The sequence below is a fragment of the Vibrio ponticus genome, from assembly GCF_009938225.1.
GTDB classification, from domain to species: domain Bacteria; phylum Pseudomonadota; class Gammaproteobacteria; order Enterobacterales; family Vibrionaceae; genus Vibrio; species Vibrio ponticus.
This window is the reverse complement of record NZ_AP019657.1, coordinates 2,477,434-2,535,104: the sequence shown is the minus strand read 5'-3', so window position 1 is coordinate 2,535,104 and position 57,671 is coordinate 2,477,434. Positions and strand designations below refer to the sequence as shown.

Genomic DNA, 57,671 nt, shown 5'->3' with positions numbered 1-57,671 from the left:
CTTGGATCGACGGTCTACTAGACGCGGGTGAAGAGTTCTTCGCTCAAACTGGTAAGCCACTATTCTCTTCTCACATGATCGACCTTTCTGAAGAGTCTCTAGAAGAAAACATCGAAATCTGTGCTAAGTACCTAGAGCGCATGGAAAAGATGGGTATGACTCTAGAATTCGAACTAGGTTGTACTGGTGGTGAAGAAGATGGCGTAGACAACACTGATATGGATCAGTCTGAGCTATACACTTCTCCAGAAGACGTTGCATACGCATACGAGAAACTAAGCCTAATCAGCCACCGTTTCACTATCGCAGCATCTTTCGGTAACGTACACGGTGTTTACCAAGCTGGTAACGTTGTACTGACTCCAACTATCCTACGTGATTCTCAAGCATACTGTGCAGAGAAATTTGGTATTGCACCAAACGCGCTAAACTTCGTATTCCACGGTGGTTCTGGTTCAACTGAAGCAGAAATCAAAGAGTCTATCTCTTACGGTGTTATCAAAATGAACATCGATACTGATACACAGTGGGCAACTTGGGACGGTATCCGTACTTACGAAGCTGAAAACCGTGATTACCTACAAGGCCAAATCGGTAACCCAACTGGCGAATCTGCGCCTAACAAGAAGTACTACGACCCACGCGTATGGCTACGTTCTGGCCAAGCGTCAATGGTTGCACGTCTAGAGAAAGCTTTCGCTGACCTAAACGCAATCGACGTACTATAATTCTGAATTGAATTCGAGTTTTATAAACCCGCTCATTGAGCGGGTTTTTTTATATCAATACATTGATAATTCAGTATATAAATTAAGACAGTGACGCGTTTCACAAAAAAAATGTGGCGAATTGTTACATGAATGATTAGGCTTTAACGAGCCTGTATCACTATTGGTAAGTAAGCCGTTGTTTTAGATTGTCTTTGCATAATCTTTACTTTTCTAAAATAACATTCTGAGCTATCTTGCCGGCAAACTGACATTCGTTCAGTAAGTGGATAAGGATATTGTCGTTATTTAAAACAGCACGTAGCGAGTTTCGCTGCGTATTTTAAGAGGAAAATTATATGGCAGGTGAGTCAACGGGGATCGAAGCTCCATTGGTAGATGGCCTTTCTCAAGCTCAAACTTGGTTGAATGATAATTCAGACCTACTGATCCAGTACGGTGTGAACATTATCTCTGCAGTACTGATTCTATTTATCGGTAACATCATCGCGAAAACTGTTGCGAACAGTGTGGCGAAGATGCTTGATAAGAAGAAGATGGATAAAGCCGTTGTTGAGTTTATCCATGGCATCGTGCGTTACACGCTATTTGTGATTGTTCTAATTGCAGCACTAAGCCGAATCGGTGTTCAAACTGCTTCTGTGGTAGCGGTAATCGGTGCGGCAGGTCTAGCGATTGGTCTTGCTCTACAAGGTTCACTATCTAACTTTGCAGCGGGCGTTCTGATTGTAGGTTTCCGTCCATTCAAATCAGGTGACTATGTTGAAGTTGGTGGCGTAGCGGGTAGTGTTGAAGCGATTCAAATTTTCCAAACAGTACTGAAAACACCAGATAACAAAATGGTTGTTGTGCCTAACTCAGGGGTTATTGGCTCACCAATTACTAACTACTCACGCCACGATACGCGTCGCGTAGACCTAACCATTGGTGTTTCTTACAGCTCAGATCTAAAACTGACTAAGAAAGTGATTCAAGAAGCGCTAGAGAAAGATGAGCGTATCCTGAAAGATCACGACATCACAATCGGTGTAGTAGCCCTAGCAGATTCATCAGTAAACTTCGTGGTTCGCCCATGGTGTAAGACAGTTGATTACTGGGACGTGTACTTTGATTCAAACCAAGCAATCAAAGAGGCGTTAGATGCGAACGGCATCGAGATCCCATTTCCGCAAATGGATGTTCACCTCAACAAGGTGGAAGCGTAATTATTTCCCTGAAATAACGCGAACTCAATAAACAAAAAGCGAGGCTCTAATCGGTCTCGCTTTTTTATGTGTGCATTTCTATGTGGGGTAATGAGTGCTCGATTAGTAATACTTACTGATTAACTCATTGGCAAGCACTGTCGCTATCGTAAACATCATGGTTGCGACCAAAATATCGATGCCTTTTTTCACTTTTGGTTTGGACAACGTTGGTCCTAATTTTGCGGCGCCAATTGACAAAGTATAGAACCAAGCAAAGGATGCCATGATGGTTCCAATCGCAAATGAGATTCTATCTTGCCCTTCAAATTGCCCGCCAATTGAGCCAAGAATCACCACCGTATCTAAGTAAAGATGCGGGTTAAGAATGGTTACTGCCATTGCACCTAAGATCACGGTGCGGCGACCGCGCGCCAATACATGTTGGGCTTGCTCTTGTTTCGCAGGATCGCGAAAAGCACTTTTAAGCGCTAAAGCGCCATAGATCGAAAGAAACGCAATACCGCCGAGTGTTACTAAATTGAGCAGCAATTCGTTTTGTGACAATAGCGCGCCACCACCAAAGATGCCGAGAGAAATAAAAATCGTATCTAGAATGCTACAGGTAATCGCGGTGGTGAGATGATGCTGGCGTTTGATGCCTTGGTTAAGTACATACGCATTCTGAGCACCGATGGGAATAATCATCGTTGCGCCAAGTCCAAACCCTTGTAATAACACCCAAAAATTCACTGTTTTCTCTCCAAAGTGACATCAAATCTGCAGCGAAGATAACGGCAATAGTAAAATAAGTATATTTAATGATTTTAATGTAATATAAGTTTTGCTTATAAGGTTAACAACAAGGAAAGGCATGCGCGGTTTAGATTACAAATGGATAGAAGCACTGGATGCAATAGTGCAATTTGGCAGCTTTGAACATGCGGCAGAGCAGTTGTTTATTTCACAATCTGCCGTTTCTCAGCGGATAAAACAGTTGGAGAAATTTCTCGCACAGCCAGCCTTAATTCGTGAGCAACCACCGCGTCCAACTCCCGTCGGAAAAAAGCTATTAGGTCTTTATCGTCGAGTGCGCTTACTTGAAAGCGAATTGGTTCCTGAGTTGCACAATGATGCCACTTTTACCCCTTTAGAATTGTCTATAGCCACCAATGCGGATAGTTTGGCGACTTGGCTGCTTCCGGCACTGACACTGCTTTTAAAACGAGAACGCGTGGCACTAAATTTAGTGGTCGATGATGAAGGACGCACGTTAGAAAAACTCAAGGGTGGTGAAGTAGCAGGTGCGATTAGTTTAGAGTCGCAGTCGATCCCTGGCTGTGATGCGGACTACCTTGGTCGAGTCGATTATCTGTGTGTCGCCAGCCCGGAATTTTATCAACACTATTTTGCTGCTGGCGTGAATCGAGAATCGCTGCTCAAAGCGCCGACACTGGCGTTTGATCACCATGATGATATGAATGACCGTTTCTTGCATCAGCACTTTAACTTGCCGAAAGGCAGTATTCTCAAGCACACCGTGCGCAGTTCAGAGGCGTTTGTCAAATTGGCGTTGTCTGGTGTGGCTTATTGCCTGATCCCTAAATTACAGATTGAAGATGAGTTGGCAACGGGGGCGCTGGTGGATATCACCCCAGGTTTCTTTCTTTCTCAGCGGATTTATTGGCATCACTGGCAGCTGGAAACCGGTCTACTCAAAGCGATCTCTGATGCGATCATCACTCATTCACGCGAAATATTGCCAAGTTGACACAGTTAGTTTTGTGTCATTTTCATCGTAGTTGACTGGTTAACGAGTGATATTTACTTATTATGTATTGGTCAACTATATGAATAAGGTGATTGAGATGAATAAGTTATCTTTGGCTGTGATTGCACTTTCAACCAGTTTAAGTTTTGGCGCAATGGCAAATGAGTTGAGCTTTCCACATTTGTCGACTTCTGGGTACGGTGAAGTGGTTGCTAAGCCAGATATGGCGGAGTTTTCGGTACAAGTGGTTGAAACCACAATGACTGCCGAACAAGCTAAGCAGGGCGTTGATAAAGCGGTGGCCGCTTTTCTAGCTCAACTGAAAAAGCAAGGGGTGACAGCTGATGACATTGCTAGCACTAACCTTTACATCTCGCCTCAATACCACTACCCGAAAAAAGGGCAGGCTGAGTTAGTCGGTTATCGCGCGAGCCGCACAATTACGGTAACCGTAGACGAATTAGAAAACCTTAATCGTTACCTTGATATTGCATTAAGTTCAGGCATCAACCAAGTTGATAACATTACGCTGAAAGTAAAAGATGAAGCCAAGTATCAGCAACAGGCGCGCATGGCAGCCATCAATGATGCCAAAGCGAAAGCGCAGTCATTGGCGAAAGGCTTTGAACAAGATTTAGGTAAGGTGTGGCAGATTAATTACAACTCGCCGAGCACACGACCTGTATTAATGCGTGCAATGAGTATGGATATGAAGTCAGAATCGAATGGCTATCAGGATTCAACCATTGTGATTCGCGATCGTGTGGATGTGGTATATCGACTTGAGGAGTGATCCTCAAGCCGAAAAGTAATGATGTTTATGCAGCTGGGCTAACCGCTTGGTCCAGTTGCAGAACCATGCTCGATACGTACTGCTCGTATTTTTGTACTGCATTATCAGTGTCTTTAGCCAGTACGCATTTAACGATCGACTCATATTCATCCACATTAAGATTGCAGATATTCAAGCCGTTATTAATCGCATGGAATTGATAACGCTGCAGTTGAGTCAACAGCTCAGTAAAGAAAGAAAGCATGATCTTTGAGCTTGCCGCATTCAGTAGGCAGTGATGGAAATGGAATAAGCGATCTTGCCACTCTAACCATTCATATTCATCTTGCATGGTCTTCATACGTGATAGCTTATGGTAAGCCGTAAGCAATTCTAGCTCCCAGCTTTCATCCCCATAAGTAATGGCTTGTTTGAGTAAAACAGGGGAAACGACACGTAAACTGTCATGTAGATCAGTGAGTTCGCTGGCTGAGATAGGGGCGACCCAGCAGCCTTTTTGTGGCTCAACTACCACAAATTTAGACCAAGAAAGCTGAACCAGTGCTTCGCGTATCGGCGATGCACCTACGTCATATCGGGTCTTGAGATCAGCGACAACAAGCTTTTCACTTGGAGCAAAATTTCCGACTAAGATGTCGTGACGAATCATCTTAGCGACTTTATCAGTTAATGTTGGACTTGGCACTATACAATCCTCGCTATAGCAATCAGAGCTACTTCAACCTTGAATCTGATTTAACGGTACGGAGTACTTTCGCGCGAATATACAGCGAGGTGAATAGGGTGGCAAGCAGGTATATAAAAAAAGGGGGCATAGCCCCCTTTTTGTTTATTTGTAGCTGTACATTTTAAAATTATAAAACGTGTACAGATGCAGTGTTAGTTGTACCAGAAGCTACTAGAGCACCAGAAACCATTACTACGATGTCGCCTTTCTTACCAAAACCAGAAGTTAGAGCGTACTCTTTACCGTTTTTGTAGAAATCATCAGTGCTGTCGATTGAGTCAACAAGAACTGGACGAACACCTTTAGTTAGAACTAGCTGTGCAGCAGTCTTAGGGTTAGTTGTTAGTGCAACGATGCTTGCTGTTGGGAAGTACTTACGTACTGAACGAGCAGATTTGCCGCCTTCAGTTGCAACGATGATTAGTGGAGCAGCTAGTTTCTCAGCAGTGTCTACAGCGCCTTTACATACTGCTTCAGTGATGCGTAGACGTGGGCTGTCTAGACGAGAACCTAGCTCAGCTTTTAGAGCAGAGTCAGTACGGTTCGCGATTTGAGCCATGATAGATACCGCTTCAACTGGGTATTTACCTTTAGCAGTTTCACCAGAAAGCATTACTGCGTCAGTACCGTCCATGATTGCGTTCGCAACGTCACCCGCTTCTGCACGAGTTGGGCGTGGGTTGTTGATCATAGAATCTAGCATTTGAGTAGCAGTGATAACTACTTTACGTGCACGGTTACATTTTTCGATCATCATCTTCTGAGCGAAGATTACTTCTTCAGCTGGGATTTCAACACCTAGGTCACCACGAGCAACCATGATACCGTCAGAAAGTTCTAGGATCTCGTCGAAGTTATCAACACCTTCTTGGTTTTCGATCTTAGAGATGATTTGGATGTCTGCGCCGCCGTTTGCCGTTAGGATTTCACGGATCTCTTTAACGTCAGATGCTTTACGGATGAAAGATGCAGCAACGAAGTCAACGCCTTGCTCACAACCGAATTTAAGGTCGTTCTTATCTTTTTCAGATAGAGCTGGAAGTTGAACAGAAACGCCAGGAAGGTTAACACCTTTGTTTTCGCCTAGTGCGCCGTTGTTAAGAACTTTACACTTAACTTCAGTGTCAGTAGTAGAGATAACTTCCATCTCGATTAGACCGTCGTCTACTAGGATAGTGTTACCTGCAGAAAGGTCTTGTGCGAAACCTGCGTAAGTTACTGCTACAGTTTCTTTGTTACCTACAACTGAAGTATCAGTTGTGAAAGTGAATTCTTGACCAGCTACTAGATCAACGTCGTTGCCGCCTTCTAGTTTGATAGTACGGATTTCTGGACCTTTAGTATCTAGAAGGATAGCCAGTTGCTTACCAGTTACTTCCATTACTTTACGGAAGTTATCGATACGAGTGCCGTGTTCTGCGTAGTCACCGTGAGAGAAGTTTAGACGCATTACGTTCATGCCAGCGTTTACAAGTTCAGTTAGCTTCTCTACTGATTCAGTTTTAGGGCCAATCGTACATACGATTTTGGTCTTTTTCATGGAAGATACTCTCCGGTAAATAAATATAGTTACAATTTCAAACCTAGTCTTGTGAAAGTGTCAGGCAGTTTTCTGGACACTTTCGCCTCTGAAGCAAATGCTGATCATTACATTTTGTGCCTGTAAGTAATCAGTGTAGTTACGCCTTCTGTGTTTGCTCCAGTTTTGAAAGTCTTTTATCGAATTTAGTCATTTTATGACCATTCTGACTTCATAAAAGCGGGTTTTTTTGCGATTTTCACCACTTTACCCACCTTTGATTGCAAAAAAATTGCCGAATTCTGTAATTTTTTTTCTTTTCGGTTGCGAATTCTACCACCGAATCAAATCAATATCACTGCTTAAGAATTGTCTTAGGACAAGGTTTTCTCTCTAAATATTAATTTTTTGCTTCAAAATAAATGGACGAATAAGTTTCGAAGTGATTATAATAAATTACGAAACGAAACTTAAAATCAGACTGATAATGTCAAAACGAAACACACAACTAAGAAGACACGCCATTTCTGCCTTAGTGAACACTAAAGGTGAGGTCAGTGTAGAAGAGCTTTCGATCAAATTTGAAACCTCAGAAGTCACCATTAGAAAGGATCTCGCTTCACTAGAGAAAAACGGTCAATTATTGCGCCGTTATGGTGGTGCAATTGCGCTCCCTTCGGAAGTTGTCAGCGAAGAATTGGATGGAAAAGTTTCGGTTCGTAAGATTGAGTTGGCAATTGCCGCCGCTGGGTTAATTCGCGATCACAACCGGATTGTTATCGACAGTGGCAGCACGACCGCTGCATTGATCCAGCAGTTAAATGGTAAGCGTGGCTTAGTGGTGATGACCAACTCTTTAAGTGTCGCCAATGCGCTTAATGAATTGGAAAGTGAACCTCATTTGCTGATGACAGGCGGCACTTGGGATGCGCATTCAGAGTCCTTCCAAGGTCAGGTCGCTGAAAGTGTACTACGATCGTATGACTTCGATCAGTTATTTATCGGTGCTGACGGCGTTGACCTAGAGCGTGGCACAACCACTTTTAATGAACTTGTAGGGCTAAGTAAGGTAATGGCGGAAGTATCACGCGAAGTGATCGTCATGGTCGAGTCGGAAAAAGTGGCGCGTAAGATCCCTAACTTAGAACTGAGCTGGGATGTGATCGATGTCTTGATTACCAACCAAGATCTCTCCCCAGAATACCAGCAACAAATTGAATCACAGGGCGTAAGAGTCATTCTTGCGTAAATAAAATTTAGGGCCTTTGCTTGCTGCCCTTTGGAAACATAAAAAATCGGAGAAACTTTATGTGCGGAATCGTAGGTGCCGTAGCGCAACGAGATGTAGCAGAAATTCTGGTCGAAGGACTTAAACGCTTAGAATATCGTGGCTATGACTCGGCAGGTGTGGCGGTGGTTGATAGCCAGTCAAACCTGACTCGTCTGCGCCGTTTGGGCAAAGTGAAAGAGCTAGCAGATGCAGTCGAGAGTGCGCAAGTTGCTGGCGGGACCGGTATCGCACACACCCGTTGGGCGACGCATGGTGAACCTTCTGAAATTAATGCTCATCCACATATTTCAGGTGATATCACTGTGGTACATAACGGCATTATTGAAAACCATGAAGAGCTACGCGCAGTGCTACGTGAGCGCGGTTATGTGTTTGAGTCTCAAACAGACACTGAAGTGATTGCACACCTAGTTGAGTGGGAACTGCGTTCCGCTTCTTCGCTTCTTGAAGCGTTGCAAAACACCGCGAAGAAACTAGAGGGGGCTTATGGCACCGTGGTCATGGATCGTAAAGATCCAAGCCGTTTAGTTGTAGCGCGTTCAGGCAGCCCAATTGTGGTCGGCTTTGGTGTTGGCGAGAACTTCTTAGCCTCTGATCAACTTGCGCTGCTTAATGTGACACGTCGCTTTATGTACCTTGAAGAGGGCGATGTGGCAGAGATTACCCGTCGTGAGGTAAAAGTATTTGCCAGCAATGGCGAGCAAGTGGAGCGTGAGATTATTGAATCGAATGCTGAGCACGACGCAGGTGATAAAGGTAAATACCGCCACTTCATGCAAAAAGAGATCTACGAGCAGCCAACCGCGCTGATCAACACGATGGAAGGGCGCATTACGGCGGATTCGGTCGTGACCAATGCGATTGGCGTGAAAGCGGCTGAGATCTTAAATAAAGTTGAGCACGTGCAGATTGTTGCCTGTGGTACTTCTTACAATGCGGGTATGGTGGCACGCTACTGGTTTGAAGATATCGCAGGGGTGAGCTGTGATGTCGAAATCGCTTCTGAGTTCCGTTACCGCAAGTTTGTGACTCGTCCAAATAGCTTGTTGATCACCTTATCACAATCCGGTGAAACCGCGGATACGCTTGCGGCGTTGCGCCTGGCAAAAGAAAAAGGTTACATGGCAGCAATGACCATCTGTAACGTGGCGGGCTCTTCTTTGGTGCGTGAATCTGATTTTGCTTTTATGACTCGTGCAGGTGTAGAAATTGGTGTGGCGTCAACCAAAGCCTTTACTACCCAATTATCAGCGCTGTTGATGCTGGTAACGGCATTAGGCAAACAGCAAGGTCGTATTGATCAAGCGCGTGAGCGTGAAATTGTTGAAGCGCTGCATGCTTTGCCAAATCAAATCAACCAAGCATTGTCGTTTGAGAAAGAGATTGAAGCATTAGCTGAAGATTTTGCCGATAAGCATCATACGCTGTTCCTTGGTCGCGGTGAGTTCTACCCAATTGCGATGGAAGCATCACTTAAGTTGAAAGAGATTTCTTATATCCACGCTGAAGCCTACGCAGCGGGTGAGCTGAAACATGGTCCTTTAGCGCTGATTGATGCCGATATGCCAGTCGTGGTCGTTGCACCAAGTAATGATCTGCTTGAGAAGCTAAAATCGAATATCGAAGAGGTGCGCGCACGCGGCGGTCTTCTCTACGTATTTGCCGATGCGAATGCGGGCTTTGCGGCAGATGAAACGATGAAGATCATCACCATGCCACACGTCAGCGACATTACTGCGCCAATTTACTACACCATTCCAATGCAGCTACTTTCTTACTATGTTGCTTTGATTAAAGGTACCGACGTAGACCAACCTCGTAACTTAGCGAAAGCGGTGACGGTAGAATAATAATTCACCGAATTAAATTAGTTTAAGCCTCCACTGATGTTGTGTCAGTGGGGGCTTTTTTATTGTATTGAAACCATTGTAACGTCAGCGTCTAGGCGTGTTTCTTTACGAAAAGGCGCGCCTAGTTTGTTGATATTGTTCACTCGGTTAAACATATTGAGCGATACGGCGATTTATCTGTAAATGATAGCTGCAAATTATGACCGTTAAAATGATATTAAAATTATATTAATTTAATTATCGAAATATTTTTTTGCCTAAAGAGTTTATTAAAACTTGTCTAAACAATAAAAATGAATTCTGTGTCTGGTTGAATATGCAGTTTAATAAAACTGTGATAAATAGAATGTTTTAATTTTGGTGAAAAGATAAGGATCACACTTAACTATTAATTCTGTTCGATTAATAAGTTTTTTGTTTGATTATTGCTCGGTCGAATTAATTTTAATTAGTAGTGAGAAAAGAAATGAAGTCTATATTTAAATCAAGGCGATTGGGGTTAAAGGGTTACAGAGCTTGGTATACCTTTGATTTTAAACTTTCTATCCTACCATCTTGCCTTCATATCTAGTCTTTTATACCCGTCCTACTTGAAGTTGTAGCGGTGTTGACTGGCACTCACAAACCTCATCACATAGTAAATCTATGCTCATAGGCTTTGTTCCTTTGTCGCCTACCTACACCTCCAAGTTGTTTGGGTATATCCCTAGTATCATTTGCTATGGGACCCTCATGATTTACAAAATCTATTTTTAATCTCTCTTTATAAACTCCATTGCCATTTATATCTAAAGAGTGCATTAGTTAAGGTTAAGTAATTTAAGCTAATTAATTTTAGTTCGAACTCTACTGCCTAAAATAACCCGTCCGTATGGATGGGGCGAATAACTATATCCAATATTGGAGCGTGAAATGAAATTTAATAATAAGAAAGTTATTTTATTATCTAGTTTAGTGGTATCAAGCCAAGCATTTGCTGTGAATGTATTTAAGAACGATACCACCAGTGTTGACATCTCTGGTGCGTTTTTAATGGATTACTGGCAGCCAGTACATGTATTTGAAGATCATGATTTCAGTACTAGCCGCAGTACTTTAGGTTTTGGTATTCAACATCAGTTTAACCACGGTTGGTCCGGCGATGTAAAGTTTGAATGGGATAACTTGACTAGCGCGCCGACGGATAAGACTGGCAGTAAATCTGATGACCAATTCCGTACTCGTTTAGGTTATTTCTCTGTGCATCATGAAGACTATGGTAGCTTGCGTTTTGGTAAACAGTACTCAGCCTACCATGACGTGGCGGGTTATATGGATAACTTGATTGTATTCGATCCAGATGCAACGCCAATCTTTAGTGATGGCAAAGATGGAGGCTTCCTTGGAACGGCTCGTGGTGATGACCTAGTCACTTACCGTAATAGCTTTGAGAACTTAAATCTGTCAGCACAGTATGGTTTTAAAGAAAACTCACCGGGTGGCAACCTGACGGCTCCGGGGAGTGATAAGTTGGCTCGAGAGTCAAATTATGCAGTGGCGGTAAGCTACGATTTTGATTTTGGTCTAAGTGTTGGTGCCACACACTTGGTTAACAAAGTTGAGACGACGACCGGCAATCCTCTGAAGAACCTAGATGCAAGTGATGAACAAAAACTCACAACAGTTGCAGTGAAGTACTCGTATGAAGCATTTAAAGTGGCGGCGGCGTTTACTGATGGCACTAAAGCATATGAGACAGGCTTATTAGCTTACAGTGATAATAATTATGCTGATGCGACAGGTATGGATCTGTTTGCTGAATATTACTTTGATATCGGTTTACGCCCATATGTTTATCTATCAAACGTAGATTTTGATGACACGGTGGCTAATGGTGATCGCAGTATTTACTCTTTTGGTTTGAGTTACCATGCGACACCTAACTTCATCATCTCAGGGGAAGTGAGAAAGGTTGAAGAAGATTTCGACGCTACCATCGGTAAGCAGGACGATACCCTATCAGGTATTACAGTGATTTACGCGTTCTAAGCGCAATACAAAAATGGGTCTCAGAGGAGACCCATTTTGCTAATTAAGTCGTTCGATCACCTCGGTGAGAGAGTCGCAGATGGCGATATCACTGACTAACTCAGGATCTGGGGGGAGTAAGTCGGGGATCATGATGGCTTGGCATCCTGCCGCAAGCGCAGCTCGAATACCGTTGTTGGAATCTTCTAGTACTAAGCATTCATTAGCAGCGAATCCCAAACGCTGGCAGGCGAGCAAATAGCAATCTGGGTGAGGCTTACCCAGTGCAACATCTTCAGCGCTGATGATCAAATCAAACTGTGAGAGGTAAGGGGTGGGGGCGAAGTTAAATTCCACTTCTGCTCGCCTTGAGGAGGTGACAATTGCCGTGGCTAAGCCACGTTGTTTTATCGCATGCAGTAGCTCAGTAAAACCCGGTTTGAGCGCCACCCCTGCTTGGCGCTGGTGGTGAAAATGTTGGTTACGAACGTTAATATAACGCGCCATATCAATTTGTTTGCCAAAGTGCTGGCTGAGCATTTGCTCACAGTCGGGATCTTGCACGCCAATAAAGCGCTGATAAAACGCATCACTCAAATACAGTTGTTGCTCTTGAGCGGCATATTGCCAGCTTTGTTTGTAGATGGCTTCGGTATCAAAGATCAAGCCATCCATATCGAATAATATTGCTTTTAACATCATGGATTCCTCTAGATATAGGGAGGAAGGCTGAACTGATGGATTAAAATGGGCTCTCTTTGTCGAGTTCATTGCAGATACCAACGATCGCCAATGACAGCCCAGATTTTATTATTTGTTGTTGTCGTTGCAGTTGCAGCTGATAAAACTCAAGATCGATATCATCGTCAGGTTCACTGACCTCCAATTGCACCATGCTCATTTTATTGACCAAATGCAGTTGCTTGATGGCTTCCAAAACCTTCGGGTCAGTAAAAGCAAAATCCTTTTCTTCACTGTTGAGCTTGTGCTTGAGCTTAATGATGCTATCGATATCGTGATAGACATCGTCAGGCAATACGCCTAATCCATAGAGAAGCTTTAAACGTACCGATAGGTCACCTAATGGTCCTGAGTCTTGCAATAACGGACCAACAACCGACTGCACGGCGAAATTATCTTTGCGGAAAATACGCTGTATTAACGCGTCAATTGAGTCGTTAAATACATCCACGGCGGCAACAAAGAATCCGCGCACGGAAGCTGCGCTGTTCAGCCGTTCTATAATCTCGGTTTCGTTGATTCTATTTGCCATATACTGATCTAAAAATTAATGGGGGGAGCCGAGCTCCCCTGGTTGTTATAGTTGTTGGTATAGCGAGTCAATTTGAGCGACTTCAGCACTGTTTTCATCTAAGCCAGTGTAGTGTGCTAAAGTTTTCTTCACGCCCTGTTGCTGTAAAGCCGTTTGGAGCTCAATGGCTTGCGGGTCACTGTCACTTGTGTATTTCAGTGCCGCGGCGATACCTTTTAAAAGTGTTTTATTTTCAACGCCATACTCAATTGTACCCAGTAATGGTTTAATTAATCTATCATTTGCGCCTAATTTGCGAATTGGCTGGCGTCCAACACGATCCACTTCGTCGACCAAGTAGGGATTGGCAAAGCGCGAGAGAATTTTGTCGATATACGCAGCATGAAATTCGCGGTCAAAGCCATAGCGACGAATTAGTACCTCACCACTTTCAAACATGGCTTGTTTTACTTCAGCGTGAATTTCAGGATCTTCAATTGCTTCACGTATGGTGCGGTGTCCTTTTAGATTACCTAAATACGCGGTAATGCAGTGACCGGTGTTGAGAGTAAACAGTTTTCGCTCGACAAACGCCATTAAATTATCGGTCTTTTCCATGCCGTTAATTTCTGGAATCTCACCTTTAAACTGCTGTTCATCAACAATCCACTCGCTAAAGCTTTCCACCGTTACTTCTAGTGGGTCATCGTTGGCAGCATCCGCTGGTGGTACGATGCGGTCAACCGCTGAGTCAACAAAACCCACTAGCTCATCTACTTGTGGATGAAGTTGCTCATCTAAGTATTTGTAGACTTCGCCTTTAAGGTGAGTGGTACCACGTACCATATTCTCACAGGCGATAATATTGAGTGGCTTGATATTGCCAGAGGCGAGACGTTTCTCAATCCCCTTAGCGATAGTTTTGGCAATAATGTCTAAAACATTTGGACCCACTGCCGTGGTGACCATATCGGTGGTTACGATTTGGTTGATCACATCTTCGCTCGCAGAGTTCACCGCCGTAACGTGCGTAACCGTGTCGATACTGCACTCAGAGCCGACTACCTTTACTTTGTATTCTTGTTTATGGCTGATTTGATCAACCAATGGCTCGTTAACATCAGCAAAGGTTACTGCTACATCGGCATCAGCGAGTAGCTTACCAATAAAACCGCGACCAATATTACCTGCGCCAAAATGAACTGCATTTTTCATAATCTTACCTACTATAAATTAACTAACGACATGCTTAGGGTGAGGTCAACCGCATAGGGGGTGACAGTTGACCTCGGGACGCTCAGGAGCGCCTGTTTGCTGGTTTACGCAGCTTTAGTGCCAGACAGAATGTTCAAAATCTCATTCACATCGGTGGTACTGGTGAGCGTATCGATGGCGTCAGGCTCATCGAGTGCGTTAGTAATGGTGGTAATTACTTGAATGTGTTCATCGTTTTTCGCCGCAATGCCGATGACTAGCTTTGCAACATCATCTTGGTCATCCGTGAATTGAATACCAGCTGGGTATTGGCAAATCACAATGCCGGTTTTCTTTACTTTGTCTTTTGCTTCAATCGTGCCGTGTGGTACCGCAATTGACTCACCTAAATAGGTTGAAACCATCTTCTCGCGCTCGAACATCGCATCGACATATTCCGGTTCAGCATAGCCAAGTTCCACAAGCTTGTTGCCAGCAAAGCGAATCGCTTCTTGCTTGTTGGCAGCTTGCAATCCTAGATGAATATTTTCTGCTTGAATCTGAAATACAGACGGTTGTTGTGGCTCAAAGCTGTCGTCATTCGCGGCAAGCACCGACACTTTTACTAATTGGTCATCGTTCGCGGCGGTTTGTTTTTGCGCTGCTAGCAGTTTAGTCACTAGCTGGTTATACATCTCGCTATCGAGGAAGTTAGTTAGCGAAATATGCATGGCATTCGGTGCGTGCTTACGAGCACGATCGGTTAGGTCTTTATGAGTAATCACGATATCGACGCTCTCTGGCAAATTGTTGATGGCAAGGTTAGTGACATGGATAGTGAGTCCCGCATCTTGGACTTTTTTACGCAACATGCTGGCGCCCATTGCGCTTGAGCCCATGCCTGCATCACAGGCGACGATGATGCTTTGTACAGTTGCCATATCGATATTGTTTTTGCTCTTTGCCTCTACAGTTTTACCCGCTTTTGCGCTTGATTTCATCTCACGCATTTGGCTGGTTGCTTTGTCCAGTGCAGTCTCATCACCCTCTTCTTCTGTAGTGGTTTGAGTTTTCATGAGTAGTGCAGCGACCGCAAAAGAGACGGCTGTTGCAGAGAAAATTGAAGCAAGTACACCCACAATTGAGCCTTTTTGCGTCATCAGTAGAATCGCGAAGATTGAACCTGGTGATGCTGGAGAAACGATACCTGCGTTAAACACTGTTAAAACAAATACACCTGTCATACCACCTGCAATCGCTGCCAAAATTAGGCGAGGATTCATTAAGATGTATGGGAAGTAGATTTCGTGAATACCACCAAAGAAATGGATGATCGAAGCACCACCAGCCGTTTGACGAGCTGTACCTTTGCCGAACACCATGTAAGCCAATAGGATGCCTAGACCAGGACCTGGGTTTGCTTCAATTAAGAAAAAGATAGATTGACCAGTTTCTGATGCTTGCTGAATGCCCAGTGGCGAGAAGATGCCGTGGTTAATCGCATTGTTTAGGAACAGGATTTTCGCCGGTTCAACAAAAATAGAAGTCAGTGGAAGCAGGTGTGCCGATACTAGGAAGTTTACGCCTGCTGCCAGACCACCAGAGAGGATCTTCACAAACGGACCAATCAGGTAGAAAGCGAAGATCGCACAGATCATACCGATGATGCCTGCTGAGAAGTTGTTAACCAGCATCTCAAAGCCGCTTTTCACTTTACCATCGATATAGTTGTCGAATTTCTTGATCGCCCAGCCACCCATAGGACCGACCATCATCGCTCCCATAAACATTGGAATATCGGTACCGACAATCACGCCCATCGTTGTGATGGCACCCACGACAGCACCGCGATCGCCACCCACCAGTTTACCACCCGTGTAGCCAATGAGTAGCGGTAGAAGGTAAGTGATCATCGGACCAACCATCGAGGCTAACGTTTCATTAGGTAGCCAGCCAGTTGGGATAAAGAGTGCAGTAATAAAGCCCCACGCGATGAACGCGCCAATGTTGGGCATAACCATATTGGATAGGAAGCGACCAAAATTTTGTATCTTGATCTTAGTGTCTGGTGATATCATAAGGATTCCCCGTTCGACGTTCTGATGAAATTGTTTAAGTAACGGCTCGCCAAAAGCCGCTGATTGCTTAGTACCCAATCAATTTACCACACCATTTCAGTTTAGAACCGTCAACGGGTTTTTCGTGATCATCTCCAAGAAAATTGCGCGATCAAATGATTTTTGCGTGATCTCTTTCAAGCTTCTTAGCTGTAATTTTTTGACAAAATTCGCGCGGTCAAAAAGTCAACAACAATTAAGCGATCAATATCTCGAAATAAAATATTTAACATTAAGATTAAATGTGATCTGTGTCATCTTGCTACTTTATTTGATCATCAAAATAACACTAAGTGTGATCTGTGTTTGATTTTGGTTTTGGGGTGTTAGAGGGTTGAGTGTGACACGTCTCGCATTTGCATTTGTTTTGAAACTTAATGACAGATTGAGGCTTGAGGTTGAAGTAGGGCTGTGATACCCCCAAAGAGGTAGCTAGCCTCTATCTGACACCCTGATGGGATATAGAGACTAGCGGTCTTAAGTGGTCGATTGAATGCGCTTAATTACTATTTAGGTAAGCCTTGGTTGAAATGTCTGTCCATGGGCGAACCTTGCTTAAGTATTGGCGCTGAGATTCGATAATGCGTTTTGCTAAAGGATCTTTGGCGGCAAATTCATTCAATAGGTTTTCTTTTTCTTGGTTCAGACGTTCGATGACTTCAGGCGGGAAGTCCATCACCTTAATGTCTGGATACTCTTCACTCATTGAAGCCCAGCTATTAGCATTGGCATCAATCGCTTGAGTGTACATATCAAATGCAGCAACGCGGAAGGCGGTTTCTAGGATCACTTGCAAGTCACTAGGAAGCTTCTCCCACACCTTTTTATTGACTAAGAATTGAGTTTCTGAGCCCGGTTCATGCCATGCGGTATAGTAGTAGGGCGCGACTTTTTGGAATCCCATTCGTAGATCAAAAGCAGGACCAACCCACTCAAGCGCGTCGATAGTGCCACGCTCTAAAGAAGTATAGAGCTCACCTGGAGCGATATTGGTTGGCTTAGCGCCGACACGAGCCATGACCTCGCCCGCAAAGCCAGGAATGCGGATCTTAAGACCTTTTAGATCATCGATACTCTTGATCTCTTTTTGAAACCAGCCACCCATTTGAATATCAGAGTTACCGCCCGGGAATGACAGTAAGTTATGCGGGGCATAAACCTCTTGCATTAATTCCATCCCGCCACCGTGATAGAACCAAGCATATTGCTCGGTCGACATCATGCCAAAAGGCATGGCTGAGAAGTACATGGTGTTGGGAACTTTGCCTTTCCAGTAATAAGAAGCTGAGTGACCCAGATCGTATTGACCAGATTTGACCATATCAAATACACCAAGTGGCGCTTTGTGTTTGTTAGCCGAATCAATGCGAATTTGCAGACGACCATTCGACATTTCTTCTGCCAGTTTGACCATGTTTTTTGATGCGTCACCTAAGATAGGGGTGTTGGGTCCCCATGTCTCAGCGAGCTTTAAACGATATACTTTTTCTTGCGCGAGTGCATTGAGCGAGCCGAAGCTGAACGACACCGCGACAACGCTAGCCAGTGCGTTCTTAATCCATTTATTCATTATTATGACTTCCTGTTTTGACTACTTTAACTCGGCTAGAGTTATAGCTCTTTTACAGTGAGGTCAAGGTGCTGTGTGGTCATTTATTGTCCGCGAAATAGCATAAGCTTCGGTTATTGTTTCTCTTATCAGAAGGTGATCGTGGAAGCTAGAGTTAGCTGTGATGTTCGTCACGCAAATTCAGACCTGGCTAGTTCATCATCGCTTTTTTATTTCTCTAATATTGATCACGGCAGGGGTGAGAATGCCAGTCATGCTTGCAACATCGGCTTTAGGGTTTGATAGGTAAATCAAGGGACATTGAAGTCAGGCAACAGAAATAGTAAACCCGCATTGCGGCGGGTTTACAAGAGGTGCTTAAGCTTGAGCAATCTGCGCGTATTGGCGCAGTAAATCTGTCAATGTGGTTACCCACTCTAGCGTATTTTCTGGGCTTTGCTTTAGTAGCGTTTCGACATGATTACAGTGTACTTCCAGTGGGATCGCACGCTCAAGACGAAATGAGACCGCATAAAAATGCCACAGCACCAAACGCTGCATACGCAAAATATTTTGTGCGGCATTTTCTGACTCTTCGAATAGCGCAGGCAGCTGACTTAATGCAATCGCGTTTAGACGCAGCATGGCGTCCAACTGCGCCTCTTGCAGCTTATCTTCTGATTCAGTTTCTTCGCCATCAAATGTAAACAGTTCACTCATGTACTCTTCTGGTACGAGACGGTGAATCAAACGCAGGCTGAGTTCTTCCAACTCTTCGCGTGGCGTGTTCGATAAGTAGTTAAAGCTGTAGTCTTGCTGCATCGTAGTTATCTCATGTTCAGTGAGGTGGCATTGTAGCGGGTTAATGAGTAGGAAAGAAGCCAAACAAAGATTATAAACCTAGTTCTTAAGTTTATTTTATTTATACGAATTGATTGTTTTTTATCATTATTGATTTAATGGTAATTTGTTAGCTTGGGGAAATAATTGAGAGTCATATCTAAATAAAAAGAAAGTGACAATTTAATCATAATAGATAAGTTGAATGTAATCGGTATTACTTAAAAATTAAATCGTCACTCTTCATATTTATTGAATATTAAATAATTATATATTTATTGATTTGTAAAATGTACTGGCAATACAAAATGTCAGGAAGATAGGATATGAATCATAAATTATCACCGTTATTTTACGCTTTACTTGCAAGTGGTTTGACTGCTTGTGGAGGAGGTGATGGCGGTAGTAGTAAGGAAAATCAAGCTCCGCAAGAGCAGGTGTCAGCTGCATCGGCTGCATTACAAACTGTCGCGGGTCAAATTACAGATGACAGTGCTAACAGTCTGTCAAATGTTGAAGTTCAAATAGTGATTACAGACTCTCAAGGGCAAGAGTTAATTAAGTCAATTGTTATTACAGATGACAGTGGATTTTACCAATCACCTATCCCAACAGAAAATGTCGCGGATGCACATCAAGTCCATATCAGTGTAAATAAAGAGAGATTTGTTAATGCCGAAAAGCGTATAACGCTGCAGGATGGTCAGGTTTCTGTAACGTCGAATATTTCGCTCACTCAAGTTGCAAACTCAATTAGCGTTACAAGAGAACAGCTGAATGATATTGCTATTGGGGCTTCTGGTGAGAGAGTATTAAAGCTTACCCTATTGCGCTCAAGTTCGGGTAAAGAACGAGTTGCTGCTGGTGATGTCGTTGCTGCTGCGGATGAGGAAGAGACGCTCGCGGTTAATATCCCAGTATCTGGTATATCGGATTCTGTGGAGGTGGTTAATGCTGAATTAGCTCATTTCGACTCGAGCAACCCGCAAGATATTCAAAATTTCCCAGGTGAGTTTCGTGGCTATGGAGAAACAGAATCTCAAGGTCAAGGCGTTAACTACAACCGAGATACAGTCCAAGAAGATGAATATCGCTTAATTTCATCAACGTTTAGTCAAATTAATCTTACCGATCAAACTGGCTCACCACTTCCCTTATCCGAAACACAGTCTGCTTCGGGTGAGTCAACTTCATTCACTTTCAGAGTACCTTATGGCTCTTACAATACTCTCGAACGCGATTTTGACTTGACGGTCGATGGGATTCAGATCCCAATTTATGTTTATCGTTCGAGCAGCGGTTGGGAATACGTCGGCAATGGGTTATTGGTTACCGATAGTTCTGGTGATACTGCGGTAGATTCTGGCTACATTAATCAAGATGGCAGTTTAGCTCTTTCAGGTTATACAGGGTCTCTATTCGTAAAAGTTGAAATTACCGAAGCAAATGAATGGGTTCAATGGATTAACTTAGATTGGCCTGTGCTTAATGAAGTTGAATTATTTGACGTTTGTTTTACAGGTAACATCCAATATGGAGAGAAGAGTGGCTTTGATGGTTACTTGAACATTCGTATGCCAGATGGTGGTTATGATTGGGCGTACATTAATAATGGAGTGGTTAATTACTCAACTTCTTTGGCGACAGCGACAATGTCCAAAGCAGAGCTACTTGATGGATCTCGTTGGAGTGTGTCAGCGTTTAACTCTAAGACATATCAAAGTGAAGAAATCCCCCTACCAGCTCAGTTAAATGAGTCACAATGTGCTGAGATTGATTACTCGCTATTTGAGCCAAACCAGTGCGAAGTTGTTGGTACTGTCTATGAAGGGGATGGTGAAACACCAGTCGCATGGCGTTCCGTTCGTGTTAACCACGCTTCAAACAGAAGCTATACCTATACCGATCAAAATGGACAATATCAGAGCAGTATTCCTTGTGACGAAGAGATTGTTGTCACTGCTTTCGATGTCGATGAATCAGGTATAGCCACAGATCCGAATACACCTCTAACGCTAGATATTACACGCGAGAATCAGGCGCCAGTAGTGACATTATCGCGAAATTCACGCGCACCAATTAAATTAGATAGTACCGAAGGTGTGGTGTGGTTCGTCCAAGACCCTGAGGGTGAAGATGTCGAAATTACGACCTCTTGTACACCGGAGCAAACATGTGCTGTGCAAGAGAGCGGTAATCGTCGAGCCACACTTAGTTTTACGGCTGCTGGCGATTACTCATTTGCCGTGTTAGCTGAAGATGAAAGCGGTAATCAGACTCAAAAAAACATTCATTTTGAGGTAATTCCGGAAGATAACCAACCGCCGCGAATTCTTGGCTTTAACTTAGAAGGCGAATTCTTTGAACTTGGTCAGACACTTGAATTGATCGAAAGTCAGAATGCGCAACTAGAAGTCATAGCAATTGACCGTAATGGTGATCCTCTTACGTATAGTTGGGATGGTTTACAGTGTGCGACGGCGAATTGTGCAATGGATGAGTTAACCACGAGCGTATTGACTCAACCAGCAACGATAACTGTTACCGTGACAGATGATGAAGCGGCAAGTGACTCTGAATCGTTACAAGTACTTGTATTGGCGGATTCTGCACCGCAAGCTCAACTTAGTTTGAATAAATCATTAGTTGGTGAGGTTGATGATCGCAACGAAGAGGCGATTCGTGTCTTATTATCCATTGAGGATGACTATACATCTTCTGAAGAGTTAATCGTTTCTTGGCGACTTCAAGATGCAAGTGAAACGGATTACACCAGTACGCTATCGCTGGCAGAAAACGCACAAAACTTAGCGTTTACGATTGGCGAAGGCACTCTTCCGGTTGGTGAATTTACTTTAAGTGCAGTTATTACCGATGAAAATATTGGGGGCACAGGAGGCCAAGCAACAACGGTTTCTACAACATTTGAAATCAGTGAAGATCTTCCACCAAGTGCTGTAATCACAGCTTCTACGCAAGAGTTGCATGCAACAGAGTCAGGTGCAAATCAAGATCTTGTTTTGACAGTTCAGGCTAGTGATGATTACACCGATAGAGACGATCTTGTCGTTCAATGGAGTATGGAACCGGCGATTAACTTCACTACCGAAAGTAATCATAGTATTAGGCTTGCCGCGCAGGAGCTTACTCCTGGTATTTACCAAGCGATGGTTTCGGTTACTGATGAGAAGCAGCAATCAACCTCTGTGGACTATCAAATTGTTGTGGTAGAGGATCTTCCTCCTCAACTGCGTGAATTTACAGTCACGCCAGCAACTCAAGCTCAAAATGGTCAAGGGTTAAATAGTGCCGCGATCTCTTTTACTGCGGTAACAAGTGATGATTTTGACCAAGAGCTTTCATTTGAATGGAGCTTCTCTCCAAATCTTCCTTATACCTCAAACACAGAAACGTTAGAAATCCCAGCCAATACGATTGCATTGGGGCAATACCAAGCGACCGTTATTGTTACCGACAGCAGTGGTCAGTCGGATGAGCAAACTGTTGAATTTGCCATCACGGAGTTCGATGGCAACGTGGGAATCGTGATCGAGTAATTTTCGAAAGGAATTGAAAAATGTATAGAGAGTTTAGATTAAGTAAATTAAGCGCTTGCTTGGTAGCCGCAAGTTTATTGGCAGGGTGTAATTCTGAGTCAGATCAAGCCTCGACAGGCAGTGAATCAGTCAACGCCGTAGCCCCAGCGAAAGTGACGCTGGGAGCTAAGTTTCCTCAGAGCGAAGTTGATGCGGCTTGGATTGGTGATTCACAAGAGATTCAAGTGAGTTTCTACAACACCGAATATATTGGTAGTGTCGATGAAGCGGAACAAGCTGTTGATGGCTTAGAAGCGTGTCTTGAGTACAACTATGAGCCAGAGATAGATGATAATTACCTGCATTATGTCGGCGATCAAGAGCTGACTTGTAGTGAGCTGCAGAGCGTAGGAACGCGAGGTATTATCGCGACAACTGCTTACTTAAATGCGGCTGCGCCAACCACAGGTGTTGAACTCAATCCTGGTAAGTATCGAGTAGAGGCAGCATTTTACGATGCTGAGAGTAACCTGCAGGAAACCAGTGTTAGCTATGTCACTTTAGGTGAAGGTTCCCACAGTTTGAAGTTGCGTGGTGTTGAAGCAACCTGGACAGCGACAACGCCACTAAACTTGCAATTATTGAATACCGCTTCGCAAGTTGACTGGGATTGGACTCAAGATGGTGTGCAAACAGCTGCGGAAGCTCTTGGTATTACTGGGGCGATCAAAGGTATTCATTTGCCTACAGCTTTGACTTATCCTGCGCCACTTGCAGAGTCTTCAAATAAAAATACCAATCAACTAGAGATCAGTGATTACGAGGTGCGCGCAGTGTTGGGGATTACACCTGAACAAGCTGAATATGCAACTTGGTCACCAAGTGACTTAGAAGCATTTCAATTATCAAGCTTGTATCAGCCAATCTTCCGCATAGTTGACGGAAATGATGAGTTTAATCTTTTGCCGCGAATCGAGGATACTGACGTCATCTTTGAGAACGGTGGCCCTTGGCCTTATACCGGTTGGAACCGCCTTTACACCGAACTTGGCTACCTGTTACAAGAGTATGCTGCCGAAGGTGATCAATATGGCTTGTCATTAGGAGCATTGTTTGTCGGTACAACCACTTTTGATGAAACGACACAAGCAGTGACTAATCATTTTAGCCACATTAGATTTGGTTTGTATGATGTTGAAGAGAGTGAATTAGGGAATTGGTACAACTTAGACCATTACTATAACCCGGGATACTGGGATGGTAATGCTTGGGCTGAGTACCAAGATATGGAGATCGCTTATATTTCTTTTTATAGTGAAAGTGGCGACCACTGGCACAATGTTTTTAATGACTTACAAGGTCAGAGGTTAGAGTTACAAGATGGCTCAACTATCGTGGGCAGTCTAATTGAAGTGCAAGGTAGCTACAGTTGGGGTTATGAAGCTAGCCGAGGAGAACCGATTGCGCCTACGCCTTATCTTGATGCTAGCTTAAATGAGATCGCAGTTGAAGCTGGGTTGGTGAGTCGTCCAGCGGAAGATAACTGTCATACCTTTGAATATGGTTCGACAAGCTTTAGTAATCAGTATCTATGGGATGAGGTAAATCAACGTTGGGTTGCAGGTTCCTTTAACGAACTAGTCGCAGAAGGTGGGGTGTTTAGTGATATTGAACTTGAAAGAGAACGCATCATAAATGGTCAATACGATAGTGATGAAGAGAAAGCGTTAATCTTGGATCGTTTGGCTATCGTCGAAGACGAAATTACCACTGTCGCTGACTTTAATGGCGATGGAGTGTTAGAGCTGTTTGAAGCGGGTGCTTACGTTGAGAATAGTCAATATTGCAGCTTCAGTGGTGGCTGGAGTGAACAGACGGAAGAGTATGAATATACCGTCGATTGTAATGTTTCAGCAGCACCAACAGTGACGCCATGGACACATAGCGAAGACGTTACTATGTGTGTGCAACCAGTCACATTAACCGCCTCTCAATTGGCGATGAACCTAGAAACCAACGCAGAGGTTGGTATAGAGTAATCGCAGTGAATGAGCCCCATAGTAATGGGGCTTTTTTTTATATAAATACAGTAAAAGGATTTTCTGTGATTTTCCGTGGTACCCAGACCCTACCTCTCGTCGCTGCTATGTTGTTTTCATTCGCTCCCCTCTCGCAGGCAAATGATGCACCTTGGCTAGTACGCATCCCTGCCAATGATCTGCTCACACACAATCAACTCTCCCAGCTCGAGAGCCGAGTCATCTATCGCTTTTTAAATGGAGACGTATTAGTTGAGTCACCTTCGCCTAGTGAGCTTGTCAATCGTACCGGTGCTAGAGTGAGTTACTTAGAGCGCGCTCCAGCCATTTCAACGGGCGATATTGCGACGACAAGCAGTGTCAGTGTGAATGACCACTTGCTGGAGGATGGCATTGCAGCGTTAAGCGCAATTGAAAGGCAGTGCGACCAAGTGAAGATCGCAGTGATAGATTCCGGGGTTGATGAACAACACACTGGCTGGGGGAATACTTATTTTGAACAAGCTAAAAGCGTGATTGATCATAATCCGTCAGTGGATGATAGGTATGGTCATGGTACTCATGTGACGGGGATCATCAGTAGCGAGTTTAGTAGTGATTTAGGTCAGGTGGAAGGGGCTTGTGTTAGTGCTAGCGTGATCCCGATTCGTTTTTTAGGTGACTATGGTAACGGTACGATCTCTGACAGCATTGAAGCGATCCAATGGGCAATTGATGCCGGCGCAGATATCATCAATCATTCCTGGGTGACCAGTAGTGAATCTATCGCTCTTCGTGATGTCTTATTTGATGCCAATCAGCGTGGAATAGTACAAATCGCAGCTGCTGGGAATAGTGGCAGTAATAATGAGAACGCCCGCGTTTATCCAGCTAACTACTCAGTTCAACTTGATGGTATGTTAGCGGTTGCTAACTGGGATAGTTCTAGCAATCGACTAAATCCATCCAGTAACTACAGCTACACATTGGTCGATATTGCGGCTAGTGGGACGGATATTTTGAGTTTATATCCAGATGAGCAAACCCAAGTTCTCTCTGGTACTTCAATGGCAGCACCTATCGTCAGTAGTGTCGCTGCGATGCTTTGGCAGCAAGATAGCCACTTATCAGCAACACAAATAAATGCCAAATTGTTGAATTCGGTCAAACCCGAACGAAGTCTGATTGGCAAAGTTAATGCGCAGGGGCGTTTAGATGCTATAGGCGCGATAACGTTGGGCAGCATCCCCACCTCAATTGTCAGCGTAGATACATCAGTCACCCAAATTACTCTGTCGGGAATATTGTTAGACCAAGTGACTAATTGGTCGTTTAGACCAGCGCTTGCAGATGAAAGTGAGTGGGCGCTCACCACTACACTAGCTACCGCTGAACGAGTTGAATTTGAGTATTCAGAACTGCCTTATGGCTACTTTCAGGGTTATGGAAGCAATGGTGAATTACTCGTTTCGTATCCGTATCAAAGTGAACTGATAGCCCCAAGCGAAGTTAAGTTATCTTCTCATGATCAACAGTTACTACTAGATTGGCGTGGCAGTATCTGGGCGCACAGTTATGAAATACAAGAATTTAAAAATGGTCGATTCACGACTATTGCAACCGTTGTTGCCCCAAACAATCAACTGAGTATTGAGCTGGATGAGAATCAATCGGTGCGCTATCGAGTGCGCGCCAATTATCAGTACCAGTTTGATGAGCAGTCTCCGATTGACGTTTTCTCCTCATACAGTGGTGAAGTAGAGTCCGGCAACCTATTTGCACCAACAATGGTGAGAGCCTTTGCCGATATACCTCTGAATACGACCGCCGAGATGTTGCTTGATTTGGATAGTTCAGCGAACTATCAATTAGTGGATGATCCTGATGGAAAGGTAATAAGTTTGAGTGGTAGTCAAATTCAACTTGATACCAGTGAAGTTGGAGAGTGGTCGTTTACGTTAATCAATAATGCGTATTTGTCGACGCTCACTTATCGAGTGGTAGAAACGCAGGATTGGGTATTACGCAGCACTCAAGGGGCTAATATCAAAGTCTCTACTGATCAGGCTGATGTTGTAAGCGTCTCTGAAATGGGCGAGCAAAAAATCGCAATTACAGCAACACCACGACAGTCACCTTACTTAATCTCTCTAACCATCGAAGGCTCTTACTATATGTTCGATAATATCGATGTTGAGATAGCGGCAGCAAGTTCAACCACCTGGCAGGTTGTGAGTCGTTCAGGTAAACAGCTGAATCTACAAGTTGAGGCACAAGATAAAGAGACGTTCGTTATTCAGCCGAAAATTTCGGCGCCGATAGCGCAAGCCTCGAGTGACTCGCGTTGTTTTGTGGCTTCTAAAATTTATGCTAATCAACCGAGTAAGATAAATAAGTTGAGAAAATTCAGAGATGAAGTCCTGAGTAAACTTCCGGGTGGAGATTGGCTGATTGATCTCTATTATGACTATTCTCCGCGCTTAGTTCAGTTGAGTGAAAAGCATCCTCAGTTGACGAGCGCTGTGCGTAAACTGCTCGATCAATTGATCAAAATTTTGTAAGTCGTTCTTCTTGCTCTGTTGTTTCTTATTTGTCAGTTAAAGAGCCGTATAATTGTATACGGCTCTTTACGGTAACGTTTGCGGCAAAGGTTTAAATCACTTGTCATTGCGTTCATTTACAGGTAATTTCGTCGCCTTTAAATAGTCTGGTCTGCAATTTTCCCGCTATTTAACCAAAATTAGCAGCTTTGTTAAATTGCCATTACAGACCTGTTTCCTCCCATTCAGTTATCAATTATTCGCTGTTTTTAATTGATGTCACTGATGGTATTTGGGTCTAAAAACGTAAATAGGAACTCCCATGTCTGACAAGACTCCATCCGATGTTCAACAGATTGAAAATCGACCTACGACTGGCGCAGGTAAATTAGATTCGTATTTCTCTATTACTGCTCGCGGCAGTAACGTTCGCCAAGAAGTACTGGCTGGCTTAACGACTTTCCTTGCAATGGTTTATTCAGTGATCGTTGTACCGAGCATGCTGGGAGCGGCTGGTTTTGACCAAGGTGCAGTCTTCATTGCAACCTGTTTAGTTGCTGCGTTTGGTTCGCTACTTATGGGTTTTTGGGCAAACCTACCGATGGCGATTGGTTGTGCTATTTCTTTAACTGCATTTACTGCATTTAGCTTGGTATTGGGGCAAGGCGTTTCGATTCCTGTCGCACTTGGTGCGGTATTTTTGATGGGCGTGGTGTTTACCGCTATTACGGTAACCGGTCTTCGTCAGTGGATTTTGACCCACCTGCCAACAGGCATCGCGCATGGTACAGGTATCGGTATTGGTCTATTTCTACTACTGATTGCAGCCAATGGTGTTGGCTTGGTTGAGAAAAATGCGGCGGCGGGTCTACCGGTTAAGTTTGGTGATTTCACCTCGCTACCAGTGATTATGTCAGTGCTAGGTTTAGCGGCAATTTTTGGTTTAGAAAAACGCCGAGTGCCGGGCGGTATTCTATTGGTGATCATCGCAATCTCTGGGTTTGGTTTGATCTTTGATCCAAACGTGCAATACCAAGGGTTATTCGCGATGCCTTCTTTTGGTGGTGAAAGCTCGCTATTTGGCACTATGGACATCATGGGCGCATTCAGCCCACTGGTTTTACCAAGTGTGCTTGCGCTAGTGATGACGGCGATCTTTGATGCAACAGGTACGATTCGCGCGGTAGCTGGTCAAGCTAACCTTCTGGATAAAGATGGCAACATCATTGATGGTGGTAAAGCTCTTACTTCTGATTCAGTAGCCAGTATCGCGTCTGGCTTCTTCGGTGGTTCTCCTGCTGCGGTATACATTGAATCAGCTGCGGGTACAGCGGCTGGTGGCAAAACAGGTTTAACGGCGGTAGTCGTTGGTTTGCTGTTCTTGCTGGTACTGTTTATCTCACCAATCAGTTACTTAGTGCCAAGTTACGCGACAGCGCCAGCTTTGATGTATGTGGGTCTGCTAATGCTAAGTAACGTGAGCAAGCTGGATTTTGCTGATTCAGTTGATGCGCTATCAGGTTTGGTTTGTGCGGTGTTTATCGTACTCACTGCGAATATCGTAACCGGTATTATGCTAGGCTTCTTGTGCCTAGTTTGCGGTCGCGTGGTAGCGGGTGAGTGGAAGAAGTTAAGCTTTGGTATCGTATTGCTGACATTGGTGTTGGTCGGCTTCTACGCCGGTGGCTGGGCGATCTAAGATACCCACTATTCATATCTATCATCTCAGGCTGACGACTTTCGTCAGCCTTTTTTGTATCTATACGCAAATCACTAAGGCTCTATGGTTTGTAGTGCTGCTTAAACTGTGTCGGCGTCATCCCCGTTAGTTGTTTAAAGTACTTAATAAAATTGCTCGCATCCTCAAAACCAAAATCATAAGCCAACTGCTGTGTTGTTGTATTGCTGACGACTAGTCGACGTTTCATCTCAATACCGCTGAATGAGTTGATCATCTGCTTGGCAGTCAACCCTGTCGCTGCCTTGCATAGTTGGTTTAAGGTTTTGTAGGTGGTATTTAACTGATTCGCATACCAACTTGCATCACGGACGCAGTGAAAGTTCGCCTGAATTAAGTCAAAGAATCGCGCGAGTCGAATACTTTGCTCTTTTGATAGTTTGTCTTCCGTGAGCTTTGGTCTTAGACGGTGCAAGGTCTGTGCAAGCGCGGAAAATAGGTACATCACAATAAGAGAATCGCCGTTAGGTAGGCTTTGCTCATGCTCAATTTCACTAAGTAAATTTGCAATTCGCTGCTGGCTTTGCGGATCCAATTTAACTTGCGGTGAATACAATTTGTTTAAGTGCGTGGGAGTAAAGTTTGGCAAGCACATATGAGCGTGCAGCGTATCTAAAAAATTTTGCGTGAATAAGACTATTTTTCCTTTGATTTTTTCATTGAATTCAAAGCAGTGCACTTGTTCGCGCTGGATAAATAGCATTGAACCTGGCGATAGAGAGTAGCGTTCAAAGTCAATCATATGGGCACCTTCACCAGCCTCAATAAAAAGGAAATTGAAGAAATTGATTCGGTGTGGGTGATAGGGACTATGTATCAGATGTTGCCGAGCATGTAATGAATCAAGATTGATGATTTCAATGTCTTTCTGATTGGCTTTTTGATGGTTAAAGGCAATGTTCGGAATCGCAGGCAAGGATAATTACCCTTCAAGGAGGAAAGTTAGATTATAGCGTCGTTCTCGCTCGAGAGACTTTGATGGAGGTTCGATATCTACCATTTTTAGGCTTGCCTCTACCATGCCTTTGTTTTACCACAACAATACACTACAGCCTCAGTTTATTGGAGGTTGGTATGAACAACTGGATTTCTTTACTCCCGCCGCTTTTAGCGATCTTGTTAGCGATATCAACTCGTAAGGCATACATCGCCATCTTTTCAGGCATTATTCTCGGTTCATTGATTTTGGCAACCTCATTTATCTCCGGGCTTAAAGGTGTGATTGAGGCTTTGAGTCTTACGCTGCAATCAACCAGTACCATACATAGTCTGATCTTTATTTTGATGATTGGTGCCGTAATTAACCTCTTGCAGCGCTCTGCCGCCATCGACCATGCCTTACAGATTATCTCAACGCAAAGAGCATTAATTAAAAATCGCAGTCACGCTCAATTGCTGGCATTCATCGCGGGTTTTTTGATGTGCTTGGAAGGGATTGGTTCGATGATGATCGTCGGTGTGGTTGGGCGACCATTGTTTAAGCAATTCGACATATCTTCACAGAAACTAGCATACATTGCGAATAGTACCGGGGCGCCTTTAGCTTGGCTGTTGCCGATTAGTAGTGCCGGTCTGTTTCTGGTTGGTCTTATTCAGACTCAAATCGATCAAGGTGTAATTGATGGCGTATCGCTCGACTATGTTGTGCAAGCGATGCCTTACCAGTTTTATACATTGCTGGTGTTATTGAGTGTGCCTCTTCTGGCGGTATTTCAACATGATTTCAAACTGGCTCAACAGGGTGGCAGTGCTGAGCAAAGGGCGTTACCGCAAAGCGCCCCTATAGTGCCACTTTGGGTTGGTATGTCCCCATTTTATCTACTCATTATGACAATCGTAATTGTTGTTGCCTTGGGGGGAGACATCAGTAAAGCGATTTACTGCAGTGGTTACGTTGCTCTTATTGGTAGCGCTATTCTCTTTCATGTTAACGACGTACCGTACAAACAAAGCGTATCTTGGATGGTTTCGGGAGCGATTCGGATCTTGCCAGCCGTCTTAATACTGACTCTTGCTTTCACATTTAGCCATGTTATTGGTCAACTTGGTACCGGACAATTTTTAGCTGAGCTACTGACGGCTAACCTTGCCGTGTCACTACTACCTTGCCTGATATTTTTGATTGGCATGATGATTTCTTTTGCAACAGGAAGTTCTGGTGCAACCGTTAGTATCTTAACTCCGATTGCAATTCCAATTGCAGTACAGATGGGCTTTCCAGTCCCGGTGGTGATTGGTGCTGTGCTCTCTGGTGCGGTCTTTGGTGACCAAAGTTCCCCAATATCTGATTCCGTTATCGTTGCTGCTTCAGCGGCACAATGTAGCCCAGAGAGTCATTTTCGAAGCCAGCTCCCTATCGTTGCTTCCGTTGCACTTGTCGCCTTTGGCGGCTATCTCGGCGTGGGACTGTGGCTATAAGAGCTCTGGTTCGATATTTACCATCGAATCATCATATTCATATTCGCAATCGAACTTAAATTTAAACCTAAATAAGAGATAACAGGCATGTCGACATTTAACCAACAGAATATCGCGATCATCGGTGCAACAGGGCAGGTGGGTACGCCTTTGACTCGTGCGCTACTTAAGTTAGGTCATCAAGTGACAGTGATCACTCGAAGCTTAACCAAGGAAAGTGAAAAGCTGACTGAGTATTCTCAGAATGGCGCGAAGATCGTTCCAGTCGCCGATCTAAGTGATAAAGAGTCAATCGCACAAGCGATTCAAGGAGCGGATGCGCTTGTTTGTGCGGTTCCTGGCGATAAAACCATTATTACTCAATTCCAACCAATTTGGCTGGAGGCAGCATTAGAGGCGAAGGTTAAGCGATTTGTCCCAACGGAGTTTGGTGCTCATACGATGGGGCTTGATTATGGTAGCGGCGTTATTTTTGATACGAAGAAAGACTTCCAGCAAAAACTGTTTGAGTCGGGAATTGGCTGGACCATTATTTATACCGGAGTCATTTTTGACTATGCGTTACCGAATCTACGTTTTTTCCGCAATATCACGACTTTTGGCGACTTGGCCTTACCTATTTATACTCACGAAATTCAAGACATCGGAGTGATTACTGCACTGGCGGTGGTTGATGAGCGCACAATGAATCATTGTGTTCAGTTGGATTTTAACGCGTTGTCGCAAACAGAAATGCTTGATTTGCTGACGATGCATCATGCCGATCATCGGTTTGAATATGAACATTTTTCATCAGAGTTTATTACTCAGCAACGCTTAACGGCGAGTGATGCCGTGACGGCGAAGAAGGGGGCGGAAACAGACCGTGAGCGCTGGGGAATAAACTACGTGATTTATGTCATCGGTAAACTTGCAAACTTTACCGAAGAGACGCTCAGAGCCTCAGAACTTTATCCTGAGTTTCAAGTATCCAAAACGCCAGAACAAGCGATTGCCGATCCCGCATTTGTGTTTGATAACAACTAATCTATTACTTTGAATTAGACTCGCAGTACAAAACGAAAAAAGCCTGACGAGTTTCCTCATCAGGCTTTCTAAATTCTTTACCACAAAAAGTGGTGGCCCCTCCCAGACTTGAACTGGGGACCAATCGATTATGAGTCGACTGCTCTAACCACTGAGCTAAGGGGCCGAATAGGTCAACGATTATAGGGGAAGCGGCTGGGAGTGTCTAGCCACTACCTAGGGTAATTCCGTTTAGTTTTTATCCAGTTAAACCAATCAAATACAAAAAAGGTGAGCCATTGCTCACCTTTTTGTTTAGTCGACCGCGAATTACTCGTCTAGGAAGCTGCGCAGAGTTTCTGAGCGGCTTGGATGACGCAGTTTACGTAGTGCTTTAGCTTCGATCTGACGGATACGTTCACGAGTAACGTCGAACTGCTTACCAACCTCTTCTAGGGTGTGGTCAGTGTTCATGTCGATACCAAAGCGCATGCGTAGTACTTTCGCTTCACGAGGAGTTAGACCGGCTAGAACGTCTTTAGTCGCAGCTTTCAGGCTTGTTGCTGTTGCTGAGTCTAGTGGTAGTTCTAGAGTGGTATCCTCGATAAAGTCACCTAGATGCGAATCTTCGTCGTCACCGATAGGTGTCTCCATAGAGATTGGCTCTTTAGCGATCTTCAGTACTTTGCGGATCTTATCTTCTGGCATTTGCATACGCTCTGCCAATTCTTCCGGTAGCGGCTCACGACCCATCTCTTGTAGCATTTGACGCGAGATGCGGTTTAGCTTGTTGATCGTTTCGATCATGTGTACCGGAATACGGATAGTACGTGCTTGGTCTGCGATAGAACGAGTGATCGCCTGACGAATCCACCAAGTCGCGTAAGTTGAGAACTTGTAACCACGACGGTATTCAAACTTATCAACGGCTTTCATTAGACCGATGTTACCTTCTTGGATTAGATCCAAGAACTGTAGACCACGGTTGGTGTATTTCTTCGCGATAGAGATTACCAGACGTAAGTTCGCCTCTACCATCTCTTTCTTCGCACGACGAGCTTTCGCTTCACCGATAGACATACGACGGCTGATGTCTTTGATGCTTTGAACAGTTAGAGAGGTCTCTTCTTCAATCATCTTAAGCTTAGTGATTGAACGACGGATGTCTTCTTCACTTAGCTTGATTTTATCAGCGTATGGTTTGTCTGATGCTAGGATTTCATCTAACCATGCTTCGCTTGATTCATTACCGGTAAATAGAGTAATGAAAGACTTCTTAGGCATCTTGCCGTATTCAACCGCAGCCTTCATGATTAGGCGCTCTTGAGTACGTACACGTTCCATTGAAGTGCGTAGCTCTTCAACTAGGTAGTCGAACTGTTTTGGTGTTAGACGGAATTCTTTGAATACATCTAGAACAAGTTCGTGGGCGATTTGAGCTTTCGGGCTTTCTTGACCGTGCTCATTTACCGCTAGTTGGTAGTTCTGGAATGTATTGCGTAGCGACGTGAATTTTTCCAGTGCGACTTCAGGATCGATACCTGTATCTTCTTCTGTTTCAGTTTCAGAATCGTCGTCACCATCTTCATCTTCTTCGTCTAGATCTTCATCTTCGTCTTCAAGATCTGATTCTTGAAGCTCAGAGCCGATGTGTGTTGCCGTAGGAGCAGCAGTTTCTTCTGCATCTGGGTCAACAAAGCCAGTGATAAGATCGGTCAGGCGAAGTTCTTCCGCTTGGATTTTATCAAACTGCTCTAGGATGTATGGGATAGTACCTGGGTATTCCGCTACGGCATTTTGAACTTGGTTGATACCATCTTCGATACGCTTCGCGATGTCGATTTCGCCTTCGCGAGTTAGTAGTTCAACCGTACCCATTTCGCGCATGTACATACGCACTGGGTCTGTGGTTCGACCGATTTCGCTTTCTACGCTTGAAAGCGCTGCCGCCGCAGCTTCTGCTGCGTCTTCATCGGTAATTGTGTCATCATCATTTAGCGCAAGATCATCAGCGTCCGGAGCAGTTTCCACCACTCGGATACCCATGTCATTAATCATCTGAATGATGTCTTCAACCTGCTCAGAATCTACGATTTCTGCTGGCAGGTGGTCGTTAACTTCTGCGTAGGTCAGATAGCCTTGTTCCTTGCCTTTAATGACAAGTTGTTTTAGCTGTGACTGCGGATTTTGATCCATAGACGGTATCCAACTTAGTATTTGGTGAAGGAATTAGTATGCGAGATGCAAACCATACATGTTAACAAATTAATTGATTGCTGCCTATACAAACAGGGTTACGCTTTCAAATCTAGCATTAGTGCTAGCAGCTCCCTTTTTTCCTCGGCTGATAAACCGACGCTTCTTTCTTTGGCCTGCAGGTTTTCAATTTGTTTTTCGACGCACTGGGACAGAATTTTGTCCAATGAGTCTAAGAATATATCCATTTCGTTATCGTCATCGAGGGGAATTTCCCATCCCGCGAGACGTAACATAAGTGCTGAGTGGCTACTATTTCGCCATTGCTCGAGCAATTGACCTGTAGTGATATTGGGGTTGGCTTGACAATATTCAAGCACTTCAAGCAATAAACTTAGCCCCGGAACTGTTAGGTTCTTCACACTACTTAAATCCGGTACCATTTCAGCATAGCTCGGATTTTGGATTAGCAAAGCGATAACCTCACGCATTGGAGTACGTTTAATCTCCTGATGCGGAAGGACGCGGACCTCTTTTTGTCCTTCTTTACTAATTAATTGCTGTAACTGGCGCTCATCCATTAAGCCTAGACGCTTGCCGAGTAAATCTCTTAAGTAGAGTCGTAATGTTCCACCTGGCACTTTATCGATCAACGGCACTGCAAGGCTGGTGAGCTTTGCCATCCCTTCGCGATTTGAGATGTCGACTTGCTGCATGAGCGAGCTAAACATAAAGTCAGACAGCGACATGGATGAGTCAATTTGCTGCTCAAACGCCTCTTTGCCTTGTTGACGAATGTATGAGTCTGGGTCTTCACCATCAGGTAAAAACATAAACTTAAGCTGACGACCGTCGGTTAAGTATGGCAGCGCATTTTCCATGGCGCGCCATGCCGCTTCGCGACCAGCGCGGTCACCATCGTAACAGCAGACAACAGTGCTGGTTTGTCTAAATAAGACTTGCAGATGATCGCCGGTGGTGGACGTACCTAATGACGCAACCGAGTAGTCAACGCCATATTGCGCCAAAGCCACCACATCCATATAGCCTTCTACGACCAGGATTCGAGGTGGTTCACGATATGCTTGCAATACTTCGTAAAGACCATAGAGCTCTTTGCCTTTATGGAAGATCGGCGTTTCTGGTGAGTTAAGATATTTCGGTGTACCGTCACCAATGACACGACCACCGAAGCCGATCACGCGACCACGACGATCACGAATAGGGAACATCACACGTCCACGGAAGCGGTCGTAGCGGTTACCTTTATCGTTTTCGATCAGCATACCGCCAGTGACCAACATGTCTTGGGTGGTTTTTTGCTGACCAAAGTTCTTACGCACCAGATCCCACTCGTCGGCGACATAACCGATACCGAATTTCTGTACGATCTCGCCGGATAACCCACGATCTTTTAGATATTGGATCGCGATCTTACTGCTTGGTTGCTTAAGTTGATCACGGTAGAACTGACCGATACTGCCCATAAGATCATACAAGCTGCGTTTTTGATCACTGCTTGCTTGTGGTTGATCGTTACGAAAATGACCGCCTTGGCGCTGTTCACGAGGGACATCTAAACCGAGAAAGGAAGCGAGCTCTTCAATGGCTTCAACAAACTCAAGCCGCTCATATTCCATCATAAAGTCGATGGCATTGCCGTGCGCGCCACAGCCAAAACAGTGATAGAACTGCTTTTCTTGGCTTACGCTAAAAGAAGGGGTTTTCTCGTTGTGGAAAGGGCAGCAAGCACCGTAGTTCTTACCTTTTTTCTTAAGTTTCACCCGTGCGTCGATGATATCGACAATATCAAGTCGAGCTAGGAGGTCATCAATAAAACTGCGAGGGATGTGTCCAGCCATAAAACCTAACAAAAAAGAGAGTGGTGAGTTGGATAACTATCATAGAGAGTCTGTTATCCAGATACAAACAAGCCGTGCGATCCAATGGAGAGCACGGCTTGCTGCAATATGGTTGAGCAATTAAGCCAGTTTAGCGCGAACTAAACCACTTACTTGACCCATATCTGCGCGCCCTTGAATTTGTGGCTTAAGAACACCCATTACTTTACCCATGTCTTGCATGCCCGCAGCACCAGATTCAGTAATCGCAGCTTCAATTAGCTGAGCAACTTCTTCATTGGTAAGCGGTTGAGGCATAAAATCCTCAAGTACAGTAATTTCAGCGCTTTCCACATCGGCTAGATCTTGACGACCAGCTGATTCATATTGAGCGACAGAGTCGCGACGTTGTTTAACCATTTTAGTCAACACAGCAATGATATCGTCGTCGTTCAGAGTGATCTGTTCGTCGACTTCACGTTGCTTAATGGCTGACAAAGCTAAACGAATAGTGCCAAGGCGCAATTTGTCCTTGGCTTTCATCGCTAATTTTTGCTCATCTTTGAGTTTATCAATCAGAGCCATAACTTTATCCTTTAGGACTTAGTTATTAGTACAGGCGAACGCGACGAGCGTTTTCGCGAGCTAGCTTCTTAGCGTGACGCTTTTGAGCAGCTGCTTTAGCGCGTTTGCGAACTGTAGTTGGTTTTTCGTAGTGCTCACGACGACGCACTTCAGAAAGGATACCTGCTTTTTCGCATGAGCGCTTGAAACGACGTAGTGCAACGTCGAACGGTTCGTTTTCACGTACTTTAACTACTGGCATATGCCTTTCACCTCAGGGGTTAATTCGTTAACGCTGGCATTGACAGTCCGAACGACTCTGTTCGGTCTATAACCAGCTTGATCAAAAATGGTGCGGAATTTTAATCCGATCACTATGGCTTTGTAAAGCACTTTGTCGAGTATATACCCATGTATTGCTTAGGGGTAGGGTGAGGTAACAAGCTTTATCTACAAAGGCTTAAGAGTCGGGTAGGGGTTATTTTTTTTAAATCAGCGTGTTAGTACAGTAATTCAACAACTGAGTATGGGTAGTAATCAGGTTTAGATTGCCGGGAGTATCGATGAGATTAAGGCGTAAATCAGTGCCACTTGAGCGTATTGAGTTGTTCAAAGCTTAGACAACAAAAGTAACAATCCCACTTGTACAAAATTTGTTTGCAAGGCGAAGGCGAGTTAAGATTGCCGCCAATTTGCAATTAATCAAGAAACATCCCGAGTAGACCATGCGTATTATTGGTATCGAAACTTCCTGTGATGAAACAGGTATTGCCATCTATGATGACGAGAAAGGCTTACTTTCTCACCAGCTTTACAGCCAGATCAAACTGCATGCCGATTACGGCGGTGTTGTGCCAGAACTTGCATCACGTGATCATGTAAAGAAAACGATCCCATTGATCAAAGCGGCAATGGCAGAAGCAAACTTAGAGCCAAAAGACATTGATGGTATTGCTTATACCGCAGGTCCGGGTCTGGTTGGTGCGCTATTGGTTGGTGCAACGATCGGTCGCAGCCTTGCGTACGCTTGGGGTGTGCCTGCGGTACCTGTGCACCATATGGAAGGTCACTTGCTCGCCCCAATGCTAGAAGATAACCCACCACCATTCCCATTTGTTGCGGTACTGGTATCAGGTGGTCACTCTATGATGGTTGAAGTAAAAGGCATTGGCGAATACAAGATCCTTGGCGAATCTATTGACGATGCGGCGGGTGAAGCCTTTGATAAGACGGCTAAGCTGATGGGCTTAGACTACCCTGGTGGTCCGTTGCTGTCTAAATTGGCAGAAAAAGGCACGCCAGGTCGTTTTAAATTCCCACGTCCAATGACCAATGTACCGGGATTGGATATGAGTTTCTCTGGTCTTAAAACCTTTACGGCTAATACTATTGCAGCCAATGGTGATGATGAGCAAACTCGCGCGGATATCGCTTTGGCGTTTGAAGAAGCGGTATGTGGAACCTTAGTGATCAAATGTAAGCGAGCGCTGGATCAAACAGGTTTCAAACGCATTGTCATTGCGGGCGGTGTAAGTGCGAATAAGCGTCTTCGTGCGGAACTCGAGAAGTTAGCGAAGAAGATCGGCGGCGAAGTTTACTACCCACGTACAGAGTTCTGTACCGACAATGGTGCAATGATCGCTTATGCGGGCATGCAACGTTTGAAGAATGGTGAAGTGGCGGATCTTTCTGTGACCGCAAAACCTCGCTGGCCAATTGATCAATTAGATCCGATCGCTTAAGCAAATTTGCGGCGTTTGAGGATCTTTTAGTAATGATCCTGATGGTTAAATAAAAAGGTCGCCTGATTTGCGACCTTTTTTATCATTCGAACTGACAACAATAATCAATGGATAGAGTTATGAATAAATTTACGATTGATGGCAAACAAATGGCCTACCTCGACATTGGTCAAGGGCCTGTACTATTGTTTGGTCACAGCTACTTGTGGGACAGCAAGATGTGGGCACCACAAGTTGCGCACTTGAGCCAATCGTATCGCTGTATTGTGCCGGATTTGTGGTCTCATGGGGAATCAGATTCAGCTCCTCAAACAACCCGTTCACTGCAAGATTACGCACAGCAGATGCTTGCCTTACTCGACCATCTTGATATCCAACAATGCACAATGATTGGCTTGTCTGTGGGTGGTATGTGGGGGACGGAATTAGTCACGCTCGCGCCAGCTAGAGTGAATGCTTTAGTCTTGATGGATACGTTTGTCGGCTTGGAGCCAGAAGTTGCTCACAACAAATACTTTGCGATGTTGAGCACGATTGATAGCGAACAAGTTGTGCCGCCAGCGATTATCGATGCGGTAGTACCGCTGTTTTTCGCTAATAATGCCGTGCAAGACAATCCACAGCTAGTCGCAGAATTTGCAGCTCACTTAGCGGCAATAAAAGGCGAGCAAGCAAGTGAGATTGCTCGAATTGGTCGTATGGTGTTTGGTCGACGTGATCAAATTGAACAGATAGAGAAGTTTGCACTGCCAACTCTAATTGCAGTGGGGCAAGAAGATAAGCCGCGCCCTGTGCTTGAGTCTTATTTAATGGTCGATTGCATCGATGGCTCTGAATTGGTGCAAATCCCACAGGCTGGGCATATCTCTAATCTAGAGCAGCCACAGTTCGTCAATGAAATGCTCGAAGGCTTTTTATCTCGCGTCCACGCTTAACTTTTTTCTGAACGTTGAATAGCAAACAGGCCTCATTCTGAGGCCTGTTTTATTTGTTCTTCATCTTGCTTACTACTCAGCTTTTTCTCACCCAGTTTAGGTTCGTTACCATCGTAGAGGCGGCGAATGTTTTGGTGGTGTTTAAAGACGATCAAACAGCACAGCATGGCGACGGGCAATGTATATTGCGGTTTGATCATCCATGTATACATCGGTGCGAGTAGTACCGTGACTAAAGCCGCTAACGATGAGTAGCGAAATGTCAGCGCTACCGCCAACCAAGTCGCGATCACCATGGCGGTGAGATCTAAGCCGATAGGGGCGATGGCACCGAGTGCGGTCGCAACGCCTTTGCCACCTTTAAAGTGGAAAAATAGTGGGTACATATGGCCAAGGCAAGCAGCAATCGCGACTAAGCCAAGCATAATCGGTTCAATATTAAGAAAGTAACCGCCCCAGACAGGGATAGTGCCTTTGAGCATGTCACAAAGCAGAACGGCAAGTGCGGCTTTTCGTCCGCCAATACGCAACACGTTGGTAGCGCCCGGATTGTTAGAGCCTACTTTTCGTGGGTCGGGCAGTCTCAGTACTCGACAAATTAAAACCGCACTTGAGATCGAACCTAACAAATAGGCCGAAAAAATCATGGCAAGTGCTAATGGCGTCATAAAAGGCAATCCGAAAAAACAGACATTAAGATGCAACCAGTTGATATGCATTGGTGAAAATAACTTTCGAATTCACTGGCTTGTTACTCGCATATCAAGGTTACTTGGGTATATCATATCGCGCTTGCTAAGAGCAAACTACTTACGGCAAACATTTGATAGCAAATAGTACGATTTTTTCTCTTGATTGGGTATCCGACCTGTACAGGAAGCAGTAGAGCATGGACAAAGTATTTATTGAACAACTAGAAGTCATTACGACGATTGGTGTGTATGACTGGGAACAAGAAATTAAGCAGAAACTCGTGCTTGATATCGAGATGGCACACGACAACCGCCCTGCGGGTAAAAGTGATGACGTACAAGATGCTTTGGACTACGCCCAAGTAAGTGAAGCGGTGATCAATCATATCGTTAACGGTCGTTTTTTATTGGTGGAGCGTGTCGCTGAAGAAGTGGCAGAACTGATTATGTCTCGCTTCAACGTGCCTTGGATTAAAATACGTCTAACCAAACCAGGTGCGGTGCCACAAGCAAAAGGCGTTGGAGTGGTGATTGAGCGAGGAAAGCTATGATCACCGCCTATATTGGCGTTGGCTCGAATTTAGAGCGAAAGAAACACATTGAAGCGGCGATTGTTGAACTGTCTCAAATCGGAGAAGAACTACGTATTTCAACGATTTATGAGTGTGACGCAATTGGCTTTCAAGGCGAGGCTTTTTACAATCTTGTGGTGGAAATGAAAACCACTCTAGATTTAACGGAATTTTCACGCGCCCTACGTACAATCGAGTTGAAGTGGGGACGTAAAGAAGATGCTGCGAAGTTTGAACCGCGCACATTGGATCTCGATATTATCTTGTTTGGTGAGCAAATATCAGCAGCAGCCCCTATGCTGCCGCGCGCTGATATTTATCAGTATGCGTTTGTCATCCAACCACTTAATGAATTATGTCCGGATTTAATTGTCCCTAATGATGGACGAACCATTGCACAGATATACCAGCAAAGTTGCCATAATGAGCGATTGATTGAGGTTGTGCGCTGGTTCTAGTTATTTTCTATTAATGAGTTTTACATGAGTAATTTTGAAGCGTTTGTATTGGCATTAATTCAGGGATTGACCGAATTTTTGCCTATATCGAGCTCTGCGCACTTAATTCTGCCATCGGCAGTATTTGGCTGGGCAGACCAAGGATTGGCATTTGATGTTGCGGTCCATGTTGGCACACTAGCGGCGGTAATGATCTACTTCCGTAGTGAAGTGGTGAGTTTGTTGAGTGCATTTTTTGCTTCCATCTTCAAAGGTGATCGCAGCAAAGAAGCCAAACTGGCATGGATGATCCTAATCGCAACGATCCCGGCATGTATCTTTGGTCTATTGATGAAAGATATTATTGAGATCTATTTACGCAGTGCTTGGATCATTGCAACGACGACGATTATTTTTGGTTTGCTATTGTGGTACGTGGACAAGAATTCGGCTCTGGCTGATGACGAATACCAAACCACAGGTAAAAAAGCCTTGTTTATTGGTATTGCTCAAGCTTTAGCAATGATCCCTGGTACATCTCGTTCTGGTGCGACTATCACTGCGGCGCTTTACTTAGGCTTTACCCGTGAGGCGGCAGCTCGCTTCTCGTTCTTAATGTCGATTCCAATCATTTTGCTGGCTGGTGGCTACTTAACTCTCCAGCTTGTAGTGAGCGGTGATCCGGTTGATTTTACTGTGCTAGCAACGGGCATCGTAACCTCATTTATTAGTGCGTATATTTGTATTCACTTCTTCTTGAAGCTGATTTCGCGCATGGGTATGACCCCGTTTGTGATTTACCGTTTACTGCTAGGTATTGGTTTATTTGCCTTGCTCGCATTGAACTAAGCCTAAACAATTAAGCTCTTTCTCTGAGACCACATAACCCAATCTCGCGCCTCATGCGACATTGTGGTATATATGTGGTCTTTCTTTTTCTCTTCCCTAACAAAATTTTATGCGAGTTTTTGCCCTGTTCTTATTATTACTTTTAGGCTGGCTACAATACACATGGTGGCTTGGCAAAAATGGTATGACTGACTATCAAACCGTCAGCGCTGAGATCGAGGTGCAGAATCAGGTTAATTCTAACTTAGCAGTACGCAATAACGAGATGTTTGCTGAAATTGATGACTTGCGCCAAGGGCTTGATGCCATTGAAGAACGCGCAAGGCATGAACTTGGCATGGTGAAAGAGGGAGAGACTTTTTACCGCATGATCGGAGAGGAACACGAATAATGACAACCACGATCTCTCCATCGATAGTCGCGATTGTCCCGGCTGCAGGTGTTGGCAGTCGTATGAAAGCCAACAAGCCCAAACAATATCTGACCATTGGCCAACAGACTGTCCTTGAGCATACCGTACTGAAACTGCTTGCTCACCCGCAAGTGAGTAAAGTGGTGGTAGCCATTACTCAAGGTGATCCCTATTTTCCAGAGCTATCAATCGCCCAGCATCCTGATGTCGTGCGTGTCGATGGTGGTAAAGAACGGGCTGACTCGGTGTTATCTGGATTGCAATATGTTGAGCAGCAGCAACTCAGTGAATGGGTAATGGTGCATGATGCGGCACGACCATGCGTGCGTGAAGAAGACTTGAATACACTGATAGAAGTATCGCAAGCGCATGCGGTGGGCGGTATTTTAGCTTCCCCTGTGCGAGATACGATGAAACGTGCCAACGGTGGGCAAAACATTGACCATACTGTTGAGCGTGAAGCGCTGTGGCATGCGTTAACCCCACAAATGTTTAGAACAACTCAGCTTACGCACAGTTTATCTGCTGCTCTGGCGGCGGGTGCTATCATTACTGATGAAGCATCGGCACTCGAGTGGGCGGGATTACAGCCTGCATTAGTGCAAGGTTCAGCAGATAATATTAAGATCACTCAACCAGAAGATTTAGCGTTAGCCGAGTTCTATCTTGAGCGAAATAAAGGATAACCCATGATGCGAATTGGTCACGGCTTTGATGTACATAAATTTGGTGGTGAAGGCCCTGTAATTATTGGTGGTGTTGCTATTCCGTATGAGCAAGGATTGATAGCTCATTCTGATGGTGACGTCGCTCTGCATGCCCTGAGTGACGCGCTTTTAGGCGCGATTGCGGCGGGTGATATTGGTCGCCATTTCCCTGATACCGACGATAAATGGAAAGGGGCAGACAGCCGTATGCTGCTACGTGACGTCTATCGCCGAGTGAAGGAGCAAGGTTACGTCATAGGTAATGCAGACGTTACTATTATGGCGCAAGCACCAAAGATGGCGCCACATATTGAAAGTATGTGCGCAGCAATCGCACAAGATTTAGAAACCGAGATTGGCAACGTCAACGTCAAAGCGACGACAACGGAGCGTCTTGGCTTTACTGGTCGTAAAGAAGGCATCGCTTGTGAAGCGGTGGTATTACTGATCAAACAAAACTAATTAAAATCGCCCATCGCATCAAGTGATGGGTGATGGAATCAATCATGTCAGATATTTTATCTTCGCTAGCCTACTTAAATGGCAAACCAACCGCTCAAGGCAAACTAAAACTGAAACCTGAGCACTTCCAAGTTTACGAAAACCTCGGTTTTGATTTTACTGGTGAAGGCGAGCACCTGATGGTGCGTATTCGTAAGACGGGTGAAAACACTAGCTTCGTGGCGAATGAGCTAGCGAAAGCCTGTGGTGTAAAATCAAAAGATGTAAGCTGGGCTGGTCTGAAAGACCGTCATGCAGTGACCGAGCAATGGTTAAGCGTGCACTTACCAAAAGGTGAGATGCCAGACTTTAGTGATTTTCTTGCGCAGTACCCATCGATTGAGATTGTTGCAACCGATCGTCACAACAAAAAATTGCGTCCTGGTGATCTGGTTGGCAACGAGTTTGTCGTAACACTGGCAGAAGTGAGTGATGTTGATGACGTGATTGCGCGTTTGGAAAAAATCGCTCAAACCGGTGTACCCAATTATTTTGGTAGCCAGCGTTTTGGTCATGATGGCAATAACGTAACAGAAGCGCGTCGTTGGGGACGTGACAATGTTCGTACACGTAACCAGAATAAACGCAGTCTATATCTATCAGCGGCACGCTCTTGGATTTTTAATGGCATTGTTTCGGCACGTATCGAGCAAGGTGCATTTGAACTGCCATTAGAAGGTGATGTTGTGCAAGCTGGTCGTGAGCAACTTCTCGTTGATTCAAGCAATATCGCCGAAATGAGCGAAAAGATCACCGCAGGTGAATACCTTATTACAGCAGCGATGGCGGGTGATAATGCGCTACCAACTCAAGCCAAAGCGCTAGAGCTTGAACAGCCACAATTGGATGCCGAGCCTGATTTAATGGCATTGATCCGTGGTAATCGTATGCGCCATGACCGTCGTGAAATTGCACTTAAAGCGCAGAACCTAACCTGGCAAGTTGAAGCTGATGAGATCACATTACGCTTTGCATTAGACTCTGGTTGTTTTGCTACTGCTATTGTTCGAGAGTTGATCGAAGAAATTGAAGTGGAGCGCAGTTACTCATGAGTGAGTCACGCCTAAAAATTTTGCTTAGCAATGACGATGGAGTGCATGCAGAAGGTATTCATACTTTAGCAAAAGCTTTGGCATCGTTTGCTGATATTACTATCGTTGCGCCAGATCGTAACCGATCTGGCGCATCTAACTCTTTAACGTTAGAGCAGCCATTGCGTGTCACCGAAATCGCCCCTAGCATCTATTCCGTGCAAGGCACACCGACGGATTGTGTCCACTTTGCATTGAATGAGCTAATGAAAGATGACCTACCAGACTTGGTGTTATCCGGTATTAACCATGGCGCTAATTTGGGTGACGATGTGCTGTATTCAGGCACGGTAGCGGCAGCGATGGAAGGGCATTTTTTAGGCGTTCAGGCTATTGCGCTCTCTTTGGCGGGTAAAGTGAACTTTGCCACAGCGGCACAAGTCGCCGTGGAATTGGTTGAGCAACATCTTAAACAGCCTATTCCGACCAATCGTCTGTTAAATGTGAATATTCCCGATCTGCCTTATACGGATTTATCGGGTACGGTGGTGACGCGATTGGGCGCTCGCCATCATGCTGAAGATATGATTAAACAAAACGATCCGCGAGGTCATGATATCTATTGGCTTGGTCCTCCGGGGAAAGAGCAGGATGCAGGTGAAGGTACTGACTTTTTTGCGATCGAACATGGCTTTGTCTCTATCACACCGTTGCAAGTCGATTTAACAGCTCATGAGTCAATCGGAGCAATGTCTCACTGGTTAAAGGGTAATTAACAATGGCAAATCCACATGCCGACAAATTGATGCAGTTTCTTGTCGCGAGTGGCATTCAAAACCAAGCGGTACTTGACGCTATTTATCAACTTCCTCGTGAAAGCTTTGTATCACAAGCAATGATGCATCAAGCTTATGATAATAACGCACTACCGATTGGTCATGGACAGACGATTTCTCAGCCTTACATTGTGGCTAAGATGACGGAAATGCTTGAACTTAAACGTGAAAGCAGAGTCCTAGAGGTGGGAACGGGTTCCGGTTATCAAACCGCAGTGCTCGCGCAACTGGTTAACCATGTGTATTCCGTCGAGCGTATCAAAGCGCTGCAGTGGGATGCAAAACGCCGTTTGAAACAGCTTGATATCTATAATGTATCGACGAAACATGGTGATGGTTGGCAAGGTTGGGCAGCCAAAGCGCCGTTTGATGCGATCATCGTTACAGCAGCTGCGGAAAGCGTTCCTAATGGTCTGCTGGAGCAACTCAATGATGGTGGCATATTAGTTATCCCTGTCGGTGTTGATGACCAACAGTTGTTAAAGATTACCCGTCAAGGGCAAAACTATCTAACAGAAGTAATAGAAATGGTGCGCTTTGTACCTTTGATTGCAGGTGAACTCGCTTAATCATGCGTAATAAGTCTAATTCATTAATGATATTTGCTTTGAGTAGCATTCTTGCAGGATGTGCTGCTCATTCCCCCGCACCAGTATCAAGTTTGAATAAAGATTATGACTCGATCTCCCGAGGGAGCTATCGAGGCAGTTACTATGAAGTTAAAAAGGGAGACACCCTCTATTTTATTGCTTATGTCACAGATAGGGATGTAAATGACATTGTTCGTTACAATCATTTGTCGGCTCCCTACACGATTTATCCAGGGCAACGACTAAAACTTTGGCAACCTGCTTATCGTCCACCAGCCTATGCTGGTTCGGGTTCCGGCGCATCAGCAACGAAAACTGTCGCCGTCGCCTCCACAACGGCAGCGGCTAAACCTTCGGTTTCGAGTAAAAACTCGAATCAACAAGTTGCAAAACAAACCACTACGAATACTAAACCAGTGGCACAAAAAACTGCGACGAAAGGGGTTGAACAATCTAAACCAAAGGAGTATGTTGAGGCTAAGGGTAAACAAAATGTTAACAAAAATGTCAATACAACGACACCAGTTAACGCTAACGTGACCAAGTGGTTATGGCCAACGAAAGGGAGAGTAATCAAGAACTTTTCGGCAGGCGATCAAGGTAACAAAGGGATTGATATTGCAGGACAGCGAGGTCAACCAATCTTGTCTACCGCAGCCGGAACAGTCGTATATTCAGGTAATGCTTTAAGAGGTTACGGAAACCTCGTAATTATAAAACATAACGATAAATTTTTAAGCGCGTATGCGCACAACGACCAGTTGCTAGTAAAAGAAGGTCAGAGTGTTAAATCAGGCCAAAAAATTGCAACAATGGGCAGTTCAGGAACCAACAGTGTTCGCTTGCACTTTGAAATTCGCTACCAAGGTAAATCGGTCAATCCGAAACGTTACCTACCATAAAATTTGCTAACAGAGATCTATCAAGGACATTAGATGTTTTGAAATGTCTTGCTAACTCGCCAGGGGGAGGCGCTATGAGTATCAGCAACGCAGCAGCAAAAGTAGAAGAGTTTGATATCGAAAGCACGGAAAGCTTTGAGTCCGAATCACAACTCGATAAAAAGAACACCACATCCAATGAAACTGAAAAAGAAGAGTTTGAAGTATCGAATAAAAACCTTGATGCGACACAACTTTATCTCGGGGAAATCGGTTTCTCACCACTGCTAACTGCAGAAGAAGAAGTGCTTTACGCACGACGAGCACTACGTGGCGATGAAGCAGCACGTAAACGTATGATTGAGAGTAACTTACGTTTGGTTGTGAAAATTTCTCGTCGTTACAGTAATCGTGGCTTAGCACTACTCGACTTAATTGAAGAGGGTAACCTCGGGCTAATTCGTGCGGTAGAGAAGTTTGATCCAGAGCGAGGCTTCCGCTTTTCAACCTACGCAACATGGTGGATTCGTCAAACCATCGAGCGTGCATTGATGAATCAGACGCGTACGATTCGCTTACCTATTCATGTCGTAAAAGAGCTTAATATTTATTTGCGTACCGCACGAGAGCTATCGCAAAAACTTGACCATGAACCGACCGCAGAAGAGATTGCTACGCAACTGGATAAGCCAGTCGATGACGTAAGTAAAATGCTGCGTCTTAATGAGCGTATTAGTTCTGTAGATACGCCAATCGGTGGGGACGGGGAAAAAGCACTGTTGGATATCATTCCCGATGTAAAACATTCGGATCCGGAAGTGTCTACACAAGATGATGATATTAAGAGCTCGCTGATTAATTGGCTTGATGAACTTAACCCTAAGCAAAAAGAAGTTTTAGCTCGCCGTTTTGGTTTGCTAGGTTATGAGCCATCAACGCTTGAAGAAGTAGGACGTGAAATTAACTTAACTCGTGAGCGAGTGCGTCAAATTCAAGTAGAAGGTCTGCGTCGTCTGCGTGAGATCCTAGTAAAACAAGGCTTAAGCATGGAAAACCTGTTTAACGTCGAAGACGACTAATCATTGTAGTTTGAAAGCAAAACGCCTTGGCTAGCCAAGGCGTTTTTGTTTCTTCAATATGAGCTAAGGCTTTAACTTGCTTGTTTCAGCTTGGGAAAGACCTTAACCAGTTTGATGCGGTTTTCTTCTAACTCAACAATCTCCATCGGATGCCCAGAGACTTGTACGCTGAGGTGGCTTTCTGGAATATCTTCTAAGTGCTCTAAGATAAGACCATTTAAGGTACGAGGACCATCGGTTGGCAGTTTCCATTTGAGCCCTTTGTTGATATCACGAATATTGGCGCTGCCTTCGATTAAAAAGCTACCATCACCTTGTGGAATGATCTCTTCCGACAAACTTGGCGCAATAGAAGTGGTAAATTCGCCGACAATCTCTTCTAGGATATCCTCGAGGGTGACTAAGCCAATAATGTCACCATATTCATCCACAATCAGACCGATGCGCTGTTTCTTACGCTGAAACTTAAGTAGCTGAACATTAAGCGGCGTCCCTTCCGGGATAAAGTAGACTTCATCAGCCGCGCGCAGCAGCCGCTCTTTAGTGAATTCATTTTTTTCCAGCATTAAGCGATACGCTTCTCGCAGACGTAGCATACCTACCGCTTCATCAATCTGATCGCGATACAACACCACTCGACCGTGCGGGGAGTGAGTGAGCTGGCGCACAATCGACTTCCAATCATCATTGATGTCGATACCCGTGATCTCGTTGCGTGGCACCATAATGTCATTGACGGTGACATTTTCGAGGTCAAGAATCGAGACCAACATGTCTTGGTGGCGACGAGGAATAAGGCTCCCCGCCTCATTGACCACAGTACGTAGCTCCTCTGAACTTAAGTGGTCGTCATCACCATGGCTTGCTTTCACCCCGAGTAGGCGGATAAAACCATTAGTAATGAAGTTTACCAAGATCACCAAAGGAGAAAGCACCTTCATTAACAGTGAGAGCAGAACGCTACTGGCGTAGGAGACGCGTTCAGGATAGAGCGCAGCAAGCGTTTTTGGGGTGACTTCCGCAAAGACTAAGATGACGAGGGTGAGGGCACCTGTGGCGATGGCGACACCAATGTCACCATAAAGGCGCATACCGAGAATGGTAGCGATAGCAGAAGCGAGAATATTGACGAGGTTGTTGCCGATTAGAATAAGACCAATTAAGCGATCGGGTCGGTCAAGTAGCTTTTCTACTCGTCTGGCACCTTTATGACCACTGTTGGATAAGTGTTTTAATCGATAGCGATTCAGAGCCATCATGCCGGTTTCTGAACCTGAAAAATAACCTGAAATTACAATGAGACACGCGAGTAGCGCAAATAAGATACCCGTTGATATGTCGTCCAAAACTTACCTGTTCCTTGATGTGTTTAGATTAATTTATGACCTAACTGTTTGCGTAAGTCAATGATGATATAGTGAAAACTCAGATATGAAAAAAGGTGCACTTCTGCACCTTTGATTAATTGAGAATGATCTCACGTACAAAGCGACTGCCAAAGTAGGCAATGGTCAGTAACGTGGCGCCGGCGATGGCAAACCAGGTCACTTTCTTACCGCGCCAGCCTTTTTGGTAGTGACCCCAAATGAGCACTGAGTAAATAATCCAGGCAATAAACGAGAGGATTGCTTTGTGTGCTTTACCTTGGGCAAACATGTCATGAACAAAGGTAAAGCCAGTTAGAAGCGTTGCAGTGAGCAGCAAGTTACCGATTAAGATGATCTTAAACAGTTGACGCTCAATCAACATCAGCGGTGGCACATTGGGGTTGATTGCCAGTGCTTTTTTCGCTTTCAAACGATTATCTAACCAAGCCAGTTGCAGTGCGTACAGTGCACCAATCGTTAAGGTTGAATATGAGAATAACGCTAATGAAATATGGATAAGTAGCTTAGGGTCGTTTTCGAAGTGAGTAATATAGCTACTTGGCAGCAAGGTTGCCGCGAGCAAGTTAAGTGCTGAGAAACTGTAAACCACAGGTAAGATAAACCACAAACGGGTTTTCAGCATCGCGCCGCTCATCACAACAGAGATGATAAAGCTAATTAAAGACGCAACATTAAGAATGCTGAGGTTTTGCCCAGAGCCTGACAGAATCAGATCAGCCAAAGACCACGCATGAAACACTAGAGCGAGGATTGCACTAACCAAAACAGTTTTAGCGCGTATACCTGTTTGATGAACTAATCCAGGAATGATCGTGGCAATTGCCAAGATATAGAGAATTGCTGCGCTTACAGCGATTAAGTTGTCCATTACTCTCGACTAAGCTGGTGGATTTTTAACAAATTATACCCTGCATCAAGCTTTTGGGCTATGGGGGAACAAGTAGGAATTGCGAGAGATGAGATATCAAATTCCAATCGACTAGTGCCAAGCTAGGGTTGGCTAAGGTATACTCATAGTAATTTATCGCCGAATTTAGCGAAGAGAACAAGATGTTTGAGAATTTAACGGATCGCCTATCCCGTACCCTGAAAAACATCAGTGGTAAAGGGCGTCTTACCGAAGACAATATTAAAGAAACCCTACGTGAAGTACGTATGGCGTTACTTGAGGCAGACGTAGCACTGCCTGTTGTACGTGAATTTATCAACCGTGTAAAAGAGAGCGCGGTCGGTGTAGAGGTATCAAAATCTCTCACGCCTGGTCAAGAGTTCATTAAAATCGTTCAAGCTGAGCTTGAAGCGGTTATGGGTGAATCGAACGAAGCGCTTAATCTAGCGGCTCAGCCACCCGCGGTTATTTTGATGGCGGGTCTACAAGGTGCGGGTAAAACCACCTCGGTAGGTAAACTATCTAAGCTATTAAAAGAGCGCGATAAGAAGAAAGTGCTGGTTGTGTCTGCCGACGTTTACCGTCCTGCGGCGATCAAACAGCTAGAAACTTTAGCGACCGATATTGGTGTTGATTTCTTCCCATCGTCAGCGGATCAAAAGCCGATTGATATTGCTAACGCAGCGATTGACCATGCGAAGAAGAAATTCTACGACGTCTTGGTTGTCGATACCGCAGGTCGTTTAGCGGTTGATGAGCAGATGATGGCAGAGATCCAAGATCTGCACTCGGCAATCAATCCTGTTGAGACGCTGTTTGTTGTTGATGCAATGACAGGTCAAGACGCGGCGAATACCGCTAAAGCCTTTGGTGATGCACTGCCGCTAACCGGTGTGATTCTAACTAAAGTCGACGGTGATGCTCGTGGTGGTGCGGCGCTTTCAGTTCGCCATATCACAGGTAAGCCAATCAAGTTCTTGGGTGTTGGTGAGAAGACCGATGCACTAGAACCATTCCATCCAGATCGCGTGGCTTCACGTATTCTTGGTATGGGTGACGTACTGTCGCTTATCGAAGATCTACAACGTAATGTTGACCATGAAAAAGCAGAAAAACTGGCGAAGAAGTTCAAAGAGAAGAAAGGCTTCGATTTAGAAGACTTCCGTGAACAGCTTGGCCAAATGCAAAACATGGGCGGCATGATGGGTATGCTAGACAAACTGCCAGGTATGTCTCAGTTGCCAGCAGATGTGAAAGATAAAGTTGATGACAAGATGTTTAAGCAGATGGAAGCTATCATCAGCTCAATGACAATGAAAGAGCGTCAACGTCCTGAAATTATCAAAGGTTCACGTAAGAAACGTATCGCAGCCGGTTCTGGTGTGCAGGTACAAGACGTTAACCGCCTGCTTAAACAGTTCACCCAAATGCAGAAGATGATGAAGAAGATGCAAAAGGGTGGCATGAAAGGCATGATGCGCAACATGCAAGGCATGATGGGCGGCATGGGTGGTGGCGGTGGCTTCAACCCATTTGGTCGTTAATTACCCATCCCCAATATAAGTTTCAAGGTGTTAGCTAGCTCACATACTTATTAGCCAATTTGTGGTGGCGAAAAAATAGCTAAAGACCTTGCATTGCTCCGGAATAAGAGTAAAATTCCGGAGCTTTATTTTGGCACGAGACCCCAAACTGTTTACTGATTTGAACGGTTATTGGGGTTAATTTTATTTTTGAGAAAGCAAAGAGGACGACATGGTAACCATTCGTTTGGCACGTCACGGCGCTAAGAAGCGTCCATTTTATCAAATCGTAGTTGCGGACAGCCGTAACGCATCAACTGGCCGTTTCATCGAGAAAGTTGGTTTCTTTAACCCAACTGCTCAAGGTCAAGAAGAAGGTCTACGTCTAGACCTAGACCGCGTTAACCACTGGGTTGGTCAAGGCGCGTCTCTATCTGACCGCGTTGCTAAGCTAGTTAAAGACGCTCAAAAAGCGGCTTAATTCTTACCAGAAGAAGAAATTAGCTTATGTCGATGAAAGGTAAAGAAACAGTGAGCAATGACAAGATTGTTGTAGGCAAGTTTGGTGCTACTTACGGCATTCGTGGTTGGCTTAAGGTTTTTTCCTACACAGACAATGCTGAAAACATCTTTGATTACAGCCCTTGGTTTTTAAACCAAAAAGGCGTGTGGGTTGAGTACAAAGTTGAAAGCTGGAAACGTCATGGCCAAGGTTATGTATGTAAACTAGCAGGTCTGGATGTGCGCGAAGAAGCGCAACTTCTGACTAACTTTGAAATTGCTATTGACCCTGCGGTACTACCAGAATTGTCATCAGATGAATTCTATTGGCGTGAATTGTTTGGTATGCAAGTTGTGACCACTAAAGGTTACGATCTAGGTGTTGTTTCTGACATCCTAGAAACTGGCTCAAACGATGTTCTCGTAGTTAAAGCAAATCTAAAAGATGCTTTCGGGCAAAAGGAACGATTAATTCCGTTCCTTACAGAGCAAGTGATCATCAAAGTTGATCGCGAAGCTCAACGGATCGAAGTTGACTGGGATCCTGGATTCTAATCACCCCAATTACAGAGCGAGATAAACATGTGGGTTGGCGTTATTAGCCTTTTTCCTGAAATGTTCCGTTCTGTTACTGATTTTGGGGTAACAGGTCAAGCGGTTAAAAAAGGTCTTTTGTCGATTGAGACTTGGAATCCTCGTGATTTCACTCATGACAAACATCGCACTGTTGATGATAGACCTTACGGTGGTGGTCCAGGCATGTTAATGATGGTGCAGCCTTTGCGCGATGCCATTCATACAGCGAAACAGGCCTCACCGGGTAAAACGAAAGTGATTTACCTATCACCTCAAGGTCGAAAACTCGACCAAAAAGGGGTTGAAGAGCTGGCAACAAACGAGAACTTGCTTCTTATTTGTGGTCGCTACGAAGGGGTAGATGAGCGCATCATCCAATCCGAAGTTGACGAAGAATGGTCAATTGGTGACTTTGTGATGACCGGGGGAGAAATCCCAGCCATGACGTTAATTGACTCAGTCTCAAGGTTTATCCCTGGAGTACTTGGAGACTTTGCGTCGGCAGAAGAAGATTCTTTTGCGAATGGCTTGTTAGATTGCCCTCACTATACGCGCCCTGAAGTGTTGGATGGCAAAGAAGTACCTGCGGTACTGATGTCAGGCAACCATAAGGACATTCGTCGCTGGCGATTACAACAATCGCTAGGCCGTACTTGGCTAAGAAGACCAGAGCTCCTGGAAAACCTAGCTCTGACTGACGAACAGGAACAATTACTGGCTGAGTTCATTAAAGAACATCAAGCTTAGTAACCTAATTTATTTAGTATCAGTTTATTCTAGGAATTTATTAAAATGAGTAACATCATCAAGGCTCTTGAAGAAGAGCAAATGAAATCAGGCCTACCTAAATTTGCACCAGGTGACACTGTTGTAGTTCAAGTTAAGGTAAAAGAAGGTGAACGTGAGCGTCTACAGGCTTTCGAAGGCGTTGTAATCGCAATCCGTAACCGTGGTCTACACTCAGCATTCACTGTACGTAAGATCTCTAACGGTGAAGGTGTTGAGCGTACGTTCCAAACACACTCTCCTATCGTTGATAGCATTGAAGTTAAACGCCGCGGTGCAGTACGTCGTGCCAAACTGTACTACCTACGTGAGCGTTCTGGTAAGTCAGCTCGTATCAAAGAGAAACTTGCTAAGAAGTAATGCTATAACTAGCGTTCTCATATTAAACGGAGCCCCAGTGGCTCCGTTTTTTTATTTGCTTTTCTGCAAATAAAAAGAGAGAACGCTTCGCTTCGGGAATCGGGAACGCTCGGCTAAAGCCTCGCTGCGGGAGGAGTACCTCTAAAATCTCGCTTCTAAATTCTCAAATCTTATCTCTGAATTCTCATTTCTCAGCCATAAAAAAAGCCGATGTACTCACATCAGCTTTCAATAAAATAATCCGTAATCCGTAATCCGTAATGTAATCGAAGCGTTCCGTAGTTTACGTTCTCGCATCCGCAGCAAAGCTTGCTAGCTTTGCGTTCTCGCATCCGTAGTGAAGCTATTGAGCTTCATGTTCCCGCTTCTATCAGTACTGATCTTCCGACCAGCCATCGCTATCCGACATATCTGGCGCGCCTGGAATAGTATTCTCTTCGTCAGCCCATTCACCAAAATCAATCATTTGGCATTTCTTGCTGCAGAAAGGACGGAAAGGGCTCTCTTCGCCCCAAATAACTTCGGTGCCACATTGTGGGCAGGCAACTTTAGTAATTTTGCTCATAACAATTGTAATCGGTTGGAAAAGTTAAACGCAGTATAGCGGCTAGTTGATAACTTAGCAGCAAACCGCCAATTGGAATTCAACGTCATCCGCATAGGCTTGACCGGTTTTGAACTCAATAAACTTGATAGCAAAACGGTTTTTATGACCAGAGATCATCGGATAGACGCTGTAATGCATCGGAATGTTAAGGCGCAGAATATTAGCCTCTTCAGCATCACTTTGGAAAAAGGCGCTCTGGGCAACTCGAGGTTGGAAATGCCCTGTGGCGCGAGTTAAGCGCAACCAAAGCTTCAGCGCATTAGAGAGTGAACTTAACGACTCCAACCAGTTGCGTGCATCCTGCTGTTTGTTTTCGCATGGTAAATGCAGCCAATGGTGCAGAGCCGGCAGGTCGAAACAGCATGAGCCACCAGGCAGGTTAAAGCGCTGGCGAATCGCGCTTAAAAAGCGATCTTCTTTTAGGCTTTGACCAAATCTTTCCGCGCTCATCAATTCACTGTGCGCTTGATCGATTTCCAGCAGGATAGATTGCAACATTTCCTGATCGACACCCTCAACGTTAAGCCAGGTACGATAGGTCAAGCGTTGCTTCTCAATATCCTTTGCCAGTTCACTTTTGAGCTGAATTTGTTCAAAGATTTCGAGTAAATCAAATAGACCACGGAAGAAGTTCAAGTGCTGAAGTTCGTCACTAAATCTCGAAGACACATCCAACTGATGTAGCAAAGCCTCTACACGAAGATAGATTCTGGTTTTCTCATTCAGTGGATGTTCGAAATATTGCGTGGTCATTAAGCGGCGCCCTGAAATTTTGTAGCTTTATTCTCACAGATTTGCCCTGCACATTTCTAGGTACTTTTTATGTAATTCTGTGATTTGGGGCAAAAGTTGTTGGTTTTGTGAATGGTTTTTAATCACATCGTTAGCAATTGCTAAACGTTGCTCACGACTGGCTTGAGATCGCAGTATTGATTCAGCCTGTTGACGAGAAACGCCATCACGATTCATCGTACGTTCTATCTGGATATTTTCATCCACATCGACCACCAAAACGCGGTCGGCTAACTCTTGTAAGTTGTTCTCAACCATCAATGGAATCACCAGTAGAGCATATTCAGAGCTAACATGCTCTAGCTGTTGCTGCATATTGCGACGGATCATCGGATGCAACAGATTATCTAACCATTGCTTTTCATTTCGGTCGGCAAAAATGATTTCACGTAGTGCAGAGCGGTTGAGGCTACCATCCTCTAATAAGATGGTTTCGCCGTAACGGGCAACAATTGCATTAAGCCCTTCACTTTTCGGCTCGACCACTTCACGTGCTACCACATCGGCATCGACGATCTCGATAGCAAACTGATCGCGGAAAATATTTGCAACGGTGGTTTTGCCACTGGCAATGCCGCCTGTCAAACCTATCACAAGTGCCATATTACGCTCCTAATAGAAAACGGTAGTAATGGTTAAGAATCTCAGAACCCCAAAGCATTGCAACCCAACCCGCGATAGCGAGGTAAGGTCCAAATGGAAATGCCATATCAATGCCTTTTTTCTGCATTCTTAATTGAATGATGCCAAACACTAAGCCCACCACAGAGGAGAGTAAGATGATCATCGGTAAATATTGCCAGCCGAGCCAAGCACCAAGGGCGGCTAATAATTTGAAATCACCATAACCCATGCCTTCTTTGCCTGTGAGCAGCTTAAAAGCCCAATAGACTGTCCATAGGCAGAGGTAGCCAGCGATAGCACCGATTACGGCATCTTGCAGACTCACAGGGCTGATGCCTAACAGCGATAAACTGATCCCCGCCCACATCAGAGGTAAGGTCAATTGATCGGGCAGTAGCATGGTATCAAGGTCGATGAAGGTTGCCGCGATGAGAACAAAAGTAAAAAACAGCAACGCAACAGCAAAGTAGCTAAAGCCAAACTGCAATGCGACCAGCAAGCACATGCCAGCGGTAAGCATCTCAATTAACGGGTAACGAGCACTGATTTTTGTCTGGCACTGACGGCATTTACCACCTAACAGTAACCAACTCACGACAGGGATATTATCGATGGCTCGGATCGGTGTGTGGCAATTTGGACAAGTCGAACGTGGCACGCTGAGATTGTATGTTGATGTATCGACCTCAAGATTACATTGCGGAAAAGTGTCATTACACTCTTGGCGCCACTCTCGTTCCATCATGATCGGTAAGCGGTGTATGACTACATTAAGAAAGCTACCAACAATTAAACCAAAAACAGTGGCTAGCAGAGGAAATAGCCAAGGGTAGTGAATAAATACAGCCATAGATTACTCAGTATATGCAAGAAATGGAACAGAGGTTGAACCGCTATCTTAGCCTATAACATTCATTAAGTTAAAGATGGGTAAATAGATTGCTAGAACTAAGCTGGCGACTATCACACTTAATACCACAATGATTATCGGTTCCAGTAACTTAGTGAGGTTTTCTATATCCTCATCAAGCTCGTTCTCATAGAGTGTGGCAAGGCGACAAAGCATGTCATCTAATCGTCCTGATTCTTCGCCAATCATTACCATTTGTAGGGTGAGTTCGGGAAAGAGTTGGCAGTGGCGCATCGCTAAGTAAAGTGGCATTCCGGCACTCGTTTCTTGATGAATATGACGTAATGCTTGTCGATAGATAGGATTATGCTGGCTATTCGATGCAGAATGTAAACAGCTGAGCAGAGGAATACCGGCGATAATACTGGTGGCTAAGGTGCGACAATACCGCGCCACAAAGGCTTTGTTTTTCATCTTCGCCAGTATGGGCATATGTTGTGAGAAACGGCTCAGCGTCAGGCTTACACTTGCATTACGTTTGCTCAGCCATCTTGTTGCCATCACCAGAGTGACGAGTAACAGACAAACTGTCAGTGCGGATTGCTGCACCACGTGCGACAGGTAAAGAACTTGCTGAGTGAACCAAGGTAAATCCGCGCCGAAACTGTTGAACAAGATTTCAAATTCAGGGATCACCAAAGCGAGCATTAAGTATGTGACCAACCCAGAGACGACTAAAACTATGCTTGGGTAGATTGAGGCTTTGCGCATCTTACTTTTTAACTGATGTGATTTCTCACGGTGTTCAGCTAAGCGTTGGAATATTTGCGCTA

At 44.6% G+C, this 57,671-nt stretch carries 53 protein-coding genes and 1 tRNA gene (2 of these 54 only partly in view); 31 read left to right on the top strand and 23 right to left on the bottom strand.

Annotated elements, in window-relative coordinates:
- Together fbaA and mscS are read left to right on the top strand one after the other, a co-directional pair.
- Positions 1-728 carry the 3' portion of a class II fructose-bisphosphate aldolase gene (fbaA, locus tag GZN30_RS11270; protein ID WP_075649591.1) on the top strand. The gene continues 349 nt to the left of window position 1, outside the view, so 728 of the gene's 1,077 nt are visible here — the last part of the coding sequence; its start codon lies off the left edge, out of view; the stop codon is at positions 726-728.
- Positions 729-1,066: 338 nt separating this feature from the next.
- The gene (gene mscS, locus GZN30_RS11265; protein WP_075649590.1) at positions 1,067-1,933 is read left to right on the top strand and encodes a small-conductance mechanosensitive channel MscS; all 867 of its coding nucleotides are present in this window, start codon (positions 1,067-1,069) and stop codon (positions 1,931-1,933) included.
- Between the two features lie 102 nt (positions 1,934-2,035).
- Here the strand turns inward: mscS and GZN30_RS11260 are convergent, their stop codons facing one another.
- Positions 2,036-2,665 (bottom strand): LysE/ArgO family amino acid transporter, encoded by a 630-nt coding sequence (locus tag GZN30_RS11260; RefSeq protein ID WP_075649589.1) that lies wholly within the window; start codon positions 2,663-2,665, stop codon positions 2,036-2,038.
- Between the two features lie 121 nt (positions 2,666-2,786).
- Between GZN30_RS11260 and GZN30_RS11255 the strand changes: the two genes are divergently transcribed.
- Both GZN30_RS11255 and GZN30_RS11250 read left to right on the top strand, forming a co-directional pair.
- A complete protein-coding gene (locus tag GZN30_RS11255; protein ID WP_075649588.1) occupies positions 2,787-3,683 on the top strand; it encodes a LysR family transcriptional regulator ArgP in 897 nt (298 codons plus the stop codon).
- Between the two features lie 79 nt (positions 3,684-3,762).
- Positions 3,763-4,476 (top strand): oxidative stress defense protein, encoded by a 714-nt coding sequence (locus GZN30_RS11250; RefSeq protein ID WP_171972063.1) that lies wholly within the window; start codon positions 3,763-3,765, stop codon positions 4,474-4,476.
- 25 nt (positions 4,477-4,501) lie between these two features.
- On the opposite strand, the gene GZN30_RS11245 is transcribed toward GZN30_RS11250, so the two are convergent.
- Positions 4,502-5,161: a GntR family transcriptional regulator gene (locus GZN30_RS11245; RefSeq protein WP_075649586.1), complete on the bottom strand. Its 660-nt coding sequence runs from the start codon at positions 5,159-5,161 to the stop codon at positions 4,502-4,504.
- Positions 5,162-5,330: 169 nt separating this feature from the next.
- Positions 5,331-6,743 carry a pyruvate kinase PykF gene (pykF, locus tag GZN30_RS11240; RefSeq protein ID WP_075649585.1) on the bottom strand — a complete coding sequence of 471 codons (1,413 nt, stop codon included), beginning with the start codon at positions 6,741-6,743 and terminating at the stop codon, positions 5,331-5,333.
- A gap of 466 nt (positions 6,744-7,209) precedes the next feature.
- Here pykF and GZN30_RS11235 point away from each other — a divergent pair, with 466 nt between their 5' ends.
- From GZN30_RS11235 to GZN30_RS11225, 3 genes are all read left to right on the top strand, one after another.
- A complete protein-coding gene (locus GZN30_RS11235) occupies positions 7,210-7,971 on the top strand; it encodes a DeoR/GlpR family DNA-binding transcription regulator (protein ID WP_075649584.1) in 762 nt (253 codons plus the stop codon).
- 59 nt (positions 7,972-8,030) lie between these two features.
- Positions 8,031-9,863, top strand: coding sequence for a glutamine--fructose-6-phosphate transaminase (isomerizing) (glmS, locus tag GZN30_RS11230; protein WP_075649583.1), 1,833 nt, complete (start codon positions 8,031-8,033; stop codon positions 9,861-9,863).
- A 912-nt stretch (positions 9,864-10,775) separates the two neighbouring features.
- Complete coding sequence (locus tag GZN30_RS11225) at positions 10,776-11,891, top strand: porin (protein ID WP_075649582.1); 1,116 nt, start codon at positions 10,776-10,778, stop codon at positions 11,889-11,891.
- 39 nt (positions 11,892-11,930) lie between these two features.
- Here GZN30_RS11225 and GZN30_RS11220 read toward each other — a convergent pair whose 3' ends face one another.
- From GZN30_RS11220 to GZN30_RS11195, 6 genes are all read right to left on the bottom strand, one after another.
- Entirely contained in the window at positions 11,931-12,569 is a 639-nt protein-coding gene (locus GZN30_RS11220; RefSeq protein ID WP_075649581.1) for an HAD family hydrolase, read from the bottom strand.
- 43 nt (positions 12,570-12,612) lie between these two features.
- Positions 12,613-13,143: an MltR family transcriptional regulator gene (locus GZN30_RS11215; RefSeq protein WP_075649580.1), complete on the bottom strand. Its 531-nt coding sequence runs from the start codon at positions 13,141-13,143 to the stop codon at positions 12,613-12,615.
- A gap of 45 nt (positions 13,144-13,188) precedes the next feature.
- The gene (locus tag GZN30_RS11210; protein ID WP_075649579.1) at positions 13,189-14,337 is read right to left on the bottom strand and encodes a mannitol-1-phosphate 5-dehydrogenase; all 1,149 of its coding nucleotides are present in this window, start codon (positions 14,335-14,337) and stop codon (positions 13,189-13,191) included.
- Between the two features lie 104 nt (positions 14,338-14,441).
- Positions 14,442-16,394 carry a PTS mannitol transporter subunit IICBA gene (locus GZN30_RS11205; protein ID WP_075649578.1) on the bottom strand — a complete coding sequence of 651 codons (1,953 nt, stop codon included), beginning with the start codon at positions 16,392-16,394 and terminating at the stop codon, positions 14,442-14,444.
- A gap of 538 nt (positions 16,395-16,932) precedes the next feature.
- Positions 16,933-18,003 carry a TRAP transporter substrate-binding protein gene (locus tag GZN30_RS11200; RefSeq protein ID WP_075649577.1) on the bottom strand — a complete coding sequence of 357 codons (1,071 nt, stop codon included), beginning with the start codon at positions 18,001-18,003 and terminating at the stop codon, positions 16,933-16,935.
- A gap of 357 nt (positions 18,004-18,360) precedes the next feature.
- A complete protein-coding gene (locus tag GZN30_RS11195) occupies positions 18,361-18,804 on the bottom strand; it encodes an exoribonuclease R (protein ID WP_075649576.1) in 444 nt (147 codons plus the stop codon).
- Positions 18,805-19,148: 344 nt separating this feature from the next.
- Here GZN30_RS11195 and GZN30_RS11190 point away from each other — a divergent pair, with 344 nt between their 5' ends.
- The 4 genes from GZN30_RS11190 (at position 19,149) to GZN30_RS11175 (ending at position 28,615) form a co-directional block, all read left to right on the top strand.
- Positions 19,149-22,379, top strand: coding sequence for a hypothetical protein (locus GZN30_RS11190; RefSeq protein WP_075649750.1), 3,231 nt, complete (start codon positions 19,149-19,151; stop codon positions 22,377-22,379).
- A 20-nt stretch (positions 22,380-22,399) separates the two neighbouring features.
- Positions 22,400-24,397: a hypothetical protein gene (locus GZN30_RS11185; RefSeq protein ID WP_075649751.1), complete on the top strand. Its 1,998-nt coding sequence runs from the start codon at positions 22,400-22,402 to the stop codon at positions 24,395-24,397.
- A gap of 65 nt (positions 24,398-24,462) precedes the next feature.
- Positions 24,463-26,937 carry a S8 family serine peptidase gene (locus GZN30_RS11180; RefSeq protein WP_075649752.1) on the top strand — a complete coding sequence of 825 codons (2,475 nt, stop codon included), beginning with the start codon at positions 24,463-24,465 and terminating at the stop codon, positions 26,935-26,937.
- A gap of 301 nt (positions 26,938-27,238) precedes the next feature.
- The gene (locus GZN30_RS11175) at positions 27,239-28,615 is read left to right on the top strand and encodes an NCS2 family permease (RefSeq protein ID WP_075649753.1); all 1,377 of its coding nucleotides are present in this window, start codon (positions 27,239-27,241) and stop codon (positions 28,613-28,615) included.
- An 82-nt stretch (positions 28,616-28,697) separates the two neighbouring features.
- On the opposite strand, the gene GZN30_RS11170 is transcribed toward GZN30_RS11175, so the two are convergent.
- Positions 28,698-29,570 carry a helix-turn-helix domain-containing protein gene (locus tag GZN30_RS11170; RefSeq protein WP_075649754.1) on the bottom strand — a complete coding sequence of 291 codons (873 nt, stop codon included), beginning with the start codon at positions 29,568-29,570 and terminating at the stop codon, positions 28,698-28,700.
- A gap of 158 nt (positions 29,571-29,728) precedes the next feature.
- On the opposite strand from GZN30_RS11170, the gene GZN30_RS11165 reads away from it, so the two are divergent.
- Together GZN30_RS11165 and GZN30_RS11160 are read left to right on the top strand one after the other, a co-directional pair.
- Positions 29,729-31,072 (top strand): Na+/H+ antiporter NhaC family protein, encoded by a 1,344-nt coding sequence (locus tag GZN30_RS11165; protein WP_075649755.1) that lies wholly within the window; start codon positions 29,729-29,731, stop codon positions 31,070-31,072.
- 87 nt (positions 31,073-31,159) lie between these two features.
- Entirely contained in the window at positions 31,160-32,098 is a 939-nt protein-coding gene (locus GZN30_RS11160) for an NmrA family NAD(P)-binding protein (RefSeq protein WP_075649756.1), read from the top strand.
- Between the two features lie 90 nt (positions 32,099-32,188).
- On the opposite strand, the gene GZN30_RS11155 is transcribed toward GZN30_RS11160, so the two are convergent.
- The 5 genes from GZN30_RS11155 to rpsU all read right to left on the bottom strand — a co-directional run bounded on the left by GZN30_RS11155 (position 32,189) and on the right by rpsU (position 36,940).
- Positions 32,189-32,264 (bottom strand) — tRNA-Ile (locus GZN30_RS11155).
- A gap of 143 nt (positions 32,265-32,407) precedes the next feature.
- Positions 32,408-34,273 carry an RNA polymerase sigma factor RpoD gene (rpoD, locus tag GZN30_RS11150; protein WP_075649757.1) on the bottom strand — a complete coding sequence of 622 codons (1,866 nt, stop codon included), beginning with the start codon at positions 34,271-34,273 and terminating at the stop codon, positions 32,408-32,410.
- 98 nt (positions 34,274-34,371) lie between these two features.
- Positions 34,372-36,135 (bottom strand): DNA primase, encoded by a 1,764-nt coding sequence (dnaG, locus tag GZN30_RS11145; RefSeq protein WP_075649758.1) that lies wholly within the window; start codon positions 36,133-36,135, stop codon positions 34,372-34,374.
- A gap of 120 nt (positions 36,136-36,255) precedes the next feature.
- On the bottom strand, positions 36,256-36,699 hold the full coding sequence (locus tag GZN30_RS11140; RefSeq protein WP_075649759.1) for a GatB/YqeY domain-containing protein: 444 nt from the start codon (positions 36,697-36,699) through the stop codon (positions 36,256-36,258).
- Positions 36,700-36,724: 25 nt separating this feature from the next.
- Complete coding sequence (rpsU, locus tag GZN30_RS11135; protein WP_001145625.1) at positions 36,725-36,940, bottom strand: 30S ribosomal protein S21; 216 nt, start codon at positions 36,938-36,940, stop codon at positions 36,725-36,727.
- Positions 36,941-37,403: 463 nt separating this feature from the next.
- Between rpsU and tsaD the strand changes: the two genes are divergently transcribed.
- Both tsaD and GZN30_RS11125 read left to right on the top strand, forming a co-directional pair.
- A complete protein-coding gene (gene tsaD, locus GZN30_RS11130) occupies positions 37,404-38,420 on the top strand; it encodes a tRNA (adenosine(37)-N6)-threonylcarbamoyltransferase complex transferase subunit TsaD (RefSeq protein WP_075649760.1) in 1,017 nt (338 codons plus the stop codon).
- A gap of 119 nt (positions 38,421-38,539) precedes the next feature.
- The gene (locus GZN30_RS11125) at positions 38,540-39,355 is read left to right on the top strand and encodes an alpha/beta fold hydrolase (protein ID WP_075649761.1); all 816 of its coding nucleotides are present in this window, start codon (positions 38,540-38,542) and stop codon (positions 39,353-39,355) included.
- A 32-nt stretch (positions 39,356-39,387) separates the two neighbouring features.
- On the opposite strand, the gene plsY is transcribed toward GZN30_RS11125, so the two are convergent.
- A complete protein-coding gene (gene plsY, locus GZN30_RS11120) occupies positions 39,388-40,023 on the bottom strand; it encodes a glycerol-3-phosphate 1-O-acyltransferase PlsY (protein WP_075649762.1) in 636 nt (211 codons plus the stop codon).
- Positions 40,024-40,244: 221 nt separating this feature from the next.
- On the opposite strand from plsY, the gene folB reads away from it, so the two are divergent.
- From folB to rpoS, 11 genes are all read left to right on the top strand, one after another.
- Complete coding sequence (gene folB / locus GZN30_RS11115; protein ID WP_075649763.1) at positions 40,245-40,598, top strand: bifunctional dihydroneopterin aldolase/7,8-dihydroneopterin epimerase; 354 nt, start codon at positions 40,245-40,247, stop codon at positions 40,596-40,598.
- Positions 40,595-41,077, top strand: coding sequence for a 2-amino-4-hydroxy-6-hydroxymethyldihydropteridine diphosphokinase (gene folK, locus GZN30_RS11110; RefSeq protein ID WP_075649764.1), 483 nt, complete (start codon positions 40,595-40,597; stop codon positions 41,075-41,077). The genes folB and folK overlap by 4 nt, the downstream gene beginning before the upstream one ends.
- A gap of 24 nt (positions 41,078-41,101) precedes the next feature.
- Positions 41,102-41,905 (top strand): undecaprenyl-diphosphate phosphatase, encoded by an 804-nt coding sequence (locus GZN30_RS11105; RefSeq protein ID WP_075649765.1) that lies wholly within the window; start codon positions 41,102-41,104, stop codon positions 41,903-41,905.
- Between the two features lie 109 nt (positions 41,906-42,014).
- Positions 42,015-42,296, top strand: coding sequence for a cell division protein FtsB (gene ftsB, locus GZN30_RS11100; RefSeq protein WP_075649766.1), 282 nt, complete (start codon positions 42,015-42,017; stop codon positions 42,294-42,296).
- Positions 42,296-43,003, top strand: coding sequence for a 2-C-methyl-D-erythritol 4-phosphate cytidylyltransferase (gene ispD, locus GZN30_RS11095; RefSeq protein ID WP_075649767.1), 708 nt, complete (start codon positions 42,296-42,298; stop codon positions 43,001-43,003). Before ftsB ends, ispD begins: the two co-directional genes overlap by 1 nt.
- 3 nt (positions 43,004-43,006) lie before the next feature.
- On the top strand, positions 43,007-43,486 hold the full coding sequence (gene ispF / locus GZN30_RS11090) for a 2-C-methyl-D-erythritol 2,4-cyclodiphosphate synthase (RefSeq protein ID WP_075649768.1): 480 nt from the start codon (positions 43,007-43,009) through the stop codon (positions 43,484-43,486).
- Between the two features lie 44 nt (positions 43,487-43,530).
- The gene (gene truD / locus GZN30_RS11085) at positions 43,531-44,577 is read left to right on the top strand and encodes a tRNA pseudouridine(13) synthase TruD (protein ID WP_075649769.1); all 1,047 of its coding nucleotides are present in this window, start codon (positions 43,531-43,533) and stop codon (positions 44,575-44,577) included.
- Positions 44,574-45,332: a 5'/3'-nucleotidase SurE gene (gene surE, locus GZN30_RS11080; RefSeq protein ID WP_075649770.1), complete on the top strand. Its 759-nt coding sequence runs from the start codon at positions 44,574-44,576 to the stop codon at positions 45,330-45,332. The genes truD and surE overlap by 4 nt, the downstream gene beginning before the upstream one ends.
- Positions 45,333-45,334: 2 nt before the next feature.
- The gene (locus GZN30_RS11075) at positions 45,335-45,961 is read left to right on the top strand and encodes a protein-L-isoaspartate(D-aspartate) O-methyltransferase (protein WP_075649771.1); all 627 of its coding nucleotides are present in this window, start codon (positions 45,335-45,337) and stop codon (positions 45,959-45,961) included.
- 2 nt (positions 45,962-45,963) lie between these two features.
- Positions 45,964-46,884 carry a murein hydrolase activator NlpD gene (gene nlpD / locus GZN30_RS11070; RefSeq protein ID WP_075649772.1) on the top strand — a complete coding sequence of 307 codons (921 nt, stop codon included), beginning with the start codon at positions 45,964-45,966 and terminating at the stop codon, positions 46,882-46,884.
- A 74-nt stretch (positions 46,885-46,958) separates the two neighbouring features.
- Positions 46,959-47,942 (top strand): RNA polymerase sigma factor RpoS, encoded by a 984-nt coding sequence (gene rpoS / locus GZN30_RS11065; RefSeq protein ID WP_075649773.1) that lies wholly within the window; start codon positions 46,959-46,961, stop codon positions 47,940-47,942.
- Between the two features lie 71 nt (positions 47,943-48,013).
- Here rpoS and GZN30_RS11060 read toward each other — a convergent pair whose 3' ends face one another.
- Positions 48,014-49,288, bottom strand: a complete 1,275-nt coding sequence (locus GZN30_RS11060) for an HlyC/CorC family transporter (RefSeq protein WP_075649774.1) — start codon at positions 49,286-49,288, stop codon at positions 48,014-48,016.
- A gap of 115 nt (positions 49,289-49,403) precedes the next feature.
- Entirely contained in the window at positions 49,404-50,198 is a 795-nt protein-coding gene (locus GZN30_RS11055; protein ID WP_075649775.1) for a cytochrome C assembly family protein, read from the bottom strand.
- A 182-nt stretch (positions 50,199-50,380) separates the two neighbouring features.
- On the opposite strand from GZN30_RS11055, the gene ffh reads away from it, so the two are divergent.
- The 5 genes from ffh to rplS all read left to right on the top strand — a co-directional run bounded on the left by ffh (position 50,381) and on the right by rplS (position 53,965).
- A complete protein-coding gene (gene ffh / locus GZN30_RS11050) occupies positions 50,381-51,763 on the top strand; it encodes a signal recognition particle protein (protein ID WP_075649776.1) in 1,383 nt (460 codons plus the stop codon).
- 211 nt (positions 51,764-51,974) lie between these two features.
- Positions 51,975-52,223 (top strand): 30S ribosomal protein S16, encoded by a 249-nt coding sequence (gene rpsP / locus GZN30_RS11045; RefSeq protein ID WP_005593968.1) that lies wholly within the window; start codon positions 51,975-51,977, stop codon positions 52,221-52,223.
- A 26-nt stretch (positions 52,224-52,249) separates the two neighbouring features.
- A complete protein-coding gene (gene rimM, locus GZN30_RS11040; protein WP_075649777.1) occupies positions 52,250-52,798 on the top strand; it encodes a ribosome maturation factor RimM in 549 nt (182 codons plus the stop codon).
- 27 nt (positions 52,799-52,825) lie between these two features.
- The gene (gene trmD, locus GZN30_RS11035) at positions 52,826-53,566 is read left to right on the top strand and encodes a tRNA (guanosine(37)-N1)-methyltransferase TrmD (protein ID WP_075649778.1); all 741 of its coding nucleotides are present in this window, start codon (positions 52,826-52,828) and stop codon (positions 53,564-53,566) included.
- 45 nt (positions 53,567-53,611) lie between these two features.
- Positions 53,612-53,965, top strand: coding sequence for a 50S ribosomal protein L19 (gene rplS, locus GZN30_RS11030; RefSeq protein WP_038173824.1), 354 nt, complete (start codon positions 53,612-53,614; stop codon positions 53,963-53,965).
- Positions 53,966-54,335: 370 nt separating this feature from the next.
- On the opposite strand, the gene yacG is transcribed toward rplS, so the two are convergent.
- The 5 genes in view from yacG to GZN30_RS11005 are tightly spaced (at most 54 nt apart) and all read right to left on the bottom strand, a layout consistent with a single transcriptional unit that may run on beyond the window.
- Positions 54,336-54,530 carry a DNA gyrase inhibitor YacG gene (gene yacG, locus GZN30_RS11025; protein WP_075649779.1) on the bottom strand — a complete coding sequence of 65 codons (195 nt, stop codon included), beginning with the start codon at positions 54,528-54,530 and terminating at the stop codon, positions 54,336-54,338.
- A gap of 54 nt (positions 54,531-54,584) precedes the next feature.
- The gene (zapD, locus tag GZN30_RS11020) at positions 54,585-55,325 is read right to left on the bottom strand and encodes a cell division protein ZapD (RefSeq protein ID WP_075649780.1); all 741 of its coding nucleotides are present in this window, start codon (positions 55,323-55,325) and stop codon (positions 54,585-54,587) included.
- Between the two features lie 33 nt (positions 55,326-55,358).
- Complete coding sequence (gene coaE / locus GZN30_RS11015; protein WP_075649781.1) at positions 55,359-55,967, bottom strand: dephospho-CoA kinase; 609 nt, start codon at positions 55,965-55,967, stop codon at positions 55,359-55,361.
- A 1-nt stretch (position 55,968) separates the two neighbouring features.
- Complete coding sequence (locus GZN30_RS11010; protein WP_075649782.1) at positions 55,969-56,838, bottom strand: prepilin peptidase; 870 nt, start codon at positions 56,836-56,838, stop codon at positions 55,969-55,971.
- Between the two features lie 48 nt (positions 56,839-56,886).
- Positions 56,887-57,671: the 3' portion of a type II secretion system F family protein gene (locus tag GZN30_RS11005; RefSeq protein WP_232060476.1), read on the bottom strand. The gene runs 439 nt beyond the window's last position; 785 of the gene's 1,224 nt are visible here — the last part of the coding sequence; its start codon lies beyond the right edge, outside the window; it ends in the stop codon at positions 56,887-56,889.

What these genes read in the sequence shown, in the direction of transcription:
- mscS (WP_075649590.1), top strand. Translation starts at nt 1,067, where the DNA reads ATGGCAGGTGAGTCAACGGGGATCGAAGCTCCATTGGTAGATGGCCTT.
- GZN30_RS11255 (WP_075649588.1), top strand. Translation starts at nt 2,787, where the DNA reads ATGCGCGGTTTAGATTACAAATGGATAGAAGCACTGGATGCAATAGTG.
- GZN30_RS11250 (WP_171972063.1), top strand. Translation starts at nt 3,763, where the DNA reads ATGAATAAGGTGATTGAGATGAATAAGTTATCTTTGGCTGTGATTGCA.
- pykF (WP_075649585.1), bottom strand. Translation starts at nt 6,743, where the DNA reads ATGAAAAAGACCAAAATCGTATGTACGATTGGCCCTAAAACTGAATCA.
- GZN30_RS11235 (WP_075649584.1), top strand. Translation starts at nt 7,210, where the DNA reads ATGTCAAAACGAAACACACAACTAAGAAGACACGCCATTTCTGCCTTA.
- glmS (WP_075649583.1), top strand. Translation starts at nt 8,031, where the DNA reads ATGTGCGGAATCGTAGGTGCCGTAGCGCAACGAGATGTAGCAGAAATT.
- GZN30_RS11225 (WP_075649582.1), top strand. Translation starts at nt 10,776, where the DNA reads ATGAAATTTAATAATAAGAAAGTTATTTTATTATCTAGTTTAGTGGTA.
- GZN30_RS11220 (WP_075649581.1), bottom strand. Translation starts at nt 12,569, where the DNA reads ATGTTAAAAGCAATATTATTCGATATGGATGGCTTGATCTTTGATACC.
- GZN30_RS11215 (WP_075649580.1), bottom strand. Translation starts at nt 13,143, where the DNA reads ATGGCAAATAGAATCAACGAAACCGAGATTATAGAACGGCTGAACAGC.
- GZN30_RS11210 (WP_075649579.1), bottom strand. Translation starts at nt 14,337, where the DNA reads ATGAAAAATGCAGTTCATTTTGGCGCAGGTAATATTGGTCGCGGTTTT.
- GZN30_RS11205 (WP_075649578.1), bottom strand. Translation starts at nt 16,394, where the DNA reads ATGATATCACCAGACACTAAGATCAAGATACAAAATTTTGGTCGCTTC.
- GZN30_RS11200 (WP_075649577.1), bottom strand. Translation starts at nt 18,003, where the DNA reads ATGAATAAATGGATTAAGAACGCACTGGCTAGCGTTGTCGCGGTGTCG.
- GZN30_RS11195 (WP_075649576.1), bottom strand. Translation starts at nt 18,804, where the DNA reads ATGCAGCAAGACTACAGCTTTAACTACTTATCGAACACGCCACGCGAA.
- GZN30_RS11190 (WP_075649750.1), top strand. Translation starts at nt 19,149, where the DNA reads ATGAATCATAAATTATCACCGTTATTTTACGCTTTACTTGCAAGTGGT.
- GZN30_RS11185 (WP_075649751.1), top strand. Translation starts at nt 22,400, where the DNA reads ATGTATAGAGAGTTTAGATTAAGTAAATTAAGCGCTTGCTTGGTAGCC.
- GZN30_RS11175 (WP_075649753.1), top strand. Translation starts at nt 27,239, where the DNA reads ATGTCTGACAAGACTCCATCCGATGTTCAACAGATTGAAAATCGACCT.
- GZN30_RS11165 (WP_075649755.1), top strand. Translation starts at nt 29,729, where the DNA reads ATGAACAACTGGATTTCTTTACTCCCGCCGCTTTTAGCGATCTTGTTA.
- GZN30_RS11160 (WP_075649756.1), top strand. Translation starts at nt 31,160, where the DNA reads ATGTCGACATTTAACCAACAGAATATCGCGATCATCGGTGCAACAGGG.
- rpoD (WP_075649757.1), bottom strand. Translation starts at nt 34,273, where the DNA reads ATGGATCAAAATCCGCAGTCACAGCTAAAACAACTTGTCATTAAAGGC.
- dnaG (WP_075649758.1), bottom strand. Translation starts at nt 36,135, where the DNA reads ATGGCTGGACACATCCCTCGCAGTTTTATTGATGACCTCCTAGCTCGA.
- GZN30_RS11140 (WP_075649759.1), bottom strand. Translation starts at nt 36,699, where the DNA reads ATGGCTCTGATTGATAAACTCAAAGATGAGCAAAAATTAGCGATGAAA.
- rpsU (WP_001145625.1), bottom strand. Translation starts at nt 36,940, where the DNA reads ATGCCAGTAGTTAAAGTACGTGAAAACGAACCGTTCGACGTTGCACTA.
- tsaD (WP_075649760.1), top strand. Translation starts at nt 37,404, where the DNA reads ATGCGTATTATTGGTATCGAAACTTCCTGTGATGAAACAGGTATTGCC.
- GZN30_RS11125 (WP_075649761.1), top strand. Translation starts at nt 38,540, where the DNA reads ATGAATAAATTTACGATTGATGGCAAACAAATGGCCTACCTCGACATT.
- plsY (WP_075649762.1), bottom strand. Translation starts at nt 40,023, where the DNA reads ATGACGCCATTAGCACTTGCCATGATTTTTTCGGCCTATTTGTTAGGT.
- folB (WP_075649763.1), top strand. Translation starts at nt 40,245, where the DNA reads ATGGACAAAGTATTTATTGAACAACTAGAAGTCATTACGACGATTGGT.
- folK (WP_075649764.1), top strand. Translation starts at nt 40,595, where the DNA reads ATGATCACCGCCTATATTGGCGTTGGCTCGAATTTAGAGCGAAAGAAA.
- GZN30_RS11105 (WP_075649765.1), top strand. Translation starts at nt 41,102, where the DNA reads ATGAGTAATTTTGAAGCGTTTGTATTGGCATTAATTCAGGGATTGACC.
- ftsB (WP_075649766.1), top strand. Translation starts at nt 42,015, where the DNA reads ATGCGAGTTTTTGCCCTGTTCTTATTATTACTTTTAGGCTGGCTACAA.
- ispD (WP_075649767.1), top strand. Translation starts at nt 42,296, where the DNA reads ATGACAACCACGATCTCTCCATCGATAGTCGCGATTGTCCCGGCTGCA.
- ispF (WP_075649768.1), top strand. Translation starts at nt 43,007, where the DNA reads ATGATGCGAATTGGTCACGGCTTTGATGTACATAAATTTGGTGGTGAA.
- truD (WP_075649769.1), top strand. Translation starts at nt 43,531, where the DNA reads ATGTCAGATATTTTATCTTCGCTAGCCTACTTAAATGGCAAACCAACC.
- surE (WP_075649770.1), top strand. Translation starts at nt 44,574, where the DNA reads ATGAGTGAGTCACGCCTAAAAATTTTGCTTAGCAATGACGATGGAGTG.
- GZN30_RS11075 (WP_075649771.1), top strand. Translation starts at nt 45,335, where the DNA reads ATGGCAAATCCACATGCCGACAAATTGATGCAGTTTCTTGTCGCGAGT.
- nlpD (WP_075649772.1), top strand. Translation starts at nt 45,964, where the DNA reads ATGCGTAATAAGTCTAATTCATTAATGATATTTGCTTTGAGTAGCATT.
- rpoS (WP_075649773.1), top strand. Translation starts at nt 46,959, where the DNA reads ATGAGTATCAGCAACGCAGCAGCAAAAGTAGAAGAGTTTGATATCGAA.
- GZN30_RS11055 (WP_075649775.1), bottom strand. Translation starts at nt 50,198, where the DNA reads ATGGACAACTTAATCGCTGTAAGCGCAGCAATTCTCTATATCTTGGCA.
- ffh (WP_075649776.1), top strand. Translation starts at nt 50,381, where the DNA reads ATGTTTGAGAATTTAACGGATCGCCTATCCCGTACCCTGAAAAACATC.
- rpsP (WP_005593968.1), top strand. Translation starts at nt 51,975, where the DNA reads ATGGTAACCATTCGTTTGGCACGTCACGGCGCTAAGAAGCGTCCATTT.
- rimM (WP_075649777.1), top strand. Translation starts at nt 52,250, where the DNA reads ATGTCGATGAAAGGTAAAGAAACAGTGAGCAATGACAAGATTGTTGTA.
- trmD (WP_075649778.1), top strand. Translation starts at nt 52,826, where the DNA reads ATGTGGGTTGGCGTTATTAGCCTTTTTCCTGAAATGTTCCGTTCTGTT.
- rplS (WP_038173824.1), top strand. Translation starts at nt 53,612, where the DNA reads ATGAGTAACATCATCAAGGCTCTTGAAGAAGAGCAAATGAAATCAGGC.
- yacG (WP_075649779.1), bottom strand. Translation starts at nt 54,530, where the DNA reads ATGAGCAAAATTACTAAAGTTGCCTGCCCACAATGTGGCACCGAAGTT.
- zapD (WP_075649780.1), bottom strand. Translation starts at nt 55,325, where the DNA reads ATGACCACGCAATATTTCGAACATCCACTGAATGAGAAAACCAGAATC.
- coaE (WP_075649781.1), bottom strand. Translation starts at nt 55,967, where the DNA reads ATGGCACTTGTGATAGGTTTGACAGGCGGCATTGCCAGTGGCAAAACC.
- GZN30_RS11010 (WP_075649782.1), bottom strand. Translation starts at nt 56,838, where the DNA reads ATGGCTGTATTTATTCACTACCCTTGGCTATTTCCTCTGCTAGCCACT.